At 38.0% G+C, this 57,671-nt stretch carries 51 protein-coding genes and 1 other RNA gene (1 of these 52 running past the window's edge); 18 read left to right on the top strand and 34 right to left on the bottom strand.

The window, feature by feature from the left end; genetic code table 11:
- The 3 genes from JHD79_RS06260 to ssrA all read left to right on the top strand — a co-directional run.
- Positions 1–45 carry the end of a TldD/PmbA family protein gene (locus JHD79_RS06260; RefSeq protein WP_199118356.1) on the top strand. The gene continues 1,272 nt to the left of window position 1, outside the view, so the window shows 45 of its 1,317 coding nt (coding positions 1,273–1,317); the start codon falls outside the window, past its left edge; the stop codon is at positions 43–45.
- Between the two features lie 139 nt (positions 46–184).
- Positions 185–1,825: a TldD/PmbA family protein gene (locus JHD79_RS06255; RefSeq protein ID WP_199118355.1), complete on the top strand. Its 1,641-nt coding sequence runs from the start codon at positions 185–187 to the stop codon at positions 1,823–1,825.
- A 268-nt stretch (positions 1,826–2,093) separates the two neighbouring features.
- Positions 2,094–2,461, top strand: a transfer-messenger RNA (tmRNA) gene (ssrA, locus tag JHD79_RS06250).
- 170 nt (positions 2,462–2,631) lie between these two features.
- Here ssrA and JHD79_RS06245 read toward each other — a convergent pair.
- Positions 2,632–2,799, bottom strand: a complete 168-nt coding sequence (locus JHD79_RS06245) for a hypothetical protein (protein WP_199118354.1) — start codon at positions 2,797–2,799, stop codon at positions 2,632–2,634.
- 175 nt (positions 2,800–2,974) lie between these two features.
- Between JHD79_RS06245 and JHD79_RS06240 the strand changes: the two genes are divergently transcribed.
- The 3 genes from JHD79_RS06240 (at position 2,975) to JHD79_RS06230 (ending at position 5,712) form a co-directional block, all read left to right on the top strand.
- Positions 2,975–3,850: an AraC family transcriptional regulator gene (locus JHD79_RS06240; RefSeq protein ID WP_199118353.1), complete on the top strand. Its 876-nt coding sequence runs from the start codon at positions 2,975–2,977 to the stop codon at positions 3,848–3,850.
- Between the two features lie 63 nt (positions 3,851–3,913).
- The gene (locus JHD79_RS06235) at positions 3,914–5,041 is read left to right on the top strand and encodes an aldo/keto reductase (RefSeq protein WP_233164593.1); all 1,128 of its coding nucleotides are present in this window, start codon (positions 3,914–3,916) and stop codon (positions 5,039–5,041) included.
- Positions 5,042–5,100: 59 nt separating this feature from the next.
- Positions 5,101–5,712 (top strand): NAD(P)H-dependent oxidoreductase, encoded by a 612-nt coding sequence (locus JHD79_RS06230; protein WP_199118352.1) that lies wholly within the window; start codon positions 5,101–5,103, stop codon positions 5,710–5,712.
- A 158-nt stretch (positions 5,713–5,870) separates the two neighbouring features.
- Here JHD79_RS06230 and JHD79_RS06225 read toward each other — a convergent pair whose 3' ends face one another.
- Together JHD79_RS06225 and JHD79_RS06220 are read right to left on the bottom strand one after the other, a co-directional pair.
- On the bottom strand, positions 5,871–6,419 hold the full coding sequence (locus tag JHD79_RS06225) for a cupin domain-containing protein (protein ID WP_199118351.1): 549 nt from the start codon (positions 6,417–6,419) through the stop codon (positions 5,871–5,873).
- A gap of 62 nt (positions 6,420–6,481) precedes the next feature.
- Entirely contained in the window at positions 6,482–7,306 is an 825-nt protein-coding gene (locus tag JHD79_RS06220; RefSeq protein WP_370583305.1) for a helix-turn-helix domain-containing protein, read from the bottom strand.
- Between the two features lie 377 nt (positions 7,307–7,683).
- Here JHD79_RS06220 and JHD79_RS06215 point away from each other — a divergent pair, with 377 nt between their 5' ends.
- The 4 genes from JHD79_RS06215 to JHD79_RS06200 all read left to right on the top strand — a co-directional run bounded on the left by JHD79_RS06215 (position 7,684) and on the right by JHD79_RS06200 (position 15,084).
- Positions 7,684–9,303: a tetratricopeptide repeat protein gene (locus tag JHD79_RS06215; RefSeq protein ID WP_199118349.1), complete on the top strand. Its 1,620-nt coding sequence runs from the start codon at positions 7,684–7,686 to the stop codon at positions 9,301–9,303.
- A gap of 223 nt (positions 9,304–9,526) precedes the next feature.
- A complete protein-coding gene (locus JHD79_RS06210) occupies positions 9,527–12,268 on the top strand; it encodes a TonB-dependent receptor domain-containing protein (protein WP_199118348.1) in 2,742 nt (913 codons plus the stop codon).
- A gap of 23 nt (positions 12,269–12,291) precedes the next feature.
- Complete coding sequence (locus JHD79_RS06205) at positions 12,292–13,914, top strand: Ig-like domain-containing protein (protein WP_199118347.1); 1,623 nt, start codon at positions 12,292–12,294, stop codon at positions 13,912–13,914.
- A gap of 93 nt (positions 13,915–14,007) precedes the next feature.
- The gene (locus tag JHD79_RS06200; protein ID WP_199118346.1) at positions 14,008–15,084 is read left to right on the top strand and encodes a phytase; all 1,077 of its coding nucleotides are present in this window, start codon (positions 14,008–14,010) and stop codon (positions 15,082–15,084) included.
- A 254-nt stretch (positions 15,085–15,338) separates the two neighbouring features.
- On the opposite strand, the gene JHD79_RS06195 is transcribed toward JHD79_RS06200, so the two are convergent.
- A complete protein-coding gene (locus JHD79_RS06195) occupies positions 15,339–15,539 on the bottom strand; it encodes a hypothetical protein (protein ID WP_199118345.1) in 201 nt (66 codons plus the stop codon).
- Positions 15,540–15,618: 79 nt separating this feature from the next.
- A complete protein-coding gene (locus JHD79_RS06190; protein ID WP_199118344.1) occupies positions 15,619–16,692 on the bottom strand; it encodes an alkene reductase in 1,074 nt (357 codons plus the stop codon).
- A 174-nt stretch (positions 16,693–16,866) separates the two neighbouring features.
- Between JHD79_RS06190 and JHD79_RS06185 the strand changes: the two genes are divergently transcribed.
- On the top strand, positions 16,867–17,727 hold the full coding sequence (locus JHD79_RS06185) for an AraC family transcriptional regulator (RefSeq protein ID WP_199118343.1): 861 nt from the start codon (positions 16,867–16,869) through the stop codon (positions 17,725–17,727).
- Between the two features lie 128 nt (positions 17,728–17,855).
- Here JHD79_RS06185 and JHD79_RS06180 read toward each other — a convergent pair whose 3' ends face one another.
- Together JHD79_RS06180 and JHD79_RS06175 are read right to left on the bottom strand one after the other, a co-directional pair.
- On the bottom strand, positions 17,856–18,863 hold the full coding sequence (locus JHD79_RS06180) for an ATP-binding protein (RefSeq protein WP_199118342.1): 1,008 nt from the start codon (positions 18,861–18,863) through the stop codon (positions 17,856–17,858).
- Positions 18,864–18,867: 4 nt separating this feature from the next.
- On the bottom strand, positions 18,868–19,218 hold the full coding sequence (locus JHD79_RS06175; RefSeq protein ID WP_199118341.1) for a hypothetical protein: 351 nt from the start codon (positions 19,216–19,218) through the stop codon (positions 18,868–18,870).
- A gap of 541 nt (positions 19,219–19,759) precedes the next feature.
- Here JHD79_RS06175 and JHD79_RS06170 point away from each other — a divergent pair.
- Entirely contained in the window at positions 19,760–20,332 is a 573-nt protein-coding gene (locus tag JHD79_RS06170; RefSeq protein WP_199118340.1) for an NAD(P)H-binding protein, read from the top strand.
- 191 nt (positions 20,333–20,523) lie between these two features.
- Positions 20,524–21,588 carry an NAD(P)-dependent alcohol dehydrogenase gene (locus JHD79_RS06165; RefSeq protein ID WP_199118339.1) on the top strand — a complete coding sequence of 355 codons (1,065 nt, stop codon included), beginning with the start codon at positions 20,524–20,526 and terminating at the stop codon, positions 21,586–21,588.
- A gap of 205 nt (positions 21,589–21,793) precedes the next feature.
- Here the strand turns inward: JHD79_RS06165 and JHD79_RS06160 are convergent, their stop codons facing one another.
- Complete coding sequence (locus JHD79_RS06160) at positions 21,794–22,177, bottom strand: DUF3037 domain-containing protein (protein ID WP_199118338.1); 384 nt, start codon at positions 22,175–22,177, stop codon at positions 21,794–21,796.
- Complete coding sequence (locus JHD79_RS06155; protein WP_199118337.1) at positions 22,155–22,958, bottom strand: HipA family kinase; 804 nt, start codon at positions 22,956–22,958, stop codon at positions 22,155–22,157. The genes JHD79_RS06160 and JHD79_RS06155 overlap by 23 nt, the downstream gene beginning before the upstream one ends.
- A 226-nt stretch (positions 22,959–23,184) precedes the next feature.
- Between JHD79_RS06155 and JHD79_RS06150 the strand changes: the two genes are divergently transcribed.
- The 3 genes from JHD79_RS06150 (at position 23,185) to JHD79_RS06140 (ending at position 25,419) form a co-directional block, all read left to right on the top strand.
- Positions 23,185–23,850, top strand: coding sequence for a phosphatase PAP2 family protein (locus tag JHD79_RS06150; protein WP_199118336.1), 666 nt, complete (start codon positions 23,185–23,187; stop codon positions 23,848–23,850).
- A gap of 257 nt (positions 23,851–24,107) precedes the next feature.
- Entirely contained in the window at positions 24,108–25,007 is a 900-nt protein-coding gene (locus JHD79_RS06145) for a helix-turn-helix transcriptional regulator (RefSeq protein WP_199118335.1), read from the top strand.
- On the top strand, positions 24,994–25,419 hold the full coding sequence (locus JHD79_RS06140; RefSeq protein WP_199118334.1) for a DUF983 domain-containing protein: 426 nt from the start codon (positions 24,994–24,996) through the stop codon (positions 25,417–25,419). Before JHD79_RS06145 ends, JHD79_RS06140 begins: the two co-directional genes overlap by 14 nt.
- Before the next feature lie 109 nt (positions 25,420–25,528).
- Here JHD79_RS06140 and JHD79_RS06135 read toward each other — a convergent pair whose 3' ends face one another.
- The 14 genes from JHD79_RS06135 to JHD79_RS06070 all read right to left on the bottom strand — a co-directional run bounded on the left by JHD79_RS06135 (position 25,529) and on the right by JHD79_RS06070 (position 43,016).
- The gene (locus JHD79_RS06135) at positions 25,529–26,779 is read right to left on the bottom strand and encodes a sulfate adenylyltransferase subunit 1 (protein WP_199118333.1); all 1,251 of its coding nucleotides are present in this window, start codon (positions 26,777–26,779) and stop codon (positions 25,529–25,531) included.
- Positions 26,780–26,861: 82 nt separating this feature from the next.
- Complete coding sequence (cysD, locus tag JHD79_RS06130) at positions 26,862–27,770, bottom strand: sulfate adenylyltransferase subunit CysD (protein ID WP_199118332.1); 909 nt, start codon at positions 27,768–27,770, stop codon at positions 26,862–26,864.
- A gap of 258 nt (positions 27,771–28,028) precedes the next feature.
- Entirely contained in the window at positions 28,029–28,730 is a 702-nt protein-coding gene (locus JHD79_RS06125) for a phosphoadenylyl-sulfate reductase (RefSeq protein ID WP_199118331.1), read from the bottom strand.
- An 11-nt stretch (positions 28,731–28,741) separates the two neighbouring features.
- Positions 28,742–30,253: a TSUP family transporter gene (locus JHD79_RS06120; RefSeq protein WP_199118330.1), complete on the bottom strand. Its 1,512-nt coding sequence runs from the start codon at positions 30,251–30,253 to the stop codon at positions 28,742–28,744.
- A complete protein-coding gene (cobA, locus tag JHD79_RS06115) occupies positions 30,237–31,013 on the bottom strand; it encodes a uroporphyrinogen-III C-methyltransferase (RefSeq protein ID WP_199118329.1) in 777 nt (258 codons plus the stop codon). The genes JHD79_RS06120 and cobA overlap by 17 nt, the downstream gene beginning before the upstream one ends.
- 58 nt (positions 31,014–31,071) lie before the next feature.
- Positions 31,072–33,165, bottom strand: coding sequence for a HEPN domain-containing protein (locus JHD79_RS06110; RefSeq protein WP_199118328.1), 2,094 nt, complete (start codon positions 33,163–33,165; stop codon positions 31,072–31,074).
- A gap of 349 nt (positions 33,166–33,514) precedes the next feature.
- On the bottom strand, positions 33,515–33,952 hold the full coding sequence (locus JHD79_RS06105; protein ID WP_199118327.1) for an Rrf2 family transcriptional regulator: 438 nt from the start codon (positions 33,950–33,952) through the stop codon (positions 33,515–33,517).
- 66 nt (positions 33,953–34,018) lie between these two features.
- Complete coding sequence (locus JHD79_RS06100; protein ID WP_233164592.1) at positions 34,019–35,173, bottom strand: cytochrome-c peroxidase; 1,155 nt, start codon at positions 35,171–35,173, stop codon at positions 34,019–34,021.
- Positions 35,174–35,239: 66 nt separating this feature from the next.
- Positions 35,240–36,751 (bottom strand): DUF6850 family outer membrane beta-barrel protein, encoded by a 1,512-nt coding sequence (locus tag JHD79_RS06095; protein WP_199118326.1) that lies wholly within the window; start codon positions 36,749–36,751, stop codon positions 35,240–35,242.
- A gap of 4 nt (positions 36,752–36,755) precedes the next feature.
- Positions 36,756–37,940, bottom strand: a complete 1,185-nt coding sequence (locus JHD79_RS06090; RefSeq protein WP_199118325.1) for a DUF4876 domain-containing protein — start codon at positions 37,938–37,940, stop codon at positions 36,756–36,758.
- Between the two features lie 18 nt (positions 37,941–37,958).
- On the bottom strand, positions 37,959–40,766 hold the full coding sequence (locus JHD79_RS06085; protein ID WP_199118324.1) for a TonB-dependent receptor: 2,808 nt from the start codon (positions 40,764–40,766) through the stop codon (positions 37,959–37,961).
- A gap of 185 nt (positions 40,767–40,951) precedes the next feature.
- On the bottom strand, positions 40,952–41,764 hold the full coding sequence (locus JHD79_RS06080; RefSeq protein ID WP_199118323.1) for a sensor histidine kinase: 813 nt from the start codon (positions 41,762–41,764) through the stop codon (positions 40,952–40,954).
- Between the two features lie 185 nt (positions 41,765–41,949).
- The gene (locus tag JHD79_RS06075; protein WP_233164591.1) at positions 41,950–42,600 is read right to left on the bottom strand and encodes a hypothetical protein; all 651 of its coding nucleotides are present in this window, start codon (positions 42,598–42,600) and stop codon (positions 41,950–41,952) included.
- Positions 42,600–43,016, bottom strand: coding sequence for a hypothetical protein (locus JHD79_RS06070; RefSeq protein WP_199118321.1), 417 nt, complete (start codon positions 43,014–43,016; stop codon positions 42,600–42,602). The genes JHD79_RS06075 and JHD79_RS06070 overlap by 1 nt, the downstream gene beginning before the upstream one ends.
- Before the next feature lie 114 nt (positions 43,017–43,130).
- On the opposite strand from JHD79_RS06070, the gene JHD79_RS06065 reads away from it, so the two are divergent.
- Positions 43,131–43,796, top strand: a complete 666-nt coding sequence (locus tag JHD79_RS06065; RefSeq protein ID WP_199118320.1) for a response regulator transcription factor — start codon at positions 43,131–43,133, stop codon at positions 43,794–43,796.
- 400 nt (positions 43,797–44,196) lie between these two features.
- Complete coding sequence (locus JHD79_RS06060; RefSeq protein WP_199118319.1) at positions 44,197–44,931, top strand: M15 family metallopeptidase; 735 nt, start codon at positions 44,197–44,199, stop codon at positions 44,929–44,931.
- A gap of 184 nt (positions 44,932–45,115) precedes the next feature.
- Here the strand turns inward: JHD79_RS06060 and JHD79_RS06055 are convergent, their stop codons facing one another.
- The 11 genes from JHD79_RS06055 to JHD79_RS06005 form a co-directional block, all read right to left on the bottom strand.
- Positions 45,116–47,176, bottom strand: coding sequence for a sulfatase-like hydrolase/transferase (locus tag JHD79_RS06055; protein ID WP_199118318.1), 2,061 nt, complete (start codon positions 47,174–47,176; stop codon positions 45,116–45,118).
- Between the two features lie 190 nt (positions 47,177–47,366).
- Positions 47,367–48,011, bottom strand: coding sequence for a response regulator transcription factor (locus JHD79_RS06050; protein ID WP_199118317.1), 645 nt, complete (start codon positions 48,009–48,011; stop codon positions 47,367–47,369).
- A gap of 280 nt (positions 48,012–48,291) precedes the next feature.
- Entirely contained in the window at positions 48,292–50,127 is a 1,836-nt protein-coding gene (gene glmS, locus JHD79_RS06045; protein WP_199118316.1) for a glutamine--fructose-6-phosphate transaminase (isomerizing), read from the bottom strand.
- Positions 50,128–50,249: 122 nt separating this feature from the next.
- The gene (locus JHD79_RS06040; protein ID WP_199118315.1) at positions 50,250–50,624 is read right to left on the bottom strand and encodes a hypothetical protein; all 375 of its coding nucleotides are present in this window, start codon (positions 50,622–50,624) and stop codon (positions 50,250–50,252) included.
- A 201-nt stretch (positions 50,625–50,825) separates the two neighbouring features.
- Positions 50,826–51,575: a helix-turn-helix domain-containing protein gene (locus tag JHD79_RS06035; RefSeq protein ID WP_199118314.1), complete on the bottom strand. Its 750-nt coding sequence runs from the start codon at positions 51,573–51,575 to the stop codon at positions 50,826–50,828.
- A 55-nt stretch (positions 51,576–51,630) separates the two neighbouring features.
- Positions 51,631–53,550 carry a nucleoside-diphosphate sugar epimerase/dehydratase gene (locus tag JHD79_RS06030; protein WP_233164590.1) on the bottom strand — a complete coding sequence of 640 codons (1,920 nt, stop codon included), beginning with the start codon at positions 53,548–53,550 and terminating at the stop codon, positions 51,631–51,633.
- 4 nt (positions 53,551–53,554) lie between these two features.
- Positions 53,555–54,715 carry a DegT/DnrJ/EryC1/StrS family aminotransferase gene (locus tag JHD79_RS06025; protein WP_199118313.1) on the bottom strand — a complete coding sequence of 387 codons (1,161 nt, stop codon included), beginning with the start codon at positions 54,713–54,715 and terminating at the stop codon, positions 53,555–53,557.
- A 49-nt stretch (positions 54,716–54,764) separates the two neighbouring features.
- Entirely contained in the window at positions 54,765–55,799 is a 1,035-nt protein-coding gene (locus tag JHD79_RS06020) for a GNAT family N-acetyltransferase (RefSeq protein ID WP_199118312.1), read from the bottom strand.
- Between the two features lie 3 nt (positions 55,800–55,802).
- Positions 55,803–56,576: a GNAT family N-acetyltransferase gene (locus JHD79_RS06015; protein WP_199118311.1), complete on the bottom strand. Its 774-nt coding sequence runs from the start codon at positions 56,574–56,576 to the stop codon at positions 55,803–55,805.
- The gene (locus JHD79_RS06010) at positions 56,566–57,192 is read right to left on the bottom strand and encodes a sugar transferase (RefSeq protein ID WP_199118310.1); all 627 of its coding nucleotides are present in this window, start codon (positions 57,190–57,192) and stop codon (positions 56,566–56,568) included. Before JHD79_RS06010 ends, JHD79_RS06015 begins: the two co-directional genes overlap by 11 nt.
- 43 nt (positions 57,193–57,235) lie before the next feature.
- Positions 57,236–57,671: glycosyltransferase (locus JHD79_RS06005; protein WP_199118309.1), on the bottom strand; the 436-nt coding region annotated here is incomplete at its 5' end.

The following is a 57,671-nucleotide window of genomic DNA, read 5'->3' as shown; positions in this document are numbered from 1 at the left end:
AAAATACGCGACTTTACCTTCTCCTCATTATCTGATGCCATTTAAAACAATATAGAAGAGGGTGTTATTACCCTATTGTCATTCCGTACTCCATAAAGAATCTATACTAATTAGATCATGAAACAAGTTAAGGAAGACAAATAGATTTTAAACACCCTCTTCTTTTACAACTAAATTCAAGACTTTGAAAAGAAGAGACTTTTTATATATGACAGGTATGGGAGCAGGTGCAAGCATGCTCCAAAGCCTACCTGTTTTTGGTAAAATCATATCCGTTGAAGAGGCCCTAACCCCTGTTGATATTGCCCTAAAGAAAAAAATGGCAGATGTAGCCCTTAATGCTGCAAAATCGGGTGGTGCCAGTTATGCCGATGTTCGGATTGGTCGTTACCTTAACCAGGTAATTGCTACACGCGAAAAAAGGGTAGACAATATTTCCAATGCCGAATCTTATGGCATGGGCATTCGTGTACTGGCCAATGGCAGTTGGGGGTTTGCCGCCACCAACAATTTGGACAATGACAGTATTGCCAAAGCCGCCAAAATAGCGGTAGCTATTGCAAAGGGCAATGCCAAGCTGATGAGTGAACCTGTTCAATTGGCTCCGCAAAAAGGCTTTGGAGAGGTCAGTTGGAAAACACCAATAGAAATTAATGCTTTCGAAGTACCTATTGCCGACAAAGTAGATTTACTGCTTAACGTGAACAACGAAGCCATTAAGGGGGGTGCCAAATACATCAACTCCAATTTGTTCATGGTCAATGAACAAAAATATTTTGCTTCTACCGATGGTTCTTATATCGATCAGGATATCCACCGCATTTGGCCTACCTTTACACTTACCAAAATTGATGCTGCTGCCGGAAAGTTTGAAACCCGTAATGCTTTAAGTGCCCCAATGGGCATGGGCTTCGAATACCTCAAGCCTCTAGAAAGTGAAAAAATAAAAGGAGGTCCGGTAACCTTATATAAAAAACGGTATGATATTCTAGAGGATGTTCGCGAAGCCGCTGTTCATGTGGATGAAAAACTTAAAGCCAAGCCTATTGCTCCAGGAAAATATGATCTGGTACTGGATCCCTCCCACTTGTTCCTGACCATACATGAATCGGTGGGCCACCCTACCGAATTAGATCGTGTTTTGGGCTATGAAGCCAACTATGCTGGCACCAGCTTTTTAACGTTAGATAAATGGGAAAGCAAAAAGTTCAACTTTGGCAGTAAAGAGGTCAACATTGTAGCCGACAAACTGGAGGCAGGATCTTTAGGTTCGGTAGGATATGATGATGAAGGGGTAAAATGCGGTAAATGGGACATTATTAAAGATGGGATTTTGGTAAATTACCAAACCATCAGAGATCAGGCACATATTTTGGGACTCAAAGAATCGCAGGGCTGCTGCTATGCCGATAGTTGGGACAGCATACAGTTTCAGCGCATGCCAAATGTTTCACTTTCACCTGGCAAGGTCCCATTGTCGGCCGCCGAAATGGTAAAAAATGTAGAAAAGGGCATTTATATGTTTGGTAGAAATTCTTATTCCATAGACCAACAGCGGTATAATTTCCAGTTCAGCGCACAACTTGCCTACGAAATTAAAGAAGGAAAAATTGTGGGCATGTTTAAAGATGCCGCTTATCAGGCCAATACACAAGAGTTTTGGAATGCTTGTGTGCAACGTTGTGATAAGACCGACTATCGATTGGGCGGAACTTTTTCAGATGGTAAGGGACAACCAGGACAGGCCAGTGCCGTATCACACGGAAGCCCCACTACCCGCTTTAATGGTATAAACGTGATTAATACAGGACGTAAAATCAGCTAAATATGAGCCTTTATTGGCAAGTTACACACTGATGATATAGGAATACGATCAAAAATTTTGTACATTTGTAATTGGAAAAAGGATAAAAGAGCAAAGAGCAAAGAGCAAAGAGCAAAGAGCAAAGAGCAAAGAGCAAAGAGCAAAGAGCAAAGAGCAAAGAGCAAAGAGCAAAGAGCAAAGAGCAAAGAGCAAAGAGCAAAGAGCAAAGAGCAAAGATTAAGGATTTAAGCTTTTAATCTTCAATTGACTTTTAACTTTTAACTAAAATGGGGCCGTTTTGGATTTGACAGGGTGGCGCTGAGTATGTAAGCATGCAGTGCGTTGTACGGTGAGCACTTTAAAGAGAACGTTCAAAACAATAATTGGCGAAAATAACTACGCCTTAGCTGCCTAATTTAGAATTACGTAAGCTTTTGTCTCGCTAACTGCTGCATAGTTAGGTTAGCATCAGAGGCATCGATATAACCATGCTAGCTTTTGTAAGGTACGCTACAAGAGCGAAACAAAGTACCTAAGGACTATGGCAAGGTCGGTTTCCAGCCCGCCTCATCCCTACAATCAATTGGAAAATAAGCATGAAGAAAGCATAATTTATCACACAACTGGACAAGGGTTCGAACCCCTTCGGCTCCACCAAGAAACCTCTATTTTATTGAATAACAAATAGTTACACAATAAACTAGAGGTTTGTTTTTTCTGTACAAAAAACAAAAACATTTGATAATCAATTAATTACCGTGTTCGACCACTAAGACACTACCCTCCTATAAACGATAATCAGTTGATTATCATTAAGCAACCTACTGTTAAGGTTCCCGTGAATAAAGTTGCTTTAATGTTATTCCTACAATCATTTCCGTGATTAACTTGATGATCTTATCTTCTTTCTCCTGCTCGCTCTCAACGTTCGCCTTGATTATTCTACTGTTAATATCGTTGTGACGACTGATACGATTTGCTTTTCTCTTTTTCATGTTTTTATTCTAAAGATCCCTGAAATACAATAAAAAAATGAATGGTTACTGGAATCTCTGATTCAAGAAAACACATATCACCTCAAATGGGAGAAAAGTATTTTATTTATAAAATAATGACCCAATTGATTATATGCTATTGCTTCATCACCTTTGAATTTATTAATTTTGAAAAATGAATAAAAAGCGACAAACAGAAACTTCTGAATTTAATTCCGAGTTGAAACTTCAAGGATTTAAAATCTATAAGACCGATAGTAAATCAGGAGGACACAACTATAGCCGCAAGGATTTTTACAAGATAAATATCACTAATGGCAAATTCCTATTCCATTACGCAGATCGTACCATAGAAACAGAAGAAACATATCTGTTTTTTGGAAATCCTCATATTCCCTATTCCTGCGATCCTGTATCAAAGGAGTTTCATGGTTATACCTGTTTATTCACGGAAGATTTTTTAAAGCAGATTGACCGTTCCGAAAGCCTCCAACAATCCCCACTCTTTAAACTAGGCGGAACACCAATTTTTAACCTCAATAACAGTCAGAGAGAAATTATTAGTGATTTGTTCAGAAAGATGGTAGACGAACAACAATCGACGTACAGCTTTAAAGATGAGCTTATACGGAATTACATTAGCTTGATCATTCATGAGGCATTAAAGATGCAGCCTACAGAAAACAGTGCCACACAAAACAATGCTGCAAAAAGGATCACCTCTGTATTTCTTGAGCTTTTAGAAAGACAGTTCCCAATTGAAAGCACTGATCACCCGTTAGAACTTAGAACCGCACAGGATTACGCAAAACAGCTTTCGGTACACGTTAACTACCTGAACAGCTCTGTAAAAGAAATCACCGGAAAACCTACCACAAGCCACATTACAGATAGGATCATTAGTGAAGCAAAAGCACTGTTGCTTCATACGGACTGGAATATTTCTGAGATTGCTTACGCCCTAGGATTTGAATACCCAACGTACTTCAATAATTTCTTCAAGAAAAAAACAGGTTGTGTCCCCAAATCCATCAGAAAAGATAATATTTGATTTTTATACTTTTTCATTTGTTTTTCTTTATTTTAAAACTAAAGTTGTTTTGACCTTTGTAGCATGGATAATGATATGCACCTCATTAAGCGTCGCGACTTTTTGACGATGACGACATTAGCGACAACAGGTTTGATTGCTGCTCCTCTTTATTCGCTCGGAGCAGGCAACTCATCCGAAAATCATAAAAATGGAGAAAACAACATGAAAACAAGAAAACTGGGAAAAATGGAGGTTTCGGAAATAGGACTTGGATGTATGAATATGACGGGAAATTACAATCCGCCAGCAGACCACCAAAAGTCTATTGCGACTATTCGTAAAGCATTCGAAAATGGAGTAACATTTTTTGATACGGCAGAGGTTTATGGTCCTTACACAGACGAAAAATTAGTTGGAGAAGCATTACAACCCTTTCGCGATCAGGTAAAGATCGCCACCAAATTCGGATTTGCGATTGATGGAACAGTTGGGCTAGATAGCCGACCAGAAAGAATTAAAAGAGTTGTTGAGGAGTCACTAAAACGTCTTCGTACAGACCATATCGATCTATACTATCAACACCGAGTCGACCCAAATGTTCCAATTGAAGATGTTGCTGGAACTATAAAAGATCTCATTAAACAAGGAAAAGTTTTACATTTTGGGCTATCGGAAGCCAGTGCAAAGACAATCCGTCGTGCCCATGCCGTGCAGGAAGTTTCAGCAGTACAATCTGAATATTCTTTGTGGACACGTAATGTAGAATTAAACGGCGTGCTAAACACTTGTGAAGAATTGGGCATTGGGTTTGTACCATGGTCACCTGTAGGTGCAGGATTTTTAACTGGCAAGTACGACACAAATACTGAATTTGATGAAAAATCAGATTTCAGGGCTGGGTTCCCTCGTTTCTCGAAGGAGTTTTTACCATTAAATATGCCAATAATAGAATGGTTAAGAAGCTATGCAGCCACAAAGAATGCTACACCCGCACAGATATCTCTTGCATGGCTGCTCGCCAAAAGCCCTACAATCGTTCCGATACCAGGCACCCGTTTCCAAACGCATCTACTGGAGAATCTTGGAGCACAGGATGTCCGTTTGACAATAGAAGACATTCAAGATATAGAAACTTCTCTTTCCAAGTTCCCTGTTTTCGGCGATAGAATGGGAAAGGACCACATGAGTTCAATCGATTATACGATTTAAGAATAATATGAATTGACCCTTTATACTTTGGCAATTAAATATATAAATAAAAATACACAATGAAAAAAGTACTATTGATCAATACCCATTTAACCTATCCCAATTGGTCAGAAGGAAAATTAAATGACGCATTTAATAGAAAGGCAAAAGAATTGTTTGAATCCTATGATTTTGAAGTCCTGGAAACTAAAGTTGAGAATGGTTATATTGCAGACGAGGAAGTTGAAAAGCATCTTCAGGCTGATATCATCGTTCTGCAAACACCCATTAACTGGTTCGGAGCCCCTTGGATCTATAAAAAGTATGTAGATGAGGTTTTCAACAGTGGTTTGCATAGCACGAAGTTTTTATCGGGCGACGGCAGGACAAGAGAAGATGCTACCAGACAATATGGATCAGGGGGAAAAATGGCTGGAAAAAAATTCATGGTTTGTGCAACATGGAATGCACCAAAGTCAGGATTTGGCGATGTTGACCAACAACTGTTCCGTGGCGCAACAACTGCTGATCTACTATTACCGATTACCAGCAATTATCGTTTTTGTGGAGTAGAAATCATGCCAGATTACAATTGCTTTGATATTTTCAAAGATGGAGATATTGGTGGAGATTTAGCAAATTATCCAGAATATTTGAAAAACATTTTTGAACTTAAATCTAATAAGAAATAGTTAGCTAAAGATTATACTTCATTCAGACTTTCAAAAAAGGTTAAAATAGGCATCAAGTGTTCGACTGTGACCCCGTCCACTCCACGATCAAGGTCTGGCAATTGTCCAGGCCTTATTTATTTATACCATTTATATTAAATTGTATATGTCAATCTTGCTTAAATAGTTAGACCTGGCCCAACAACCTTCATTCCACATTCTTTATGGATTTGAGCTATCTCCTCTTTACTTGGTTGATGATCAAGGTTGTTCATCGTTCTAAAGAATTCTTCCGCCTTCCCAGCAGGCTGAACCAAGTAGATCAATTTACCTTTGTCTGTAAGCTGAATCCAGGTATGTGGAATATTTTTTGGCAGAAAGATCGTATCGCCTGCGCTTAGTTCCATTAATTTTCCCCCCACCGAAAACCGATACCTACCTTCTACTACATAAAAAATTTCATCCTGATAAAAATGAATATGCATAGAGGGACCTGTTTTTTCATATCCAATATATTCGAATACGGCCAACATTCCACCCGTATCTTTTTTTGATATTTTGATATCATTGGGATTTTTACCTTTATACAGAAATGATTCGCCAAAGCGCCCCTTTCCAGAGGGAACAACAAAAGCTTCTTTTTTATGTTCCTGTGTCTGTGCATGACCGCTTAGCCCCATCAATGCAATGGCACCAAGGCTACCCTTTAAAAATTCTTTTCTTTCCATCTGCTGATTTTTATTCCAAATATCGGCAGTAGCTTAAAAACCATAGTGGTAAAAAACAGACATTAATAAGTTTCTTCCAAACCGAGTAAGCGCTCGGGAGATTCCATAGCAAAAAAGGCAGAGGGAGTAAGGCCTGTAAGCATTTTATAGTCTTTACTCAGGTGTTGATAATCCTCATAACCACAATCAATAGCAATCTTAAACCAACTCATGTCAGTAGCATTGTTCTTCATTCTATAGGCCTGGTCAAATCTCTTAATTTTCAAAAATGCTTTTGGACTGATGCCTATTCTTTCTATAAATTTTCGGTTAAATTGGCGATGGGAAAGAAAGCTTCTACCCACAAAATCATCTAATGAATAGCTTAAATCAGGTCTCATCATAAGTAAAGCTGTATAATCAACTTGATGTGCTTCTTTTTTTATCATTTTTATCTTACTCATGACATAAGCCTCCACTATTGTTATCATTTCTGCATGGCTCTTTGCATGAAAAAGCTGATCGTTTACCTGTTCGATTCCAAATCCGAGAACATCACTTGCGTCTACTGCTTCGTTGGTAAGCAAGCTTGCCGGTATTCCAAGCAATCGATATAGTGCACCAGGTTCAAATACAACCTGAACAGAAAGAAACTTTGAATAAACCGTACGCATATTAATAATGGTATGTTGTCCAAACAATAACGCGTTTTTTGGGACAATGCTCTTTGCCATGCCCTCATACGTTATTTTTGTTAAGCTAGGAAAAAACTGAAGGCACTGTTCTGGTCTTGGCGTATAAATTTTAGGTGGTATGGATTCGCCATTTGGAAATTCAAAATCAATTATCCTGTAACACCTCACAAAAGGGGCAAGCAATTCATTTGGCCTGACTTCTCTTAAATGCATGAAGGAAATTATTAATTAACCTAAGTTCGGACTAAACGAACTCAGCATCATACTACTTTACATTTTTAATACCAGATCTATATTAAATATAATCAAAAAATAACAATAACAGCAGGTTTTGATAAAAGTACTATGAGTACATACCTGATATTCGAACGCCACAAGTTAAAACCTATAGGCTCTTTCAAGCCTTAACAGTTAGCCCTCCTTAATTAACAATTTAATAACAATTAATTAATTAAAAACCACCCAATAAAGCTCCTTTCTTTGTATGGAATTAGGCTCTTCTGTTTACGTTCGCAGATACCTTTTAACTCATATCAACCCATTTTTAGATCAATTATGGTCTAAAAAATAAATCATGCAAAAAAGAAAAAATGTCAGCAGAAAGAATTCAAATCAATATTGCACTTATATTTATTCTTACTTTTTATTCCCTTTTTTCCAATGCACAACGCTATTCTGTTGAGCAATTGAAACAATTAAGCCAGCACCAGCCCGATTCGGCCATGGTACTCCTTAAAAAAAATTATAGTCGGGCTTTAACTGAAAACAGAAAAGAGCAAGAAGCTTTATGTCTGCAACAAATGGGATGGATATGTTTCTCGCAAGGGCACTATAAATTGGCTTTAGCCTATTATCTGGATGCAGATAAAATCTTCAATACCTTAAGCAACCTGGATCTGAAAGCCTCTAATCTTAATGATATCGGTCTGTTCTACTATTACAATAAACAAATAGATCTGGCCAAAGAGCATTACGACAAGGCTTTGGTGTTATTACAGAAGACTAAAAACAAAAAGGGAATAGCAGAAACCTTTGGCAATATCGGACATATTTATGAAAAGAAACAACAGTATGATAGTGCCCTCTTTTATCAAAGGCTAGCCTTGCAAAATTTCTCTTCCACCAAGGATAAAAACGGTGTAGCAAAAATCTATGAAAATTTAGGAAGTGTTTATGAAGATTTGGAAAAATATGATTCCGCGGCGGTTTATTTCAAAAAATCCTTGGTACTTTATGAAGAGGCAAAAAATGAAATTGGTAGTGTAGAAGTTGTCAATAATTTAGGAGACCTTTTACGCAAGACGGGGAAGTATGCTCAAAGTATAGCCAAAACCAAAGAAGCTTATCAAATGGCTTTAGATTTGGGCAATAACTATCAATTAGCGGCAACAACAAAAGATTTGGGAAAAACCTTTGGGTTAATGGGGAAAATGGATAGTGCCTATCATTATTCTGAATTAAGCAGAAAACACACTTTGGATATCTACTCGCTTGATGGTATAAAGCAAACCTCTTTTCTACATGCCTTATATGATATGGACAAGAAAAGTGACGAAATAAGAGAATTACAGGCTAACCGAAAAGTAAACCAAACCATCATTATAGCCACTTTAATTGTCTTGGCATTGCTTATCGCACTTTCTGTTACCCTTTATAGCAGGCAAAGGTTAAAAATCAAGGAACAACAAGCAGATGCAAGACAAAAGCAAATAGAAAGTGAGCTACTTGCCTCTCAGTTAAAAAATCAGCAGCTGGAAGAAGACAAACTAAAAGAGCAATTAGATTTAAAAAGCAAAGAGCTATCTAATCATACTTTAAACCTTATTCGCAACAATCAATTTCTTGAGCGCATGAGAAGTTCTTTACAGCTTATGGTAAAGGATGAAAAAAGGGACCAGAAAAGACAAATGCAAAAACTAATCCACGAGATTAACGACAGTATTACGCAGGAGCAGCATTGGAAAGAGTTTACCTTTGCCTTTGAACAGGTACACCAAAGTTTTTTTGAAAGACTTAAAGAGATTAGCCAAGACCTCACCGCTTCTGATATACGGTTAATTACCTTACTGAAAATCAACCTGAATTCAACAGATATATCCACTTTATTGGGAATTTCAAACGATAGTTTGCGTGTTGCCCGTTATCGATTAAGAAAAAAGTTAAATCTTCCAACAGGAGAAAATCTAACCTCCTATATCCAATCTATCTAATCCATGGCACTTAACAATTAGTTTACCTATACATAACCAAAGCATAATGGAGGTCAAAAAACAACACAAATAAATGATTATCAATAATTTAAAACATAATGTTCACACAAAATATACGCTAAAAACTACCGTGTTGCCTTAATGTAACGGTAGAAATTATTCTATCTGTTTTGTGCATATCATCTTTGCTTCGTCAAACAAAAATCAAACTTGACCAAAAGTTATGAGCAAAACTTTATGCATTTTATTTAAACGTCTGCTAACACTTGTTACCATAGGCCTTTTTGTGTTTGCCGGAGTTACAAATGCCCAAACCATCAGAGGAGTGGTAACCGATTCGCAATCGGGTGAAGCACTGACAGGGGTCAGCATTTCTAGCAACGGTCAGCCTTCCCGAAAAGCCATTACCGGTCTTAACGGTCATTTTTCTATGGAGCATATCACCTTCCCTGTTACAATTACCTGCACTTATGTGGGCTATATAGAAAAACACATTAGCCTTACCATACCACCGGAAAAAGAGATCGAGATCAAATTAAGTTCGTCTAATGTATCACTTAAAGAAGTGGCCGTATTGTCAAGTCATGGCGACGAAACTGAAAATAAGGCTCGCAGCGTGGAAAGGCAGGCCATGAACGTCATGAACGTCATGAGTGCTAAAGCCATAGAGCTATCGCCCGATATCACCGTCGCCAATGTGCTGCAGCGCATGTCGGGAGCAGTAGTGGAAAGAAGTGCCAATGGAGAGGGACGTTATGCCATACTTCGCGGCATGGATAAACGCTTTAATTATACCTTAGTAAATGGAATAAAAATACCAAGCCCCGATAATAAGAACCGGTTTGTTCCACTGGATATTTTTCCCGCCGAATTATTGGACAGGCTTGAAGTGACCAAATCACTGACCGCCAATATGGAAGCCGATGGTATTGGTGGCGCCATTGATATGGTCATGAAAGATGCGCCATCTCATCGTTCCATTTCAGCCAACCTGTCTACAGGATACAACTTTCAGTACTTCAAAAGAGATTTCCAATATTTTGATCATTCAATCATCAACCCTAAATCGCCTACCGAGAAATATGGTTTGGCTTACCCGGTGAAAATGAAAGACTTTACAAATGCCAATTTGGCATTAAAGGCACAAACAGCACTTCCAGGACTAAATGCTGGCTTTTCTTACGGAGATAGGTTCTTTAAGCAACAATTAGGTATTATGCTGGCCGGAAGCGTTCAAAATAATTATCGGGGCAATACTAACGACTTATATGGTGGCGTTGGTTCTGACTTTACACAGACCATCACCCATCGTTATTTTTCTGAACAGCAAAGCAGGATGGGTTTTCATGCCAAATTTGATTATAACTTAGATAAGAACAATAAACTGGTTTGGTATAACGCTTACATGAATTTTAGCGAAGCACAGGTAAGAGATGCCGAAAGCCGCACTTCACAAACCACACGTATGCTCTGGAACCAGCAGCAGATCCTGAACAGTACACTTAAAGGTTTGCATAAATTGGCCAATAACCGCTTGCAATTGGATTGGTCGGCCGTATACGCTAAAGCCTTAAATGAAACACCTGATAATACACAGATCAATGTAACCATTGTAAATGGCCTATATCGCATTGCTCAGGACGTTGGAGCATTGCGCAGATGGGAACATAATTCAGATGAAGACAAAGCCGGATACCTGAATATGAAATATTTCATCAATACAGGAAAAAGTCAGATAGAGCTCTCTACCGGAGGCTTATATCGCGATAAAATACGTAATAGTTATTTTAATGAATACCTTTTCCGCCCTTTTGATGAAAATAAGCCAGAGGAAGCTCAGCGTGAGCTCATAAAAGGTCGTGACTGGAATAATTATGACGAAATCAAATTTGAAGTAAAAGAGTTTGGAAACATTAGTGACCCCCTTAATTACGATGCATCGGAAAAAATTGCCGCAGGTTACCTTCAATCCAAATATGTATATCATCATCTGCAATTACTTGCCGGCATAAGGGCCGAAAACACAAGACAAGGTTATCTTTTAAAATTCCCTACCGAGGGGGCCCGTAATGCAGGTGAACAAAATTATACAGATATGCTACCATCGGCACATCTCAAATATGAACTGAACAAGCACACCAATTTACGTGCATCATATGCAAAAGCCATCAATAGGCCAAGTTTTTTTGAAATAGTACCTTATCAGATCATTAGCGAAGATTATAAAGAACGCGGTAATCCGGATATTCAACATACCGTAGCACATAACTATGACCTGCGTTACGAATATTATCCGCGTCAGGCAGAGCAGTTTATGCTAGGCCTATTCTACAAGAAAATAATTAATCCCATTGAATTTAGCATGGTTACCGGTTTTGGACAGGATACCTATTATATGCCCATGAATTTTGGGAATGCCTATAACTTGGGGGCAGAGTTAGATCTATTGAAATACTTTAACTGGTTTGGTATTAAAGCCAACTATACCTATACCCACTCCCGTATTACAACTACCAAAAAAGATGAAATGCCTAATCCCGATGAGGGAGCATCCAACAAATATATTACCGTAAATGTTGACCAAAGCAGACCCTTATACGGACAAGCCGCGCATGTGGTTAATTTTTCTCTCCTCTTTAAAGATGTGCGACATGGTTGGGACGGACAGTTAGCCTATTCCTATACAGGAGAGCGACTACTTATCGTATCTCCCTATTATAATCGCGACAGCTGGCTTGCAGGATTTTCTCAATTCGATGCTTCGATCGAAAAAAAGTTAAGCCGACATATGGGAACGTTTATCAAGGCCTCAAATCTGCTCAACTCCCCTACCATTCAATACATTAAGCTAAACCGGCAAAATGAATCACAACAGCATGTAAAGCGTTACAAAGGCGGAGTGGTAGAACGCTATAACTATTATGGACAAAATATCATGATTGGGATCAGATATAAATTTTCTTAGAAAACTTAAAATTATATAATAAGATGAAAAATAAACTACTTTCTTTACTGTTAATGCTCACGGCTTTATTGACTTTTAACAGTTGTAAAAAAACGGATTCCGAAACACCCATTGCAGGGATCACCATGTCTCCAACCTCTATCTCTTTAAAACCAGAGGAAACCAAGAAATTGAGCGTCACCTTTTTTCCAGAGAACGTAACCAACAAAAGCATGGTATGGAAATCATCTAATGAATCTGTTGCTACCGTAGACAATGAGGGTAAAGTAACTGCACTAAAAGAAGGATCGGCCATCATAACTGCTACCTCATCTCAAAATCCGGGTATTTCGGCAAAGTGCGACGTCACTATTTCTTGGACACAAATGGATAAAGTAAGTGGTGAGGTAAGTGGAGTTTGGGAGAAAAACACAACTGTTTTTGTATCGGGCCATCTTACCATACCCGAAGGTAAAACATTGACCATACAAGAAGGTGTAAAGGTCATTTTTGATGATAACGGCGTAGGTGCCAGCCATACCAGGATTGAAGTGATGGTTAATGGAAGCCTGTATTGCAAAGGAACCAAGGCAAATCCCATTATGTTTACTGTTACAGAGAGCAAACGTACTTCTGCCAATACGTTTGCAGGTTTGTGGGGCGGTATTATAGCCTCAGCTAAATGCCCTGAAATGTTATTTGACAATGTTATTATCGAATACACAGGTGGAGAAGTTGTTTCAGATTCTCCTTCGGCCATAGCAGGTATTTACACCGCTGGTGGCGATGCCGATCCACAGATCACCACAAATAACGTAAATGGGAAATATGTGATCATCAACTCTACACTACGTAATGGTGCTTCAGACGCCATATATTTTATCGGTGGAAGTGCCATTGTTCAGAACAATATTCTTTATGCCAATGGTAAAACAGGCGGAGAGGGCATTAATGTAAAAGCCGGATGTAAGGTTGATGTTGCACAGAATATTATTTACAGTCCTAATACAAATGGACTAAAACTATCAAGCTCTGGACAGGACGATGCAGCAGGAAGATTTCAGGCGAGCATTAAAGCTTATAATAATACCATTATCAATGCAGGCTGGCGTCGTGATGGTGTTAAAGGGGGGAGTATTTACGTAGAAAAAGCTGCTTTGGTGGGTGTTTTCAATAACCTGATGGTAAATAGCAAATTTAAGGCAATGACCCCTAAATGGGGCACTGTAAGCGTAAAAGACGGATGTGATGATAAATCGATAATTGATTATAATTTTTACGCGTCGGGCTCACAAACAAGTACGCTTGCACAAGATGTTTCGGGAGGTACCACAACGGCTTATTTAGGTTATACTTTAGCTAATGCCAATGTGTATCCTGCTAATGTAGATCAGCATAGCCTGGTAAGCACATCTGCCGGAGATGCAGCTAAAGATCCAAAATTTGTAAATTTCACCTTCAACACCAATGCATTAACGAGCTATATTTATGACAGCAACTGGGATTTCTCTGTACAGGCCGGTTCACCTGTTCTTACAGGAGCTTACAGTGGTACTGGTAATGCTATCCTTACACCACACTTTACAGCAACTGGAATTACGGTAAATAGTGTTAATTATAAATCATTGGCTCCTGCAGCACGTTTCGGTGCATTTGGAACAAAATAATTTTTGAAATAAATCCACATTAAAAATATAGCGGACGCCTTCCGGATATACTGGACAGGCGTTTGCTTTTAAAAAACAAAGATATTTTATCACATGAGTTTTCTAAAGCAAAATACCCTGATCTTATTTACGGGCTTATTATTAGGTGCAGCCTGTAAAGGCAATGCACAAAAGGACATTATTGCCGATACCGTGAAACCTGTTATCATTACAGAAGCCGTAAATCACGATTCGGATGATCCAGCCATCTGGATCAATAAAGAAGATCCCTCTAAAAGTTTGATTATTGGAACTGACAAAGACATTAATGGTGCCTTGTTTGTATTCGACCTGAACGGAAAGATTGTTAAAGATAAAGTGGTTAGTGGTTTAAAAAGACCTAACAACGTTGATATTGCTTATGGTTTGATACTAAACGGAAAGCCAACAGACATTGCGGTAACAACAGAGCGTTTTACCCATAAGCTGAGAATATTTTCTTTACCCAACATGCAAGCTATAGATAATGGTGGTTTAGATATGTTTGAAGGAGAAACCGAAACTGACTACCGTGATTTAATGGGGATTGCCTTATATACTTCCAAAAAAGGCAATATCTATGCCATTGTGGGCAGAAAAAATGGGCCTAAAGAAGGTTATTTATGGCAATATCTATTGTCAGACAACGGAAAAGGACAGATTAAAGCCAAACTGGTTAGAAAATTTGGAAGCTACAGCGGGAAAAAGGAAATTGAAGCAATTGCCGTAGATAATGAACTGGGCTACATTTATTACGCCGACGAACAAGTTGGGGTAAAACAATATTATGCCGATCCTGAAAAAGGCAATAAACAATTGGCCTTATTTGCTACAGAAGGTTTTTCTGCAGATCATGAAGGGATCTCCATTTACAAACTAACCGATACTACAGGATATATTTTGGTTTCTGATCAAGGTTCAAATCGTTTTCAAATATTTAGCAGAGAAGGCACAAAAGAAAACCCTCATGAGCATAAGCTTTTAAAAATTGTTCCAGTTGCAGCCACACAAAGTGATGGATCTGATGTGGTAAACCTGCCATTAAATAATACTTTTAAACACGGACTTTTTGTAGTGATGAGCGATGACAAAACCTTTCATTACTACAGATGGGAAGACATAGCAGGTAAACAATTACAAACAAAATATTAATAATAGAACAAGCAAGTTCTTCAGATTGGCCATAAATAAGAATTTTTCACCCAATCGTTTTTAGGTTATAAGGAGCTTTTGGCCGTGGGTTTGAGCTTAGCCAGACCTGTAGAAAGGAATGATTAAAAAATCATTCCTTTTTTAATTGATAGGCATTTCACTTCATTTTTTCTATGATTGATACCATCTTTGATGGCATCAATCAATATTTATTCACAAAGACCAAAAACCATTGTTAGTGTTCTTTGGTCAACTTAAAGCATATCAAGAGCGGGTGTATTGATCTTCCCGCCCACTGCCCATACCAAGCTATAGGTTCCGGTTACGTCTTGTGAAAGTTCCCAGATCATTACCCCTTTGATATATTGTGCGGCGTACTTGTTCTTGGCCTCTATAGCCGTAATAACATTATATTTATAATCATGGTAGTAATTCAATTTCTTTTTTTCGTGCACGCAAACGATTATAATCAGGTATACTATAAATTTTAGAAATCAAAATAATTATTAAACCTGTTGGTCATCATTGAACAAATTAGAAAGCCCTGGGATAATCGATATACCCCTCTTCACTACCGTGATAAAAAGTATCTTCGTTCCATTTGGCCAAGGGGGCATTATGTTCAATTCGCTCTACAAGATCAGGATTAGATATATAAAGCTTACCAAAAGCTACTAAGTCTACATGTTGAGCTTGCAAAATTTCTTCGGCAGTTTGTACGGTAAAGCCACCAGCTATCATAATGATATTTTTAAAATATTGCCGTGCGTTATGTATAAAACTTATTGGAATTGAAGGTTTTCCATTTGAAATTGCATTAGAAAAGTGGATGTATAAAACACCTAACTTCTGCAGCTGTTCAAGAATATATTCATGTGTGGCTAACTCTTCAGCATAAGAGGTCAAATCATAAATTTCACGAAAAGGCGAAAGTCTGATACCTACCTTGTTTTTTCCAACTTTAGCGACAACTTCCTGCATTACTTCAAACAAAAATCGGCTTCTATTTTCAATGCTTCCCCCGTATTTGTCTGTTCGGATATTGCTAAGAGGATTGATAAACTGATCAATTAAAAATCCATGGGCGGCATGTATTTCAACACCATCAAAACCGACCTCCACAGCATTAAGTGCTGCTTCCTTAAAGGCATTTATCCAAATATGAATCTGCTCAATAGGAATTTCCAAAGGTTTTGCCATGGGCTGGTAAGTTTGATCTGGAGTAAGAATGGTTTCATTTACACTTATTGCGGAGGGAGCAATCAACGGCTCACCGTTTTGGATGGATGGGTGGCCAATACGCCCTGAATGAACCAATTGGGCGAATATCTTTCCCCCTTTCCCATGTACCTCTTTTACAATTTTTTTCCAAGCCCGTTTTTGATCATCATTATAGATTCCTGGTGTATCCATATAGGCGCCTCCATTGGATGATATGGCTAAATTATCCGTAATGATCAATCCAGCACTAGATCGTTGTTTATAATAAGTGACCATGGATTCGCTGGGTATGCCATTACTGGCTCTGCGTCTGTTCATCGGTGCCATAACTATTCTGTTATGAAGTTTGATCTGTTCGTTTATAAGTGGGCTAAGTATTTTTTTCATTTTCTTAAATCTATTCTTATGCAAAACTATACTTACATACCCTATTAAAACATGTACAATAAGAGGTTATTTGTGTAAATTTGAAGGTATATAAACCTCAAGATTTTTCAGGTCTCTAGAAAATAAGTTATAAAGTGGCTTATAAGCTAATGATTAAATGCAATACTTAATTATTTGAAAAGAAAACACTTATACCAACAGTTTGAATTATGTGTTTCAGAAATGGAACATTGGAACGAGCGTCCACTCATCTACCAATTTTTTGAAATTGTACAGATCATAGAAGGAGAAGGAATACGGATAGTGAACGAGCATAAATTCCCTTATAAAAAAGATAATTTATTTTTGTTTACTCCTCTAGATTGTCGTGGATTTGAAAGCAGTACACCTACACGTTTCTGCTCCATCCGTTTCTCTACGGTATTTCTCGAGCAGTATAAAAGCAAGGAAGAAAAAGAAAAAGTAATACAGCGACTGAAACAGCTCGAGAATATTTTTATCCATCATAATAATTTTGAGCAGGTAATGATAAAACGTGATGCAGATTGTCAGATGATTTCTTCACTGATAGGGAACATCATTAACGAGTATAATGACAAACAATCATATTATGATGAAAACCTACAGCACCTGGTTACCCTTGTCTTGAACATTATATCCCGTAATGTATCCCGCAAGGAAATTACGGTATTAAATACAAAGTTTACCGAACCTTTAGTCAATAAAATACTGGTGTATCTTCATCAGCACATTTATTGTCCTGAAAAGCTACGTATAAAAAATCTTGCTGATCAATTCAATTTGTCGCCAAATTATGTTAGCGAATACTTTAAAAAACTGACTAACGATAGCTTACATTGCTATATTACCAAGTACAAAATGAATCTCATTTCGCAAAGACTAATCTACAGTGAATATTCACTTGCACAAGTTGCAGCCGAATTTGGTTTTACAGATGAAAGCCACTTGAGCAGACAATTCAAAAAACACATGGGAATAGCCCCTTCTGAATTCAGGAAGCACAAGGAACATTAAGATTTTATATTCTTTTTCAAGAACGAAAATGCTGTTTTGGCTAAACGAGCCTTTCGGTGTTACCGGGGGAAAGGAAATACCGAAGGTGCTTTTGACAAGCCTCTTTTGGATCCATTTACTAAAGAAATCTAATTCAAATTCAAGAAAATGCAGAAGGAAGTCCCTGTTTTGCCATCGCTTTCCAAACTAATACTCCCTCCATGTAACTCTACAATCTGTTTGGTAAGGTACATTCCCAATCCAGTAGTGGGTTCACCATCTGTACCCGTACGCTTGGCACGTGTAAATTTATCAAAGATTTGGCCCTGCAGTTTTTTGGGTATGCCTATGCCATAATCTTGAATTATAAACTTCAACTGATCATCCCAAAGGGTGGTTAATAGATTAATCTTACCCTTTCTAGGTGTAAATTTTATACTATTTGACAAAAGGTTATGTACCGCTCTTTTAAATTTGGTACGGTCCAACTTGATCATTTGCTGAAACTCAAGTTCTTTGGACAATACGATTTGCTTTTGTTCCAAATCTTTGGAAAAACTACTTACACATTCTTCTATCAGATCGTCAAAATATTCTTCTTTAAGAATAAGAGGCTCCTCTATTGATTGCTCGGTAAATAGAATATCTTCAATGATTTTACCAGCGAAATCACAGCTCTTATTTAAAAAAGCCACCAGCTCCTTATTTTCAGAAAGCTGTAGGTTGTCTTGCAACAACTCTGCGAGTTTCTTAATAGAAGCAATTGGGTTTTTAAGATCATGGGCAACCGACTGCAGCATAACTTGTTGATGCTTCATTTTAGTGCTAAGGTGATGCAGCATATCTTTTTGTGAAACAATGCCCACAAAAACCTCTTTGTCATAAACGGGCAACACCGTATGGCCACTCTTTTCCATTAAGGGCAATACCATTGCAATCTTATCAGAAATATCTGCTTTAGGTTTTTCACTCAAGCAGTCGATCACAATCAAATGTCGTTTTCTGACCAAATCTTCTGAAGATAATACACCAATAGGCTCGTTGTTCTCCGTCACAACTATTCCTCGATCTAGGCAACCTGATTCTCTGGCCAAATGGACACTCTGATAAGCATCAAGGGTTGCGTAATCATACCTCACAAAAGAAGCAATCCTCATAAACTTATGCGTTTTCCTTTATTACAATGTTCTTTATTGATATATTTACCTTAAAATCTACACTGACCAGTTCACCTTCCGAAATGAAGGGAAAAACGTTTTCTTCTAATATATGTAAAACCTTTTCTTTTGTAATCTTAGTCAGTATATGCTTATTTACAAAAACGGTTTCTATATTCGCTTCGTTAATATCAATAGTTACAAAACCATTAGGAACCAATAGTTCGAAAGATTTGGAAAGACCAATCTTACCTTGGACTGAATTTTTTGCAAGGACAAGAATGTCTTGAAATGGGGGAAGTTTTATTTCTTCAAAACTGAGATTAATGGTATAGGTTTTATCCAAATCATTCATAAGAGCTAATTAAATGCATTTAATCAGTTCCAAATATACATTTAACTCTTTATTTTTCTACTAAATGGTAAAGAATTTATACCCTCTTATATTTCGTTGTATCATTTCCATAAAAAATAGCCCCAAATCTTACCATATATCAAAACATAACCTAATTGTATATCAAATATTTCATTAAGGCTTAGCAATTGATCATCTTAACTTAAAAATATGTTATTGAAAGAATTTGCTAAAATGTAGTATATCATCCATCGTTCTATAAAATTTATACAGCTCAAAAATAAGGCTTAAGCATACCGAATCAGTAAAATGGGTATACAATACCGTAATCGGTATAACTATATATCATAAAATTGTTCAGAACTTTGCATTGGTATCGATACCCTTTCGTCGCCAAATTATAAAGACCAACAAGTTTGGCGTTAAAACAGACGTTGCTGATGAAGCTCATCTTAGCACATAAAACTAAAGACTGCCGGAGAATGTTCTCCAGAAGAAGTGGAGAAAAGAACAAGAATATTAAACATAGCCTACCCAATCCATGAAAAAAGTAATCATTATTGGCGCCAGCGGACGCTTGGCCATAAAGGTCGTCGAAGCGCTGCAACAACAAACCGATGTAACGCTTAGTTTATTGGTAAGGCACAAAAAAAGATTGCCACTGTCCTATATCCAAGATTATCATATTATAGAGGGTGATGTAATGCATTACCAAACCGTAAAAGAAGCCGTTACAGGACATGATATTGTATATGTAAACCTTGCAGGCCAATTAGAGCCTATGACCAAAAACATTACAAAAGCCATGATCGAAACAGGGGTAGAACGAATAATTGCCATTAGTTCCATTGGCATTTATGAAACTCCTTTAAAACCTGTTTTGGTACCTTACAGAAAGTTGGCCGACATCATAGAAAGTTCGGGATTAACCTACACCATTTTGCGACCCGATTGGTTTACCGACGCCAATGAGATAGATTATGTGCTTAGCCATAAAGTTGAAACAGAAAAAGGTAGGCCCATCTCCAGAAAGAGCATTGCTGCTTTCATTGCCAGTATCATCAAAAATCCAGATCTATATAAAAATGAAAACTTGGGAATCAGTAAACCTTAGTATATCCTAGTTCAAATCTTCTTTTGCTTCAAAAGAGATGGGTTAATACCAACTAAGGTAACAACAGGCAAGCCCCCATAACTTAACGACACCCTTATTGCCTTATGCGAACCATTCCAGAACTTTAAACCCTAAGGTTTGTTTAAGTAAAGTACAAGCAGAAACCCAAAAATAAAATCCATATAAAAAAAATGAATACAACATTAGTAAAAGCATACGGCACCATAGCTGCTGATGCACCCTTAAAGCCACTCAACATCCAACGCAGAACAGCTACGCCTAAAGATGTAGAGATAGACATTATGTATTGCGGAGTTTGCCATTCGGATCTTCATACGGCCCGTAATGACTGGGGAGGTTCCATTTATCCCGCCGTTCCCGGTCACGAAATTGTAGGCAGGGTAAGCAAGGTAGGCAGTGAAGTCAGCAAATTTAAGGTAGGTGACCTGGCTGCTGTAGGCTGCCTAGTCGATTCATGCAGGGTATGTGCCAGTTGCCAACAAGACTTAGAACAATATTGTATTCCAGGTTTTACAGGTACCTACAATGGAAAAGACAAACACCTGGGCACACAGACTTTCGGTGGTTATTCCCAAAAAGTAGTGGTAGATGAACATTTTGTGCTCCGCGTACCTAAAAACCTCGATCTTGCAGCTGCTGCTCCATTGCTATGCGCTGGCGTAACTACCTGGTCACCATTAAAACACTGGAAAGTAGGCAGGGGTAGTAAAGTAGCCGTTATTGGACTGGGCGGCCTCGGACACATGGCTATCAAATTGGCCAAGGGACTAGGTGCCGATGTCACTCTTTTCTCCAGATCACCAGAAAAAGAAAAAGATGCTTTAGAACTGGGTGCAAACCAAGTCGTCATCTCTACCAATAAAATACAGATGTCTGAAGTAAAAGGGCAATTCGACCTGATTATTGACACCGTACCCTATGTACACGATGTAAATGTCTATATTCCTACCTTAAACATTAACGGCACACTGGTATTGGTGGGTTATTTAGGACCGCTTGATCCCATGTTAAATTCCGTACCCATGATCATGGGCAGAAAATCTGTGGCAGGCTCTGTAATTGGCGGTATTGCCGAGACCCAGGAACTACTTGATTTCTGTGGGGAACACAATATTGTTTCAGAAATAGAGGTGATCAAGATGCAGGAAATTAACGAGGCTTATGAGCGCATGCTAAAAAGCGATGTACGCTACCGATTTGTAGTCGATATGGCTTCTTTAAACGAAGAAGCTTAACAAAGCTCAACAAAGTTATCATTTAGCTCACAGTATCTTATCAAGATCAAAAGAAGGGCATAAAAAGTTTCCTACGTAATTTAGGGTGAAGAATCTATACATACAACTACTATGTATAGATTCCTCTTGACTTCTAAATTGTAAAACACAGCGATCTAAATCTCTTTATATCCTTCTTTTTAGCAATTCTATTTAACTTATGGTCTTATAAAACCAGTTTTTCAAATAAATCGTGTAAAGTTTCGCCCGCATTTATACAAAATCCAGGGTGTACCTTGGAAGTCTGCACCACGGTACTTCGCGTGGCCGTTAGCCAACGGAAACGGGAGGGCATATCCAATAGACCAATGGGACCAGCTTCTCTACCGCCCTTACAAATATTCAGGATGGCATTGAGGTTGGCGGCAATCCATTCACTTTCCAGCTCACAGTTTAGCGCTTTAAGCTTACTGGTGTCAACCTGAAATAGCGCATTAAGGTATTTTTGTTTGGCACAATAAAGAATCACGCCTACATTAATAAATTCTTCGCGTTCTACCCTGGGCATCACTCGAATTACGGCATACTCAAATAAGTGTTTCTCTTGCATGCTGTGCTTCCTTTACAAAAATCGAAGAGTGCTCAATTCGCTTATTCAAAAATAGGCCATAGGCTTCTCGTTGTGCCTTACTGTTCTCAAATATTGGCTCGTCCAACCAGGCATCTGGTACAATAGCTAAAATAGATCGAATTAAATCGGGCGTGAGTATGGCCCTTAATTCTTCATCTACCTTGTCAATCTCGCTGGCCTGTGGCAATAGTACATGGTCTTTTACCAGCACAAAAGGGCGTAAGGCCTGTTCTTCCCAATTTTGCCAGGCGTGGTGAAAATACAAGGAGGCGCCATGGTCTATAAGCCATAACTCTTTATGCCAATACAACATATTCGTATTTCTGGCTGTCCGATCCATATTGGTCAACAAGCAATCTAACCAAACAATTTTTGATGCCAGTATAGGATCTATTTTGGTGAGGGTTGGATCATAGGTAATGGCGCCCGACAAATAATGTAGTGCCAGGTTTAAACCTACACTGGCCTTAAGCAGATCTTGGATCTCCTCATCGGGTTCGGTACGACCAAAAGCTTCATCCAGATTGGCAAATACCAATTCGGGCATCTTCAGACCTATGGCCCTAGCCATTTCTCCTCCAATAATTTCAGAAATGAGCGCCTTATGTCCTTGTCCTGCTCCCCTAAATTTCAACACATACAAAAAGCCATCGTCAGCCTCTGCAATGGCGGGCATAGAACCTCCTTCACGCAAGGGCGTAACATAACGGGTTACATTAACGGTTCTTAAACTTAAATCTAGTGTACTACTTTTTGTCATTTATTATACTTCGTATTCAAAGTTAAGGTAATTTGCGCATACTGAATGATAAAAAACGGTACATTCATAGCGCACCATGCCTATATTATAACTGCCCAATATTAAATATCATCTTATTGCTTAGGGTATGGTTGCGCCATCTATTTCTTAACAAGTCCCCCCCTTATCTTATTTTTCATTTACCTAAATCCTTATCTTAGCTGTTTTGGTATCCTAATCAACTGAAATGAAATTTAATTTTGCCTATGCAGGTATGCTCTTATGTTCTTTTAGCCTACTGGCCTTTATGGTCTATCGCCATCCCATCAATGATTTCGATATTTCCATATCGCATTACATACAACAATACCATAACCCTACATTGGATCATATTATGTTATGGGTGAGCATTTTTGGAGAACTGCCTTTTTCTATAATTTCTGTACTGACCATAGCTTTGTTTTTCTACCTTTTTAAATATAAGAGGGAAGCCTGGTTTGTAGCTTCTGTTAGCTTAACAGGGTTGGTTATCTTATTACTTAAGAATTTATTCAATAGACCCAGGCCTACCACCGAATTTGTAAGATTGGTAGAGAGTTACCGTTTCAACAGCTTTCCAAGCGGGCACACCTTGTCTTATGTAGTTTTCTTTGGCTTTATTATTTTCCTGATGAGGGAATTGACATCTCTACCACGCTTATGGAGAAGAATATTATCCATTATTTCCTATCTCTTGATCATGTCCATACCTATTTCCAGAATCTATCTGGGAGCGCATTGGTTTACCGATATTTTAGGTGGATTTTTAATGGGATTACTGTACTTATATGTACTTTGCTATTGCTATAAAAAAAGAAATGGAGATAAGGCCGAAACCTTACCCCCATCATCTAAATTAACGCTCTCGAGGTAAAGATACATCTCTATTTTAAAAAACAAGAAAAATATTTATTTTTTTTTTAATTATTTTTAAACCTTTCAGGAATTATTCTCTATTTTATAGAGAACACACTAATTGCCAATAACTTAAAAAACAATTTATCCAAAAGTATTTTTCACCATTTTTTCCTTAAAAAAACACACACAAATCATATAAATAAGTAAATAGTACCATTTAATAAACAGAAAACACCATCTTATATCTATAAGTATTGCCTAATTTTGTATATAATGAAGTTTAACATTCCTGTTTACGACATACAAAATTTCAAGGCCTACAAAGAAGATGGGATCTTGGTAAGCAGGTTTGGTTATTATGCCAGCCAACACCAGCACCTACACCAGGCCCACCGACATAGCTTTTACCACTTGGTATTTTTCACCAAGGGAAATGGCAAACAACAAATTGATTTTAAAAATTTTGACGTTAAACCAGGACTTATCTATTTTATGATACCCGGCCAAGTACATAGCTGGAATTTCGAAAGTGATCCTGATGGCTATATCATTAACTTTGCGGTCAATTACTTTAGCTCCTTCTTATTAAAACAGGATTATCTTAGTCATTTTAGTTTTTTTAATGGCAAACCAGAGAACCAAGTACTGGTACTTGACGAACCTACTGCCGAAAAAATCACCCTTATTTTCGAGGATATTCTAAGAGAGGGGCAAAATGAAACAACCATTAACGATGACTTGGTCAGAATTTTGCTGTTGAGGCTTTTTACGGAGGTAGGTCGTGCTGCCAATGCCCTACAGCAGCAGTCCCTAAATCCATACAATTATACGCTCCTTAAAAATTTTCAAAATCTCATCGAAGAGAATTATGCCAATTTAAGGTTGCCAAAACAATATGCAGCCTTATTATATATTACCCCAAACCATCTGAATGCACTTTGCAATGACTGTTTGGGTATACCCGCCGGAAAACTAATTAGGGATAGGGTTATTTTAGAGGCCAAACGTCTATTGATCAACTTAGACTTAAGGGTAGCTGAAATAGCTGAAAAGCTTAATTTTGAGGATCAATCATACTTTGTCAAGTTTTTTAAGAAGTATGAGGGCACTACTCCCGATAAATTTAGAAAATTATATACATCACAACAATTACATACAGATGAAAGCACATAAAGAACATCCGAATTATATTTCCCAATGGCATGGCTTTTCTAATGCCAAATGTCCAAGGTGTAGGGTTGGCGAAGTTTTCATAGGAAAAACCTATGGCCTAAAAATTCAGAAGATGAATGAGCATTGTCCGCACTGTGGTCTGAAATTTGAACGTGAACCTGGGTATTTTTATGTAGCCATGTTTGTGAGTTATGCCATGAACGTTGCCGAGATGATTACGGCCAGTGTTGCGGCCTATATTTTTGGATTATCCCTAGAGTACGATAACCTTTGGTATTATGTAGGTTTGTTATTTGTAACCACCGTAGTTTGTTCACCTTTCAACTATAGGTATTCCAGAATGATCCTACTCTATTGGCTATCCCCCGGATTGCATTATGAACCAGAAAGAAGCATTCCTAAAGCCAAATAGCCCTATAAAACCCAATCCTATCTGTAGTAGACAGGATTGGGAAGTTTTAAGATTTTTATGCCAAATAAGGTTGTTTTACCAGGCTACAAAACCCTGATTTTCATTAGGCTTAATCAGCTAATGCTCTAAACATGGCCGCCCCTACGGTAAGGTTGGTCCTGCTGTCTACCAAAATAGCCGATCCATTTGCCTTATTCTCTCCATATAAATCAAAGGCCAAAGCTTCAGCGGTTTTTAATACAACCCTACCAATATCATTTAACCTAAAATCATCTGCTGCATGTTTTTCCAAAGTATTGATATCTACTTTGTATACTACATCCGTTATTTTAACCTTGGTTACTTTGCTATTATGCTGCAACAAATAAGTAATTGAAGTATCCAATGCCTTGGTATCCATCCAACATAAATCAGCTTCGATCAATTTGCTTTCTTGCGGCAAAGCCGATGAATTTACAATCGTATCTCCCCTGCTGATATCAACATCAGTAGCCAAATGTATTGTTACCGATTGACCGGAAGAAGCCACCTCTAACTCTTTATCAAAAAATTCGATTTTACTGATTGTAGAGCTTGCCCCCGATGGCAAAACAGTAATCTTGTCGTTCACTTTAAAAGTACCACTCACTACACGACCAGCATAGCCTCTATAATCATGCAGTTCATCTGTTTGCGGCCTGATTACCCATTGTACTGGCATACGGGCCAAGGGCGAATTTTCTTGCGTACCGGTATCTACCTGTTCTAAAAAATGCAGTAAGCTTTCGCCCTGGTACCAGTTCATGCGTTCGGAACGATTTACAATATGGTCTCCTTTTAAGGCACTTACCGGAATGTAGGTTACATCGTTCAACTTAAGTTCACCAGCCAGATTTTCATATTTTGTCTTAATGGCTTCGAATACCGTTTCGCTATAATCCACCATATCCATTTTGTTAACGGCCACAACAATATGTTTAATGCCCAACAACGATACCAAATAAGAATGGCGAATGGTTTGTTCCACTACGCCATTACGGGCGTCGATCAAGATAATGGCCAGGTTAGCTGTTGAAGCGCCTGTCACCATATTTCTGGTGTATTGAATATGTCCAGGTGTATCGGCAATAATAAATTTCCGTTTATCGGTCTGAAAGTATTTATAGGCCACATCTATGGTAATTCCCTGTTCACGTTCTGCCCTTAAACCATCCGTTAAAATGGCCAAATCTATAGTACCATCGTCATTTTTACGATTTGAGTTTTGTATGGCCTCCAGTTGGTCGGCCAAAATAGAGTCGGTATCATATAGCAAACGGCCAATCAAGGTACTCTTCCCATCATCTACACTGCCCGCTGTAAAAAATTTTAATATGTTCATTTTTTGGTTGTTTAGGTGGCTGGCTGCTTGGTAGTTTGCAGGGGCATCGATCCCAACAAAACAAAACAACTAACCCACTAGATTAAAAATATCCTCCCTTTTTCCGGTCTTCCATAGCCGCTTCCGAAACCTTGTCGTCCATGCGGGCTCCACGTTCAGAAATCTTAGACTGACTGATCTCTGCAATGATATCATCAATAAGATCTGCATTAGATTCTACCGCGGCTGTACAGGACATATCTCCCACGGTACGGAAACGCACCTTCTTGTTGACCACAACATCTTCGTCATCCATATTTAAAAACGGAGAAGCCGCCATCAACTGTCCGTTACGCGTAATCACATCACGATCGTGGGCAAAATAAATGCTCGGCAATTCGATATTTTCACGCCTAATATAATTCCAAACATCTAGTTCTGTCCAATTACTAATAGGAAATACACGCACATTCTCGCCTTTGTGAATTTTTCCGTTATAGATATTCCACAGTTCTGGACGTTGGCGTTTTGGGTCCCACTGTCCAAACTCATCCCTTACCGAAAAAATACGCTCTTTTGCCCTTGCTTTTTCCTCATCCCTACGGGCACCACCAATACAAGCATCAAATTGATATTGCTCAATCGTATCAAGCAGGGTTATTGTTTGCAAAGCATTACGGCTTGCATTTTTACCGGTCTGTTCTACCACTTTGCCTTCGTCTATAGATTGTTGTACAGAACCCACAATCAGTTTTTCGCCCAATCTGGCTATCATCCTGTCCCTATAGTCAATGGTCTCTTCGAAATTATGGCCTGTGTCGATATGCACCAATGGAAAAGGGAATTTTCCAGGCCTAAATGCTTTTTCGGCCAACCTCACCAAGGTTATCGAATCCTTGCCTCCAGAAAACAGCAATGCTGGTTTCTCGAACTGCCCAGCTACTTCACGTAAAATATGGATCGCTTCGGCTTCAAGTTCATCTAGATAATCAAAATTATATTTATTACTCATTTTTTGTTTGTGTCGTTGTTATTAAGGATATAAGCCTTCATTTTTTTGAAAAGCAATGCTAATCGCCCTTCGGTCTCTTTAGTCCCGCTTTTTGCTTTAGGCTTTTTGCTTTCAGCTTCAAAACCTATCGCTGTCAATCGGGTTTATTCTGGTTGGGGCTGTGCTGGTATTTCCCCTTTGGCAACAAAAGGGAAGAAAAAGTAATTTAGAATGGCAGTAAAACTTTCAACCTTCGAACTTTTCAACCATAGCTAATCCCTAACTAGCATGCAAACCACATTCCTTCTTGCTTTGGTCTTCCCACCACCAACGGCCAGCCCTAAAATCTTCACCTTCTCTAACCGCACGCGTACAAGGTGCACAACCAATACTCGGAAACCCCTTATCATGTAAAGTATTGTACACAATATTGTTGTCTTTAATATATTGTTTGACTTCGGCCAGTGTCCAATGAAATAGGGGATGGAATTTGATCAGCTGATTGTCTTCATCCCATTCCAGGTCATGCATATCTTCACGGTTAACACTCTGCTCTGCCCTAATGCCCGTAATCCACAGTTCATTTCCTTCCAAAGCTCTTTTTAGGGGTTCTATCTTACGTATATAACAGCATTCTTTCCTGTTCTCTACCGATTCGTAAAAACTATTCGGGCCTTTTGCCGTTACCATATCCTGCAAGAGCTCACTTTTAGGGAAATAGGCATAAATGGGCTGTTTGTATATTTCTTGTGTCCTGTTCCAAACATAGTAGGTTTCTGGAAATAACCTTCCTGTTTCCAGGGTAAATACCTTAATCGGAATTTTATTGGCGAATATCAGGTGCGCAACCACTTGGTCTTCCCAACCAAAGCTGGTAGAAAACACAATTTTACCTTTATATTTTCGGGCCAGATATTCGAGTTTATCTACGATATTCAAACCAGCCAGCTCTGTATTGACCTGAGCTAATAATTCTTTCATCCTTCTGCCTCCTAAATCAATTTTAAAATAAACATAATTACACTACGCAAGCTAACCAGCATTACAATAATACCTACGGCCACCATAATGGTTTTTGCAGAAATTTTATTGGAAACCCTGGCCGCTATGGGCGAAGCCAATGCACTTCCAATGATCAGACCCAATACAGCTTCCCAATATTTACCGCCCAACATGGTAAAAAAGGTTAGGGAACTTAACGTAGCTATAAAAAATCGACTGATCTTTACCGTACCTAGCGAGAAAAGCGGGTGTCTGCCCCCTGCAATTAACGTAGACAACACAATAGAGCCCCATCCACCTCCAAAAGCAGCATCGATAAACCCGCCTACAAAGCCCAAAGGGCCAATATTTTTTATTTTTTCCTTTCCTCTTTTTCTTTTGATGTTAAAGGCTTTCATGAGAATAATAGCCCCCAAGAACAAAGTATATACCCCCACAATAGGTTTTACATAAGCGCTATAATGTTCTAAAGACGATAATATATAGGCACCCAATACCGCTCCAATAATGGCCGGAATGATCAAAATTTTGAAAAGTTTCCAGTTAACATTGCCCATCTTATAATGCATCCATCCGGCAATGCCATTACTCAATACCTCCGAAATGTGTATGGCCATACTTGCAGAAGCTGGCGGCAGACCCATGGCCAAGGAAAAAGAAGCCGATGTTACCCCATAGGACATGCCTATGGCCCCATCAACCATAGCAAAAATAAATCCGGCACCTAAAAACCAGTAGAACAAAGGGTTAATATGGGTAAAAAACTGCTGAAATTCAGGTTCCGTATTCCATAGAGTAATGGCCACTGCAGCGATAAATGCTACTGCTACTACCCAAATTAACCACTTCATGTTCCGCTCTGCAAAACTCTTTTTCGGATTAACCAGTCTTTGGGTTACCTTATTTAACTTTTTAACTTTAGCTGTAAAATCGCCATTTAGATTTTGACGCAGGGCGCTCATATGCTGAAGTGTTTCGTCCAGCTCGGCCGGCAGACCTTCATTCAGGATTTCTTTTAAGCGCTTGGCTATGGTTGGCGATTTACCATTGGTGGAAATAGCAATCTTAAGGTTACCTTTTTGTACAATAGATCCCAAATAGAAATCACATAGTTCCGGTTTATCGGCCACATTTACCAATAGGCCCCTTTCATGTGCCAACGCTACGATCTGTTGGTTCAGTTCATTATTATTGGTTGCAGCAAAAACAATATCTACCCCCTCAAGATCAGTCGCATCAAAAAGCTTTTCATGCAATACTATGTGAGGATTAACAGCAGCCAATTCATAAAACGAAGGCTGTATGGCCGAGGCTACTACTTTTATTTTTGCACTTGCACTATTTTTGGTAATGGCTGTTATTTTCTCCAAGCCTACATTTCCTGCTCCAATTAATAATGTACGTAGGTTATTCAGTTTTACAAAAACTGGGAATAATTCATTACCATTATCGCTTGGCGATAATAGCTGTACATCATTTTGTGGATTAGGAGATGGTTGCATATTGCTGTATGATGTTTTTAAAGGATGGATGTAAGGACACAACCTCTCCGAAAATCAACAAGGCAGGCGCCTCAATTTTCTCTTCGCTAACTTTTGCCACAATATTTTGCACGGTACTGATGACCAGTTTTTCATTCTCTTCCGAACCATTTTGTACCACCGCAGCTGGCAATTGACTTTTTCCAGCAGCTTTAAAGATCTCGACAATTTGCGAAAGTTTTTTCAAGCCCATTAAAATCACCACCGTTGCATTAGCACGAGCTGCCTGATAGATGTCATCTGAAATCTTACCGTTGGTAGTGGTTCCGGTGATTACCCAAAAGCTTTCGCTAAGCCCTCTGTGCGTAACGGGAATTTGTTGCAGGCCCGGTACGCCAATGGAGCTGGAAATACCAGGTATTACCGTTACCGGAATATTATAGGAAGCAGCGAAGTCCAGTTCTTCGTAACCACGACCAAACACAAATGGATCACCTCCTTTTAGTCTCACTACATGTCCGTAGTTAAGCGCATAGTCAATCATCAACCTGTTGATCGCATCTTGCGAATGCGAATGCTCTCCCGAGCGTTTGCCCACATACACTTTAATGGCATCTTTTGGCGCATGTTCCAATAAGGCTTCATTGGTTAGGGCATCGTACAATACCACATCAGCGGCCTGTAATGCTTTTACCCCTTTTAAGGTCAACAAGTCTGGATCGCCAGGACCCGCTCCCAAAAGGGTCACCCTAGGTTCAATATGTTTATGTTGTTCTATCATTTTTTTATTTTTAGTCCGAAAGTCGGAGGTCCGATGATATCGCTCATTAGCTAATCATCTAATTAGCTAATTCCGCAGTTCTCTTCGCTTTAATATCATTTAAAAACTTTGCAGCTTTCTCATGGTAGGCTCTTGCAAATGCTTCCGAAGGTTCGTTCTTGTTGATTTGCAATACTAAGTCCGAAAAGCTTTGTCCAAAATTGAACTCGCCAGTTTCTACATAATGATTATCAAATTCTCTAATTACCCCTACTTGGGTGCTGCTGTTTACACTCTTATCAAGTAGTAGTGATTTTGCTGCACTCACCATCGAAGCGTAGGTATGATAAATGGCATCAGCATAAGCGTTATTGTTTAATGAAGCGGTAGCCCAACCAAATTTTTCATCGGCCTCCAATAATAAGGTAGCTACCAGATCAATCACTACCCCAGCACATTCGCCCACGCCAATAGCGGTTACAAAAGTTTCCTCGTGGCCCCAATCAACAAATTCCTCTGCCAGCAGGTTAGTAAGATCAGCCAATGGTTTCAGCAATTGATAAAAGTGGTCTTTACCCTTTCTATCGTAATATTGATGAAAATTTTCTTGAGAAAGATTGTTTTCCTTAAAATCGTTCAAGAGGTAGTGCAGCACATTGGTAGCTCGTTTAGAGGGCACTTTAATGACTCTTTCGGCAACTCTCCCTATACCATTACCTACCGTGCCTCCTCCCAACATCACCTGTACAGCAGGAACTACCTTATTTTCAGCCTTTACCGAACTACCATGAAAACCAATTTCTGCCAAACCATGTTGTCCGCAAGAATTCATACAGCCGCTGATCTTAATATTGATATTCTTTTCGTAGATCAACTCTGGAAAATCGTTGTATACCACCTCCTCTAACACTTCTGCTAAGGTCATGCTATTGGAGATGCCCAAATTACAGGTGTCTGTTCCCGGACAAGTGGTAATATCTGCCAGACTATCAAAACCCAAAGCCGTGAATCCAATCTTATTTAAGGCTATATATAATGAAGGCAAAGCTTCTTTCCTTACAAACTTTAATAATAGACCTTGGTTTTGTGTAATTCTTATTTCATCTGCCACATAAGGTCTAACAGCTTCTACAAAAGCTCGTGCCTTATCGGTTTTGATATCTCCAATCTGCACTTTGATGTACACCCCATAAAAACCAGTTTGTTTTTGTTCGATTACGTTGGTAGCCAACCAATGTTGGTAATGCTCCTCATTTTCAACAACCACCTTCCCAAAAGCCTGTTCTGGCTGTGGTTGCGGCTGTGGAACGGTATTTAGATCTATTTTATAGGTCTTTACTTTATTGGCCATACGTTCTTCTTCAACCAAACGCAATACTTCTTCCAAGCCTAGTTTCTGCACCAAATATTTTAAACGGGCCTTGTTCCTATTGTTGCGTTCGCCATAACGATCGAAAACACGTAGTACCGATTCGGTAAATGGAATAAGCTGGTCTTCTTGCAAAAATTCATGTACTGCATTGGCCAAAAATGGCTGCGCACCCAATCCTCCGGCAAACATCACCTTAAACCCACGTTCTCCCTTATCATTTATCTTGGGAATAAAGCCCAAATCATGTATATAGCTATAGGCGGTATCTTTATCACTTGAAGAAAAGGAAATTTTGATCTTCCTGCCCATTTCCTGACAGATGGGATTGCGTAGAAAATAAGCAAATACGGCCTGTGCATAAGGAGAAACATCAAATGGTTCGTCTGGGTCAATCCCTGCATTTGGCGAGGAAGTAACATTACGAACGGTATTGCCACAGGCTTCACGCAGGGTAATATCATCCTGTTCCAGCTTTGCCCAAAGCTCTGGTGTTCTATCTAGGCTTACATAATGGATCTGAATATCCTGACGGGTGGTCAAATGCAGATTTCCACTTCCATATTCATCGGCTATATCAGCTATGCGCAGCAACTGCTTAAAAGTGACCTTACCAAAGGGCAGTTTGATCCGCACCATTTGCACACCAGGTTGGCGTTGTCCGTATACTCCCCTTGCCAATCGTAGGCTCCTAAATTTTTCTTCATGGATGGTTCCGTCCCTGAAGGCCTTTATCTTTCGCTCTAAATCAATAATGTCTTTCTCTATTATCGGATTTTCAAGCTCTGTTCTAAAACTCTGCATGTTTGGTTGTTATTTTATTCAAAAAATGCCTCTCTTTATGGAGAAGCACCTATATCTTATACTTTAATAAATAATCAATATACGCTCCTATCTAGGTGTTATTACACAACACGACATGGTTTGCACTGGCATTTCCTGAAGTATAAAAATAAATTTCATCTGCCAAATATATAAAGTATATAGGAATAGTCGTAATTATAAGTAAAAAAAAGTTTTTTCATGACAGTTCAGGTACTGTTTCCATTATAAAAACAAAGCACAACTAAAACAGTTAAAAGACTAATTTACAAAAAGATATAACAAAAAAATCGTTACAGAAAATAGCCTAAAAGACTTATTTAGAATATTTTTAAATTTCCAATTTCAGGTTGTTCTCCCTAGAGATGATATCTGCTATACTGGTTTCTCCCAAAATTTTAAGGGTTGCATCCCTTACATCGATAAAGGCACTTCTAATACCACAGGTCACTTCATCCTTGCATTCGTCACATTTGTGGTAAAAATTTAAACTTGCGCAGGGCAGCATGGCTACTGGACCATCGGTAAGGCGCAAAATCTGCACCAAATAAATATCTTCCGGTTTTTTATTTAGGCTATAGCCTCCTCCTGCCCCCTTCTTGCTGTATAGAAAGCCTGCATTTCTCAAGTCCAGTAAAATCTGTTCTAAAAATTTTTTGGGGATCTGTTCTTCCTCTGCAATCTTAGAAATTTGCATAGGCGGAAGATCTAAGTTTTTACCTAGTGCAACGAGTGCCTTAATGGCATATTTGGTCTTTTTAGAAAGCATACATTACAAATGTAGCAAAAGATAAGCATAATTAAAATGAGTACTGCTATATGAGTATCAAAAAGCCTAATCTCTTGGTAATTTCTCTGGTCGCTGCATTTTGTACTGGGTGGCCGTAATGGATTCCAAAAATGCAGCTATCGATTGGATTTCTTCCTTACTAAGGTTCAATTTTTTCATTAAGGGATCTGTTATGGGATGCAGGGGATCTGCCGCTTTTTGTGCTGCCGTGGCGGTATTCATCTGCATACCGCTATTATATATGTTCAAGAGCCCGGTAATGTTATCGAATAAGCCATTGTGCATCCAAGGATTGGTATTCATTACATCTCTTAAAGATGGTGTACGGAATTTACCCACATCGTTAGGATCTTTGGTTACATTGTAACGGCCCAAGTCTTCGTATTTACGTTTGTAATAAGTTAAACCAATATTGTGAAAGCTTTCATCGGTAAGGTACTGACCATTATGACAATTGATACATCTTGCTTTGGTACGGAACAAATGCAGTCCTTCCAATTCTTTATCGCTTAATTGTTTGTACTCTCCATCCAAAAAACGATCAAAACGACTTCTTCTGCTCGTTAAGGTACGTTGAAAACTGGCCAAGGCTTTAGCCACATGGTCGAAAACTATTTTATCGGTGCCATAAGCTTTCTTCACCAATTCCTTATAAGCTTTGATACCATTCAGCTTTTTAGGCAAGTCCTTCAAGTTCATGGCCATTTCGTTATGTGCCTCGATAGGGCTTTTCACTTGGTCTTCCAAGGTAGTGGCCCTGCCGTCCCAAAAGAAAGTCTTACGTTCCCTTACATTTAACAAAGATGGCGTATTTCTATTGCCCGAAGCGTGATCGTGACCAATGGAAACCGATAGCTTATCGGCCCAAGAAGTTTGCGGATTGTGACAGCTACTACAAGAGATTTGATTGGAACCTGATAATATGGGATCGAAGAAAAGGTTTTTACCCAACACTACTTCTGGTTGGTCCATAATTGCAAAATAACTTTTATCGACGTCGGGCAATGCTTTAAACTCCTGCCATTTTACACCACTATCTAAATTGGGTTTTGGCCATTGGGCTACTGGACGTTCATACAAACTGCGCAAGCTGTCTATCTTGATCCCGCCAGAGGTATAGCCTATTTCTCTAAACGAAAAATGTAGCAAACTAAATGCTGCCAATAGCCCGGTTGCCACAAAAAATTTCATTTTTTTCATCTTCTCAAAAGTAGTTAGAAATAATAAATTGGAAATATGATACTAAGCATAAATTAACATTGATATCTAAAAAATCACTCCAATAGAAAAAACAAATTCTTGGGCATTATTATTTTCATTATAATTTGCATAAGCACCTTTCGCTTTAGCAAACGCCCCCAATTTATTATTCAATGGAAAATCACATCGCAATGCAGATGTAATAGTCAATATATCTGATGTTAGATAAGCGTAATTAGCATTCAACATTTGATAAATACCTGTTCTTGGATTGACATTATCCCAATCGAAATTACTATTCAACACTGTTAGTTGCGTTGCTTTAACATCGAAAGTTAACAACGTTTTGCCCAATGGCTTTGTTAGCGAAGCAAACACCCCAGCACTTGCGGTTTGATAATCCACAAACCTATCTGGCAAAAGATAGCTTTCCTTATCGGTACTGAATATACCTTCAAATCCGAAATACCAATTTAAGTTCTTAGTAGTTTTGCCATAGGCCGCATGGAGCTGTATACCAAGTTTCTCATTATTATATCGCAATTCATTGGAAACTTTATACAAACTTGCTCCACCCGTATTTGAAAAAGTGGCTTCTATACCTTCTCTTTTAGTGAAATATCCTTTTAGCTTTACAATAAAGCTATTCACCTGCGTATGATGGTGATAAGCCAACAAAAGGTGGATATTATTATCATTCACCTCAGCTATCTTATCATTAATGCTAGAAAGCTCTTTAGACAGGTTAAAATTATCAAAACCTATTTGGGCAGAAAACCCATTTAAATTGGTGGGTACAAAATTAAGCTGCGCACCCAACCTAAGTCCCTTGTAATAGGCCTGCATTCTAGAACCTGCAAGTAATTCATTATAAACACCCAAACCAGCATCATGATAAACCAATGGGAAACCTAGCTCATTTACAAATTCCAGCCCATTGTTCTGGTTATATTTCTGCAGGTTTAAATCTAGTGAAAACGCTTTCTCTGTGGCTAATTGCTTAGCTACCGATAACGAAAAATTAATATCTGAAGAAATATTTTTTGGCCTTGGATCTCTGTTCCTAAAAGATTGTATACCCTTAAAGCTACCTTGTATGGCATACCTAAGTCTGCCAATTTCCTTGGATAGTCCTCCACCAAAATAATAGCTTTCTGCATTCAGGTTTCCTCCAACGGTATCAGCCATCACATAAGGATAAACATAATGATAGTCTAGGGTTTCACTAAAATTAACCTGTTTAATTTTATCATTGGTGTAATAGGCCTTACCCCACAGTGAAATGCCCTTCAGATTTTTAAAAAACGATTCTGAGTTAATTTTAAGTGTGGTATTTCCACGACCCTCCTGCCTCAAGTAAAGATCTTTTTTCGAGTCTTCGAGATGGGCGCCCAAGAGCGAATAATTATACATTCTGTAAAAGGGATGTAAAGATGGACTTGAATAAATCTCATCTCGCCATGCTACCACAGGCGATATCTGCTCTGTAACCTGGTTTACATGCACAGTAGTATCTTGAGCGTAGACATTAGCTACGCTCAAGAAAACACTTAAAAACATTAACTTTTTAACGTTCATTAAATTATTTGAACAATGAAGGTTTTGCTTCAGGTGTAAAGTCCTCAGTAGAATTATTAGTATCCTGTAAAACTACCCTACCATTAGCTTCGGTTTTAGAAACTTTACGGATTACGCTTTTTCCATAACGGGTGGCATCGCTGTCCACTTTCCCGCAATAGGTCCAACCCATATCAAGCACCGGGCTAGTTACAATCCAGTTAAACTCTGGGGCAACACTTAAGTTCACAGCATCCAAAATCCAAGAATTAGGAATTTTATAAACATTTGCATTTGTAACATTTCCAGCAGCATTTACATAACCCGTTACATAAGCCTGTTTAGTTAAGAAATCTGCTTTTGTACCTTGCATTTTCGCAATTACATAGCTTTTAAATCCTCTGTTGTGCATGGTCATATAACCAGTAATATTCTCTAAATCTTGTACTTGAGGATTATCGACGTTAATTGAGCTTAACAAAGTCAATTCGAAATCAGCATTTCTTAAATCCACAGATAGATCATTATATAATAAGTGGTTCATCGCGTTATTGGCAATGGTAATTGAAGCGCCTGGTTGTACCGGATAAGTTTTTCCTGTTCCTGGAATCATCACGATTGAACTACTTGTAAAATCAGTTGACATTACATCTGGCGTATAAGTTCTTTTCGTAGTGGTAAGGAAGTGAGACTCTGCAATCATTAGACTATCGGCATACAATACCTTATCTGAGTTATTATAAATTATAAAATACTTATCACCATTATAAGTTTTACCTTCTTTAGTAACCGTTCCGGTAAAGAATACCTCTTTAATTACAAAATTCTCTTGAGGCTTGTATAAGAACAAGGTAAGTTCAGTACTAACACTAGGACCATTTACGATTACACCGTCTTTTACCGCACGTACCTTACTCACTGTTTTTTCTCCAGTAATCGTTTCAATTTCGCCTTCAAAAACGATATTATAAGAACCCGCTGGTAAAGCAACAGTTACCGTACCATTGCTGATGGCATTTGAAGTACTAACTCTACCGCTATTAGCTTCCTTAAAAGTCACCGTACCAGACTTCAACGCGAAACCTTCCAAAGTAACAGGTATAGTGATAGAAGCAGTAAGGGTAGTTCTTGCACTATCCGTTTTTTTACAGGCATTAAACAACACTGTTAATACAAGTAGTGTGCTCATGAGGATTTTTACATTCTTCATTTTTTGATATATTTATATTTAAAGATTAAAGTTTAATTCCATTCCAAAATAAGGCGAGGCACCCTGCCGAACAAATCTTACATCATACTGAGTATAAGAAGGCAAATACGTTAAAAACCTACTTACGAACATTGATATGCGGGCCTTATTCTTAAAATCTTTAGATGCCTTGATGTTAACTTGTAAATTAATTGGTACCCGGTTTCCTCTAAATCTGGTAGCACTGTAATTTTGCAACAGCCATCTCAAATTAGCATCCGATTTGCTTGCTTCGGTATATGGCAACATATTTCCATTAATATCCATATAGGCAATCGGCACGCCTGTTTTATAATTTTCTTTTGAAGCGGTAAACCAAAGACTTTGCGCAGATGCAGAAAATATTAAACCCAATTTCGGCAAATAGCTATCAACTGTTAAGTTAGTATTAAATTGTCGGTAGTCTGTACCTTCATCTTCATTGTAAATACCAATATATTGCCTTACCTTATTATCTGTAATTACGGATGTACTAATGATACCATAATTGATTACGCTGCTTTTATAACGATTATTGAACCAAGCACCATTGATAGTAAAGCGTGTGTTAATCGCTGAAAACCTCTTGGTGGTAAACTGAAATTCTATCCCCTCCTTAAACATGCCGCTACCATTACCATTAATGGAATAAGCATAATATTCTTTCATTTCCTTATAGGCAAAATCTTCCACATTTGGTCTCGATGTAATAGTCGAAGCATCGATAGAAGTATTATCATACAGTCTGTAATCAATAGCCCGATATCTAGACATCGCCCTAAAACCACTAGCCATGCTTTCTCTATAATAGGTTACCGATAAACGATTGTCATCATAGTTAAAATCAGCATTAAATTCCCATTTCAAGTTTCTTGCTGCTTTCAAAGCATAATTTTCTGTATTAATAATAGTCGTTTTAGCATTGGCCCTAATAAAATCTGGGTTATTATGATAATAGTTTAATTGTATATTATCAATGTAGGTTTTGTTAGGATAAAGCATATCCATGGTAGGAAGTTTATGATGTATCCCAAATCCGCTTCCAAAACTTATTTCTATTTTTTTACCTGCTAAAGTAGTATTTGGCAGGTGCCATACGGCGTTGATACGAGGATCGAAATGAAATTTGTTAGCCATATCATACTTGGTATCCATACCCACCATTGCCATTGCCCTTATTCCAGCAGTAAGATCAATATGATGTGCTCCGGCTAAAATTTTCGCACCGTCTTCTGCAAAAAAAGACAGATTCTGTAATGCTGGAATATCACTATATGACCTCGGCCTAACAGAAGACACTGAGTTTAGCGCTAAGGGAAAATCCAAATCGTAAACTTGTCCCCTACCAAAGTTCTTACTATAGTTATACTCAGTGCCCAGTTTAATTTGGTGCTTGATCATCCCTTGCGAAAACCCCAGTGTAGAAACACCTTTTAGAAATACATACAAAGGTTTTCCCTCCACATCTAAATCAGCGGCGTAACTGGGAGTTATATAGTTTGCATAGTGGGCTCCTTCTTCTAATGAATTGATCAACACGGTTGCAGACCTGGCCTGTACCCATTTAGTTAAATCGATAATATCTTCCTGATAGCTAATTTTAGTAGAAAAATCTAAAGACTTAAGCAAGCGGTTATCGTTAAACTTGAATTTAAAAGCATTGTTTAAGGAATAACTTTTAAAAGTTGATGTATAACTATCGGTTAATGCATAAGAGTTATCCGGATCAACACGTTCGTTATCAATTGTGGTTGCATAATCTAAAGCACTGTTCCAAGTAAACCTACTATTGTCATTTTCCCAAAATTTCTCTGTACGTACTGATGCCGTAATACGTTTATAATTTTCGTAACTATCGCGTGGATCAGCTTTAGAGTCTAGAAAATCTACATTACTATTGATAAAAAGATTTTTTTCAAGAATGCTGACGCCTTTGCCTATAGCATACAATTTACTAAACCCATCTGCTTTCATTCTAGCCGTATATGGTGTATTACCTTTTCTGCGTTCAATATTTACCAGTCCGCTGGTCAAATCACCAAACTCTACTGAAGGAATTCCCCTAACTATTTCAACTTTAGCTATCTGATCTGTTGGAATTGAACGCATGTCAACACCTTTGTTCACAGAATTCCTGGAGCTATTTGGGTCTGTAGAGGTATAACCACTAGTTGTTTGCATGTTAGCGGTAGTATTAATTGGCGCACCATCAACATAAAAAGCCGTACCCAAAGACCCTGTATTGTAACCAGAGGGTGCGTTTGAAGGTTCCCTCAAACGAATTTGGTTCATTTGGGTAAGATTAGGACTATAGGTTCTACCACCAGGCAATAATTCCAATAGATCGGTACAACTCGATGGCTGCAGTAATTCCATTGCTTTTCTATCAATTACAGAAGTACTTGGCTTGCCTTTAACTTGAGATGCCGTTACATAAACCTCCTCCAACAATCGTTGAAGAGGCTCTAGCTTAACATTTAGCACAGTATCAGATACGATATTGATCTCTATTGTTTTCGGCTTAAAATTAATTGAGGAGAAACTGACGGTATATTTATCTGCTGCAATAGATCTTAGAATATATTCGCCACGCTCGTTTGTACTAACACTATAATTTTTCTTTCCTTGAAATACCACATTTATAAAAGCGGCCTTATCTTCTCCGAAAACACTTTCTACATTACCTTTTATCTGGTAATTCTGAGCATATAATACATTAATGGGATTAAAAAAAACTGCAAAAACAAGCATTAGCCATTTATGACTAGCGCTATTAAAATCACTAAAAAGTATCGAAAATAAACTCATTACGGTAAAATCGCCTATTGTTTAGCTGACTTAAGAGCAAATAGCTAGCTAGCAAGTTCCCGCAAAGATAACGTTATTTAGATTAAGTCAAAATAAACAGTACACTATTTTAGTATACAAAAATTTAGAGCAGCCCAAACAAGATACTAATCAAGAAGTTAGAAAGATAATAAGCTTAGGAAGGGTTAAAGCGAAGGATCCAAAATCTCTTCGTTTTGGATGGGGCAACTGATAAATAATCTGAAGCCGGCATTTGGGTTTGTCTCTATCCTATAATCGGCGTTAACCATCTGCAACCTGCTTTGAATATTCTGCATACCTATTCCTGCCCTTTTGTTCAAGGTAGCAGCCATATCGAAACCTTTACCATTATCGGCATAATCTATCAGCAATTGATGCTCATCGAGTCTGAAGTAGATCTTAATTTCCGTTGCTTGGGCATGCTTTATGGTATTATCTACCAATTGGGTCAATACCCTAAACAAGGCCAAAGATTTTCTCTCTGGTAATGATACTTCATCGGCATTTTCCTGATGGTCTAGCACAATCTTAATCTCGCCCGTATTCTTGATTAGGTTAACGAATGCTTCTATGGTAGTATATAGTCCAAAAACTGCAAGACCAGGTGGGGAAAGATCATGTGATATATGCCGTACATCTATGATCATTTTATCTATAAGCTGTTTTGCAGACAGCAGGGTATCTTCCTGATCTTCGGGCTTCTGTTTTTTAACTACATTAAGCATTAACTTAATGGCGGACAGCGTGCCGCCAATTTCGTCATGCAGATCTTGTCCAATTCTTTTCCGTTCTACTTCCTGGGAATCGATGACCGCATTTAACAATTCCTTTTGCTGTGTAATCTGAGTTTCCTGCAAGAGTTTTTTTTGCTGCCACACCATATTTTGGTTCCTGATATAAAACAACAAAAATGAGGCTACAAGTATGAGCAGTAAGACCACTCCATAGAAGATTAGCAAATAAACGTTATCGATCATCTTTTTTACTAAAAACTTTTGTCCAAAATAAATGCGTTAACAGTGACAAAATAACATGAACTTTTTAAGCCATTAAATTGCCTCCTATTTCCATCGACCAAAATAGGTAATTGAAAAGTATAAATGCAACAAAGCCAGTAAAGAAGTAGCTCGAGTTATAATATATACTTACGGGCACATATAAGTTACTTCCCAATGGCCGACTTTCTGATCAAGCTAAAGCCCTTTGCCCAAAGCAGATACATTAACAAGACCAAAATGGAATGAACATCCCAAATGACATTGGCCATTTTATAGTTATGCAGTACAAAAACAAAATAATTAGAAAGAATAAAAATGATACTGGCCGCAGGAAAGTATATCATAATCCCCATATTCAACCAATTTATAGGGTTATTTAACCAGTTTTCTGTAAAACCACTCTTATAAAAATACAATAAACATACAAAGGTAATAATCACCGCCTCTAATGGCCTGGTATACGTATTGTAAGTAAAAAGATCTTGGATAAATAGGAAATTCAAGATACAAAGAATAGGAAAACCGATCATTACCACTGTCAAGAACCTCTTTATTTTCTTACTTTCAAAAATCAGCCTAAAATACGCCATAAAAAAGGTAGTTTCTACAATGGTATAAATATGTAGTAACGGAAGATTGCTCATTCGAAATTTTACCAGCCCAATTGCAGTCAGATTGATCAAACCCGCCACAATAAGATAGTAAAACAATAACTTACTTTCCATATTGGCATGCCTATACCGGAATATAAACATGCCAATGGGTAAAAGGATACTTAAGGGAACAATGTATCCTGAAATAATATCATGCGGCATTATTGAATAAATAATGGACTGTTTGGATCACAATAAGATGGGCAAGGCTTCGTAAAATCATAGATATCGCTATCATCTACATCATCTTTCAAGCCATTATTTGTAGCAATAATATCATTTCCTTTTACATCTACAGGAACAATAAGCGCTGTAATATCATCTGGCAAATCTTCGTCCCCTTCTTTTACAGCAAAATATGCACGTACACCTCTTATGGCACTATGGATGTTTCCTTCTGCATCTATAGTCTGAAACTTATCAATGATAGCCATAATATCTGCTATGGGAATAAAAATAGCTCTCGGGATATTTTCTTCAGGCACTTGAGCAGCTGTCTGTATTTGCTTTCTAAAACGTGCTACCCTATCAATGGCTTCTTGGAGCGGAACGGTAGGAACATTAATTGTTGATTTCATTGCTTTTTTTTTAAAATTGTTGATTAGGTTATTTTTTGTCGAATCTAAGAAAAAATCAACATTATGTATATTTGGCGTACATTTTTTATATTTTCAACCTATTATTTTTAAAATATGCATATTAATGTTGCCATAGCCGATGATCAAAAGCTTTTCAGAAAAGGAATGGCAGCTCTTGTCAATTCATTTGAAAATATGCATCTCATTTTTGAGGCCGAAGACGGACAGCATTTATTAGATCTGCTAGGTAATGTACAAGAGCCGCCGGATGTTATTCTTCTTGACCTCTCCATGCCAAATTTAAATGGTTTGGAAACATTAAAGATCCTGAAAGAAAATCATGAGGCTATCAAGGTCATCATCTTAACCATACACGAAGCCGAAAACTATATATTGGCCACTATCCAAGCGGGTGCAAATGGTTACTTGGCCAAAAATGCAGAACCAGAGGAAGTAGAAAAGGCTATTATCGAAGTTTTCAATAACGATTTCTACTTTACCCTGCCCATGTTAGAGGTGATGCGAAAAGGCCTGGTAAAAAAAAGCCTACCCATGGTATTTGAAAGCCATAATTTAACACCGAGAGAAAAAGAAGTACTCGAGTTAATTTGCAAGCAGTATAACAGTAACGAAATTGCCGAAAAACTATTTCTAAGTAACCGTACTGTGGAAGGGCATCGAAACAATCTGCTTTTAAAAACGGGAAATCGGAATACGGCAGGGCTTGTACTATATGCCTTAAAACATAAACTCATCGACCTGGATACTTTTTCTCATTAAAGAATGTTTGGCGAAGACGCCAAGCCCAAGCTAACTAGCTATCCACATCGTTAAGTTAAGAAACCTTGCCATTCTGATAACATAAGGACCTATCTGGAAGCATATTGAAAACAACTACCTCATATCTAGAATATGAGATTTTTTAGTTTATATACTTAATTATTTGTATAATTTCGGAAATCCCATAACTTTCATTACCCCATCTTTCCTTTCCGATATTTTTCCAACCAGGTATTTTTACCTATACCACTAAGCGAAAACACCTGATTGACATTACAGGCAAAACCACGCTATCTTAATTGGATCTTTTTTCGTCATTTAGCTCTTGCTGACGTCATGCATGCGACCTATTTCATGACAAGGCCCAACTACAAGATTTTAACAACAAAAGTAAAACGAGATGAACTATACCAGCAAAATAAAAACATTACAACGCAAAGCGGGATTAACAGTTGACGGAGTTGCTGGGGTAAAAACATGGGTTGGTATCTATAGTCTTGTATTCGCTTCCCAGCCTCACCAAACCAGCGTTAAGGCTATTATTAAGGCCATACAACAAAAGCTGAATATCAGACCTACAGGCCAAGCGGGCTTTAAAACATGGGATGGTTTACATCAATTATTAATAGCAGAGGATAAAAAATCTATTGGAAGGACGATGTTCATCGATTCATATAATGAAGAAGTGCTCGATCTTATGCCTTTGGAATTGATTCCTTTCGCCAAAGAGTTGATCAATATTTGTTCAGAAAATGGTATTTATATCAGACTGACCAACAGGTCTACAGTAGTCCATGTACATCAAAATGAGGTCAACAGCACCATAGTAAGACAAGATTTTGAACAAGGTGATATCAATTTAAATTACCACAACTTCGGCCTTGCATTTGGCGTAGGCATCTACGAAAGCAATGCACTTGGAGAATTAAAATATCGTGATCACCCTATATTATATGATAAAGTGGCCAAATTAGGCGAATCTATTGGGCTGACTTGGGGCGGCAACAAAATGTTTACCCGCTTACGTTATTTTGAACTTAGACCTGCATGGGCGGTAAGAATGAGGGAAAATGATATGATCAATGAGTTGTACAGAAGAAAAGAAGCCAACATTAATTTACTAGCCATACTTTAAACCATAGCCATACCTTACTAAAATCATAGCTCTCCATGATTGCCCTTATTGTCTCGAATCAATGGGTCATCAAAAGCCTTCAACTAACCTTGAAGGCTTTATTTTTTAACCTGAAATCGATTAACAACACTTAAAGACCGAAATACTTTATACCAATGGCGCAATCAAACCTCTAGGCTTTCCATTAATAATACCAAAGGCGAGGATCAATAACTTGTTTCTTTAGATCTGCAGCTGACCACATCAGCTCAAACTGATCGGATGGGTGGTCTAACTTTATGGTTAATTTCACCTGATGGTATCCTTTTTTTAGCTTTATGCTATGATAGAGTTCTGTATTTTTAACATAGTTATAATCTGCGTCAATTACTGCGGCTTCGTGTATTCTAAAAAAAGCTTTACCTGAAGTTTTCAGGAAAAAAGTATAGCTAGCTGCTTGATCTATTTTAAGATAGCCTTTAAATTCATAGACATTTGCATTCATCTGATTGGCAACCAAATTCATATTTTCGACCTTTTGACTGGCCAACTCTTTCAAATCTGTTGTATTTGGCACCCAGCTCGCCAGATCTCTATAAGTTTTCAACTCTAAACCGCTTTTCAATTTAGCTACTTTATTCCCAGGAACAAAATCTTCGTCATATGGTCTGGGTGCACTCTTATTTACCATCCTAACTTGCATGGCCTTTTCTTTAAGTTGTTCTTGCAAGGCTATATTTTTCTTAGAAGAAGCCATCTTTTTTGCCTGCCCCTGGTCATTAACAATATCATAAAGTTCAAAATCTTCCTGTCCCGATTTGATATCATATCTTATCCCAACCGTATTACCAACTCTTAACATTTGCATCTGATTTCTTGTCCTATTTCTATTGTTCAATGCAAATTCAGGATAGTTTGGTGTTTTACCATTTTGCTCGTATTCAACATAAATAAGGCTTTCTCTTTGTTTATTTTTCTTTAGTAGAGATGGCAGTAAAGACACGCCATCTGCTACGCTGGGTGCAGACAGTCCAGCCGCATGTGTAAAAGTTGGCATCCAATCATAGGAAATATTGGGATGGCCGACTATTGAATTTGGAGCAATGTGCTTTGCCCACTGTACAATGGTTGGTGTTCTTAAACCTCCTTCCAGCACATCTCTCTTTATGCCATTAAATGGGCCAAAGCTTTCGAAAAAATTAGCGGCAAATGGTACATGAGGCTTAGGTAGATAGGCCTCGTTGGAAGGACCGTTATCTGAAGTAAACACTACTATGGTCTGTTCATCAATTTTAAGGTCTGACAACAGTTTCAATAGATCCCCTACCTGTGCATCTATCCTTTTAGTGGAGGTTGCATAACGTTTATAGGTATCTGGCCAAGGTATTTGAGGGGTCAATGGATTTTGGTCATGATCGTAAGTAGCACTGGCGTAGTCTGGGTCCATCCATGAATCTGGTAAGCCCTTTGCCGTATTGATCATCTGTCCTGATTTGCCCAGCCATTGTATACCACCATTCAAACCACCTCCATCAGGATAAGCCTGAGTAGGCAATTCTAAAACCGCATGTGGGGTGTCGTAAGACAAGTATATAAAAAATGGCTGGTCATTATTTTTTTGCCGATGTTCTACAATCCAACGTTTAGCTACGGCTGTCCATAAATCTCCAGTATAGCATTTATCCAGATGGCCGGCTAACTCTGTCCTATTTTCATACACCTCTTTTTTGCCCCGATAAATTCCTTCTTTGGGGTAATGCTCATGACCGTCTTCATGACGCATGTAGCCATAAAAATAATCGAAGCCCCTATTTAATGGATGTGCTATCCAGTTTTCTGGCTTTCCTTCTCCCTGTAAGCCCCACTTACCAATAACAGCTGTTTTGTAGCCCGCCTTTTGCAACACATTTCCCAAGGTATAATTATCTGCCAATGCCTTATCAAACTGATTATCCCTAATATTGGCGTGACCTTGACTTTGTCCCAATAGCAAGGAAGCTCTTGAAGGTGCACAAACTGGCGCTGCTGCATAGCTATTGAGCAACATGGCCCCATTTGCTGCCATTTGATTAAGGTTCGGCGTAAGCTGGAAAGGCTTTGAAAGCTTTGCCCTATAGTTTTGAAAGAATATACCTACATCACCATAGCCCAAATCATCTGTTAGAATAAAGATAATATTAGGTTTTCTTTTGGGCTGCTGTGCGTAAATAGAACTACAAATCGATAAAAGCAGTAGTACATTAAGAATTTTATTTTTGAATTTCATAGGTGATCTAAGTTATAAAAAAAGCTATAAAATGCAATCAACCCTTCTAAAGTTTAGGAAAAAACCGAACAAAAAAGGCCCCAACTCTCGTCGGGGCCCAAACAAACAAAAAATAGACAGCTTATAAATAGATGGTGAAGATTAGGTTATCCTATTGGTAAGTTTTTTTTAAAAAAAACTCTAAATGGACTTATACCACCAAACCGTTCATACAGGCAAACCTAATGAGGGCTGCAGTATTGGCTACTCCAGCCTTTTTGATCAGTAATGCACGTTGGCCTTCTATGCTACGTTTACTCAAAAAGAACTTTTCTGCAATTACCTGATTGCTATCACCATCAGCCAGGGCCTGTAGTAAGCGAATTTCCTCTTCCGTATACAACCCTGGCTTAACAGCTACATTATCGCCAAGTTTACCCGGAAGCCGATTGATCAATTCGAGTGACAACTGACTTGATAGATATACACCTCCCCTGGCCACATGCCTAATTGCAAAAAGCAGTTCATCTAAACAGATATTGCTCAATAAATAACCAGATGCACCCGCTAAAAATGCCTGACGGATATTTTCATCATTGGTTTTCATGGTTAAAAGTAAAACGGGTAGCGCTGGCCTATATTTTTTGGCGTCCCTGAGCCACTGCAGCTCGCCCTTATCCCCATTATGCCAACCAGAAAGGACCAGATCAAGCGCAACACCTGTCAGCAGTTGATCTAACAACTCTTGTCCAATTGAGGTTTCCAATACTATTTTGATGGTACTTTGTCCAGCTAACAATAGTTTCAATCTTTCACGAACGATAAGTTGCGATTCTGCAATAAGGATTTTTAGCATTTGTTAAAAATTAATCTTCACAGCATAGGAGCAGATCATACCCTGCCCATATACTGAAGAAATTGAAAGCTTTTAGTTATCAAAGAGCAAGGAAAGGAGGAATTTGATAATCTGCCCATTATCGAAATGTTAAAAAAACTTATTTTGAGCGTTTATTTTAGCTTTTTATACGTATAAAACGATTTGAGGGAGTTTAATTGGCTACAACTAAACAAAAGGCCAGCATAATCGATGCTTTTTGCCCGTAGTCCAAAACTAGGATGACGATTATTTTTAACATCTACTCTACCGTAACCGACTTTGCCAAATTTCTAGGCTGGTCTACATTGCAACCTCGAAGCAATGCCACATGATAAGCCAATAACTGTAATGGAATGGTGGCCAATATAGGTAACAGGAACTCACCCGAATGTGGGATTTCGATAATTTCATCGGCCAGATTTTTAACTTCAGTGAAAGTATCGGAAACCACAGCAATGACCTTTCCTTTCCTAGCCTTTACCTCTTGAATATTATTGACAATCTTTTCTAGGTATGAGTGGTTAGTTGCGATAAATACAATAGGCATATCTTCATCAATGAGTGCAATGGGTCCATGTTTCATTTCTGCGGCAGGATAGCCTTCGGCATGAATATAAGAGATCTCTTTTAATTTTAACGCCCCTTCCAAGGCTACCGGAAAAGCACTTCCTCTTCCAAGAAAAATACAATCGCTCACATATTTAAATCTCTCTGCTATTTGTCTAACCTGAGAATCACATTTTAAACATTCATCAACATAATTGGGGAGTAGGCTCAATTCTCTAATATACTTGGCAAGCTCCTCTTTGGCCATTGTGCCTCTTAATTGTGCCAAATAAAGTGCAAACATTGTAAGTACTGTTACCTGTCCAGAAAATGCCTTTGTAGAAGCTACTCCTACCTCTGGCCCAACATGTGTATAAATTCCAGCATCCGTATGTCTAGCTACAGAAGAGCCGACAACATTACATATGCCAAAAATAATTCCCCCCATTTCTTTTGCCAAATCTATTGCGGCCAGTGTATCTGCTGTTTCTCCAGACTGAGAGATGGCGATGACCAAATCATTTTTTCTAATAATGGATTCTCTATACCTAAATTCGGATGCATATTCCACCTCTACAGGTATTCGTCCATATTTCTCGATCAGATATTCCCCTATTAATCCTGCATGCCATGAGGTACCACAGGATATGATGACTATTCGGTCTATAGTTTTCAGCATTTCGTCATAGGTAGCTATTCCCCCTAATGCAATGCGTCCCTGTTCAGGGTATAACCTTCCCCGCATACAATCATAGATTGACCTGGGCTGTTCGTAGATCTCTTTCAGCATAAAATGCTCGTAGCCTCCTTTTTCCAAAACTTCTATTTCCAACTCCAGTTCTTGGATATAAGGAAATTGAGGAATATTATTCAGGTTAAAAATATTTAACCCATCATAGGTAATACTGGCCACTTCATTATCTTTCAGATAAATCATATTCTTGGTATAAGCGATTAAAGGAGCGGCATCTGAAGCAATAAAATATTCTTGTTGACCAACACCTATAACCAAAGGACTACCTTTACGTGCTGCAATTAATCTGTTGGGGCTATCTTCATCAATGATCAATATAGCATAGGCACCCGTTACCTGAGAAAGTGCAATCCTTACCACTTCGGCCAGGTCAAAATTAGTTCTTCGCTGCACTTCTTCAATGAGATGGATCAAAACTTCTGTATCTGTTTCACTCACAAACCTGTGCCCCTTTAACATCAAGGATTCTTTTAAGGCCACATAGTTCTCTATAATACCGTTGTGTACGATAGCTAATTTTTTATTTGACGATAGATGTGGATGTGCATTTACGTCGCTAGGTACACCATGTGTAGCCCAACGGGTATGACCTATGCCTACTGTAGCAGTTAAGCAATGTGCCTTGCATGCCAATTCGAGAGCCTCTACCTTGCCTGATTTTTTGATCACGGTAAGTCCATGTTCCAAAACGGCTATACCTGCACTATCGTACCCCCGGTATTCCAACCTGCGCAACCCACTAATTAGGATAGGGAAAGCATCCCTACATCCTATGTAACCAATTATTCCACACATAGTTTTTAGATAAAAAAGATTAATAAAAGGCCTGTACCCCAAATATCAGCAGATAAATAGAGTAGTATGTGTCATCTTATTGAATGGCACATATATCGTAATAAGATATATCGATTAGAAAGCTATTCTATATAGGCTTGTTGATCTTCATCATCCTTGTGAAGGAGAAGATCATTATACCTTTCTAAAAGAGTAATGTATTTAGTCATCCAAAAATGAGCGGAATTTGTAGATTCTTCAGCACCTCTTTTACTATTATGGACGAGATTTTCCAGTATGGCAAAACCATTAGAATCAAATTCATCTGGAAAGTCTTGGGAAAAATCATATCCAATGATATATCCAATTTCGCAGATCAACTCTATCCTTAAAGAACTTTGTTGAAACCAATTATAAATCGAACGCCTGTTTACGTGCATTCGTCTTGAGATCTCACTAATGCTCACTGATTTTCTCCTTACAGCAAGCTCAATAATTGAACCGTGGTGTAAATTCATAATAACTTAAATTAGGATAGGTAGATAAAGTCAAACATTTTTAAGTGAATATCATAAAGATAAAAATGTTATCTTCATGATATTCACCTTTTCAAGCTCAATAAATACATCCATAAGCTCAACATATTACGGTAATAATGAGATACTTCTACCAAAAAAATCAGATCAAATTGCTGATCAGGAAACCAAATACAATAACTTTTATTGTTTATAATTTAGCTTGTAATCTTTGTAACATTTATAGAAATTAGAAGTATTGGAAAAGTTTAACATCCCTGCTAGTTCTTTTTTACTTGACAAATGATTTTGGATCTGCTCGTCGGCATATTGCATTTGTTGATGCCTATAATAGGCAAAAGGAGTAGTAGCAAACCATTTTTTGAAATCTCTTTTTAACTTTGCCGATGATACAAAATGCATGCTTGATAGTTCGGAAATACCTGGAAAAGGCCTAAAAATATGTTGTCGAATATATTCGGCCACCTTTTCCATCACCATATCCTTATCTAGCAATAGCTCCCAGCCCTTAAAATTGTCATCTTGATAGTTATTTTTATTGATCTGCACAATTTGGGCAGTAAAACCCTGTACTACGTTATTTAGCCAATGAGGTTTAAGTGTAACCAAACAAGGGGTCATTACTCCAATTGGTGATAGGTAATTTTGCTTGAAAGTAGAAGTAGCTCCTTTAAGCACTTCATTGATGAGTGAAATTCCTGCACTATTTGAGGAGCCTATCAGCTTTTTCAAGCTTAACTTGTCTATTTCTTCTGGGCTGCCCAAACCAAACCAATTGCGATAAGATTTATTGGCGAATTTACATATCTTATCTTTATCCCAATAAGATAATAGAATGGTGATATTATCAATGACGAAAAAAATATAAATGTTGTTCTCATTCTTTTTCTCGGGTAAATCTAAATCACCATCATCATGAGGCGTACTTAACATAATTTAATCAAATTAGAAGGTAATCAAATATAAATAAAACATGAGCATATTTTATTTATACAGCAATAGGTCGATCCAACTTTTCGAAAACAGAATTATTGCTTTTGTATTCGGGCATTATTTTTTTCATGAGGCTGACCATATCAAATTCATTCCCACTGCACTTTGCTTTCCATAATTTTTTCAGCAGTTCTTCAACCTCTATAAGGGCATAAGATCTTACTTGTGCAATCTTGATCTTGCCATGATGGGTTGGCATGGTTGTTTCTTCTTTGTTCAATAACTCTTCATATAATTTTTCTCCAGGACGTAACCCTGTATAGACAATGTCAATATCCTTTAACGGTATTAGGCCAGCAAGCTTGATCATATTTATTGCCAAGTCTACAATTTTTATGGCCTTGCCCATATCAAATACAAATATTTCTCCCCCATTACCCATAGATACCGCTTCTAGTACCAGTTCAACAGCTTCTGGAATGGTCATAAAATATCGGGTGATATCGGGATGTGTAACCGTTATTGGCCCACCCAAATCTATCTGCGCCCTAAAACGGGGAACAACCGATCCGTTAGACCCCAAAACATTCCCAAATCTTGTGGTAATAAAACGTGTGCCACATTTCTCCAAATCCTTTTTATCTAATTCTTGCAACGATTGGATGTAAATTTCTGCCAATCGTTTAGTTGCCCCCATCACATTTGTTGGATTTACGGCTTTATCGGTAGAAATCATGATAAATTTCTCCACTTCAAAATGTTTTGAAATTTCTGCCAAATTCTTGGTCCCAAATACATTGCCCATAATGGCTTCTGCAGGATTGCTCTCCATCAAAGGCACATGCTTATAGGCCGCAGCATGAAAAACGAGTTGAGGATGATATTGTTCGAACAATTGTCCCATACGTTGCTGATCCTGTACATTGGCCATAAAAACAATTGCCTTAGCCTGAGGATATTTGTCGAGCAGCTCCAGCTGAAATTCATGGAGTGGAGATTCTGCCTGATCACAAAGAATAATGAATTCTGGGTTATAGCCAATTAACTGCCTCACAATCTCTGACCCTATAGATCCCGCAGCTCCCGTAACCAAGACACGTTTACCCATAATTTCCTGTATGATATCCTTCTTCTTTAGCACAATTGGTTCTCGTTGCAAAAGATCGTTGATATTAAGGTCTTTGATCTGGTTCAAAGCAAGCTTACCTGAGACCCATTGATGTGGGGGAGGAAGTAAAGAAACCTTAATACCTTCGTTTATACATTCTTCCAATATGATTTTTTTAGCTGCATCATCAAAATCATCGTTACAGATCAATACTTTTTCCAAATTAAATTTGGCTTTTAAAAATTTTAGGGAAGAGGAATGATAGATTTTTTTCTGTTGGATATATTTCCCTACTTTATCGGTATTATTATTGATATAGCCCAGTATTTTATAATGATTATCCGTTTGCCCCTCTAGTGCCTGTTTTAATATGATGGCGGATTCGTTACAACTATAAATTAAGATAACTTCTGCGGTATGTTCAGTCACCGGATGCATATAACTGTACATTTTCTTCACATAGATCCTAAGTAAAATCAACATTGAACTGGATATGAAGAAATTGAGAATAACGGCCAGATTAAACCTATCCCAGGTTATTTTCAGATAAGGGACTACGATGACTTCTATAAGAATCCAATATGAAATGCCACTGATTAACGATGCCCAAAAAATACGATATACATCTTCAAGATTTGCATATCTAACAATTCCTGTATGTATCCTCATAGAAAGGAATACACAGGAGGCAACTACCAGATAGCTTAAAGAGTAGATAAAAAAGTACCCTCTCTGTACCTCTGAAAAATTAAATTGCATTACTACAAAAAGTGATAAGGCAAGAGATGAACAAACGATCATTTGATCAATTACAAATATGAGCCATTTAGAGCGTGCCCGTTTCTCCTTAAATATTTTTCTTATCATGATCTTATTTAAATGAAAAACTATACATATACTTTCCCGAAAAATATTTTTTAAACCCTTTTATCACTCTGTTCATGTCAAGATCACTCATGTTTGAACCTGATGGCAGGCAGATTCCATGGCTAAAAATATCTTCGCTTACCCCATCGCCATAATATGGATACTTTTGGAACAGTGGCTGTAAATGCATGGGTTTCCAGATGTGCCGAACTTCGATATTATCTTCTTCCAAAAACTTTCTGAAGCTTTCTACATCAAAAGATATAGATTTTTCAACGGTTAAAGCCGTAAGCCACCTATTTGAATAGTAGAGGCTGTCTGGCTCTTCCTGAAAGGTAATGCCTGGAATATGTGACAAGAGTTTTTTGTATTTTAAAAATATCCTACGTCGTTGGTAAACGCGTAAGGAGAGAATTTCCATTTGTCCCCTACCTATCCCCGCCGCAATATTGCTCATCCTATAATTATAACCAATTTCAGAATGCTGAAAATATGGAGCAGTATCTTTTGCCTGGCAGGCCAGAAAACGTGCCTTTGCTACCAGTTCTTTACTATTAGAGATCATGGCCCCGCCACCTGAAGTAGTAATAATTTTATTTCCATTAAACGAAAAAATACCTATTGTTCCTAATGTTCCCAGTTTTTTTCCATTAAACTGGGATCCCAATGCTTCTGCGGCATCTTCAATTATTGGAATATCATACTTTTTGGACAGGTTCATAATATCTTCCATTTCTGCGGGCATTCCATAAATATGCACCACTATAATGGCCTTTGGTTTAATTCCTGCCCTCAAACGCTCAATAATGGCTATTTCCAAAAAAACAGGCGACATATTCCAAGTGGTTATCTCGCTGTCTACAAAAATGGGTATGGCTCCTAAATATAAAATAGGATTAGCAGAAGCAGAAAAAGTGAGCGATTGACAAATTACCTCGTCACCGGCCTTTACCCCTAACAATATCAAGGCAAGGTGTATAGCAGCTGTACCTGAATTCAATGCTGCAACTGCAGTTTTTCCTCCAAGAAAAGTTGACAAGTCTTCTTCAAAACCATTTACATTGGGCCCCAAAGGGGCAATCCAATTTGTATCAAATGCATTTTTCACATAAAGCATCTCCTGTCCACTCATATGAGGAGAGGATAAATAAATTCTTTTATTCATAAACTTTATTTTTTAATTATATCCGAACAACAGAGGGTTATTTGTTGTATCATGAATTTTCCAAAGAGCGATAACTAGGAAAGAAGTCTTTTTGATAGTTTTTACCATTTGCTTGCTGGGCAAGTTGATCATAGGCCTTTCTATTACTGATATATCTCCAAGTTTGAAACTTAAAGGATTTATCAGAAAATCCAGATTTCCAGAAAAATAGTGAATCTTCCCTTCCGCCAACCCCACCTCCAAGGTGTAGATATTTCATTCCTAGACTTTTACCCATCACACTAGCCTCATGTATTAAAAGTTTGGTAGGGGAAAGATGCAGGTAATTGGTTTTTGTAGCCAAGAGGTGTACTTCTATGATATCATTTGTATAAACAAAAAATCCCGCGGCAATGGCCTCATTATTAAGACACAATATTAAGGGCTTTGAACAAAATTCTTCGGCCCCGATAAGATCGCGAAAATATTCTTCATCAAAATTATAATATTCATTTGCATTTAACCTGCGCATGTTTTCGGCATATATCATCGCAAATGTTTTTATATCATCATCTGATTTTACTTCCCTCACCTCTGGATTTTTGGCTATAAGTGCATTGATGGAATTCTTGACCGATTTTCGATAGTGCGATTTTTGGTCTTCGGCCGTTGCAAATAAATCTATGTATACCGTAGCTCCATTTTCATATAATCCTCCTATGTTTTCCAACAAACGGCTTTGTTCAATAATAGGGTGTAAGCGACTAAATACGCAAACAATTTTTTCTTGCTTTAGATAACGTAAAAAAGCCTGTTTAAAACGAACTAAAAATGCTTTGCCCATTTCGGGAATTGGTACATTAGCTATGGGTCCAACATACCCATAAGCTGAAGTAAGATCAAAAAAATCGCTATCTGCAATAGCACGCTTTACCAAGGGAATAATTACGCTATTATCTCCTTCTTCATATACGAATAAGAAGGCTTCTCCTACCTTTATTTTAGAGTGATATTGCCAGGAATGATAAAAATCATAAATAAGAGCCTTTTTCACATAGCTCATCCATTTATCCCTTTCTTGAATTGTAACAACGATGTAGCCCATAGTTTATTTATTTTTTATTTGATTTATAATTTCTGAGAATTTGATCGTATAGGTAATTGATCTATCCACCAGGGGTAAATCGATTTTATCTTTCGAGGTAATGCACACCTGCCTAACTTTTGTATGTTTTCGTAAAAACCTAAGTGCTTCATCCAGATCCTCAATTTCTTCTCTATTTATTTTTGCACGGTTACCATTAATTATGGTACCAATATGTCTCCGATCAGCCAGCAATTGTGTAAAACCATTATCATCAACTTCTATGCGATAGCTGTGGTCGAAGATTTCCTCTTTATGTTCACTTGGAGAAGTTATTCTTGAACTATACCAATTTAAACCTGGAACTGCTTTCATACCCATATGGTCATAAACCTTACGGGCATGGGTATTGCTGTAAAAAGCATCTAGCTCCAATTTTTTAAAATAGTCTGCACCAAACTCCATGTTAAGTATGCCCAAAACATTATAGAGCAAATAGGTACCTAAGCCTTTAAACTGAAATGCTGGTTTAATGATAATTTGGTTCAAAAAAATATTATTGTGATAACTGGTGAATAGGGCAAAACCTATGAGATCGCCATGGTCGATATTGATACCATAATATATCCAAAAGTTCTTTTCATCACGTGCGATACTTGCTAAATAGGTGGGGTAATTTTCATCTTGATAGATAAAGAATTTGGAAACCTTATTGGCGTAGATCCCCCTCAGCAATAATATAATCTCACTAAAGATTGCATCATTGTCATGATAAAACCTTCTTATTTCAATCTTCATTGTGCATAGGTTTTCTTTCCTCATTTAAATCGATCAATAGCATATGCTGCTCCACCACAACATCCTTTGCCTGAATAATGTGTATAATGGTTTTATAGATAATCAATAGGTCTAGCTTAAGTGAAACATGCTCTACATAGAACACATCGAGTGCTAAGCGTTGGTCCCAATTGGTTTTGTTTCTGCCATTTACCTGGGCCCAACCTGATAGGCCTGGCCGTATGTGATGCCTTTTTTTTTCTATAGGCCGATAATAGTCCAGATACTTGACCAATAATGGCCTCGGACCAATTAAGCTCATTTGTCCCATAATTACGTTAACAAGCTGTGGTAGTTCATCTAGCGAAGATTTTCGAAGCAACCTGCCCACTCTTGTTATTCTTAAATAGTCTTCAGCCAGATGCCCATACTTGTCCTTCAGGTCAGTCATGGTCTTAAACTTGAACAGAAGAAATAATTTCTCTTTTCTTCCAACCCTTTGCTGCGTATAAATGGGATTTCTCCAGGTGCTCAATAAAAGGATGAGCAAAATGAGCAGTGCCAGAGGCAAGAATATGATTAAAAGAACAGTGGCCAATGATATATCCATTAGCCGCTTGGCAAAGCGCAGGTACATAAGCTTGGGTTAAAAAGGTTAAATAGGGAAACTAAATAGTGCGTTACACCATAGTTTGTTTTGCAATTTGCAGGTGGTACTCCTTGAGTATCTCTTCGATCAGGGCATTGCTTTCAAAGCGACGCACAATCAACTGTCTGCTGACCGAAGCCATGGCTTTGCAGGTTTTGTGGTCAACAAATAAGGAATTCATAGCCTGTTGTAAGGCCTGCACATTTTTTATAGGAATAATAACTCCATTTATATTTTCTTCGATGATTTCATTGCATCCATTTATATCGCTTACAATGCAGGGCAGGTTCATTGCTCCTGCCTGCATCACTACATTTGGAAATCCTTCCCTATAACTTGGAAAAACAAAGACGTCACTAATGGCGAGAAAAGGTCTTACATCCTTTTGGAAATCTATCCATCTTATTCCCGGATGGGCGTTGATCAGCTTTATGATCTCCTTGTCCAAAGGATCCAGTTCCTGTCTC

Source organism: Pedobacter sp. ASV28 (assembly GCF_016428855.1).
Lineage (GTDB): Bacteria > Bacteroidota > Bacteroidia > Sphingobacteriales > Sphingobacteriaceae > Pedobacter.
The sequence above is the reverse complement of the archived record's forward strand: the minus strand, read 5'-3'. Positions and strand labels throughout refer to the sequence as shown.

Bases quoted from the DNA above. Each gene is read 5' to 3' on its own strand.
- JHD79_RS06245 (WP_199118354.1), bottom strand. From the start codon at position 2,799: ATGAAAAAGAGAAAAGCAAATCGTATCAGTCGTCACAACGATATTAAC.
- JHD79_RS06240 (WP_199118353.1), top strand. From the start codon at position 2,975: ATGAATAAAAAGCGACAAACAGAAACTTCTGAATTTAATTCCGAGTTG.
- JHD79_RS06235 (WP_233164593.1), top strand. From the start codon at position 3,914: ATGGATAATGATATGCACCTCATTAAGCGTCGCGACTTTTTGACGATG.
- JHD79_RS06230 (WP_199118352.1), top strand. From the start codon at position 5,101: ATGAAAAAAGTACTATTGATCAATACCCATTTAACCTATCCCAATTGG.
- JHD79_RS06225 (WP_199118351.1), bottom strand. From the start codon at position 6,419: ATGGAAAGAAAAGAATTTTTAAAGGGTAGCCTTGGTGCCATTGCATTG.
- JHD79_RS06220 (WP_370583305.1), bottom strand. From the start codon at position 7,306: ATGCATTTAAGAGAAGTCAGGCCAAATGAATTGCTTGCCCCTTTTGTG.
- JHD79_RS06215 (WP_199118349.1), top strand. From the start codon at position 7,684: ATGTCAGCAGAAAGAATTCAAATCAATATTGCACTTATATTTATTCTT.
- JHD79_RS06210 (WP_199118348.1), top strand. From the start codon at position 9,527: ATGAGCAAAACTTTATGCATTTTATTTAAACGTCTGCTAACACTTGTT.
- JHD79_RS06205 (WP_199118347.1), top strand. From the start codon at position 12,292: ATGAAAAATAAACTACTTTCTTTACTGTTAATGCTCACGGCTTTATTG.
- JHD79_RS06200 (WP_199118346.1), top strand. From the start codon at position 14,008: ATGAGTTTTCTAAAGCAAAATACCCTGATCTTATTTACGGGCTTATTA.
- JHD79_RS06190 (WP_199118344.1), bottom strand. From the start codon at position 16,692: ATGAAAAAAATACTTAGCCCACTTATAAACGAACAGATCAAACTTCAT.
- JHD79_RS06180 (WP_199118342.1), bottom strand. From the start codon at position 18,863: ATGAGGATTGCTTCTTTTGTGAGGTATGATTACGCAACCCTTGATGCT.
- JHD79_RS06175 (WP_199118341.1), bottom strand. From the start codon at position 19,218: ATGAATGATTTGGATAAAACCTATACCATTAATCTCAGTTTTGAAGAA.
- JHD79_RS06170 (WP_199118340.1), top strand. From the start codon at position 19,760: ATGAAAAAAGTAATCATTATTGGCGCCAGCGGACGCTTGGCCATAAAG.
- JHD79_RS06165 (WP_199118339.1), top strand. From the start codon at position 20,524: ATGAATACAACATTAGTAAAAGCATACGGCACCATAGCTGCTGATGCA.
- JHD79_RS06160 (WP_199118338.1), bottom strand. From the start codon at position 22,177: ATGCAAGAGAAACACTTATTTGAGTATGCCGTAATTCGAGTGATGCCC.
- JHD79_RS06155 (WP_199118337.1), bottom strand. From the start codon at position 22,958: ATGACAAAAAGTAGTACACTAGATTTAAGTTTAAGAACCGTTAATGTA.
- JHD79_RS06150 (WP_199118336.1), top strand. From the start codon at position 23,185: ATGAAATTTAATTTTGCCTATGCAGGTATGCTCTTATGTTCTTTTAGC.
- JHD79_RS06145 (WP_199118335.1), top strand. From the start codon at position 24,108: ATGAAGTTTAACATTCCTGTTTACGACATACAAAATTTCAAGGCCTAC.
- JHD79_RS06140 (WP_199118334.1), top strand. From the start codon at position 24,994: ATGAAAGCACATAAAGAACATCCGAATTATATTTCCCAATGGCATGGC.
- JHD79_RS06135 (WP_199118333.1), bottom strand. From the start codon at position 26,779: ATGAACATATTAAAATTTTTTACAGCGGGCAGTGTAGATGATGGGAAG.
- cysD (WP_199118332.1), bottom strand. From the start codon at position 27,770: ATGAGTAATAAATATAATTTTGATTATCTAGATGAACTTGAAGCCGAA.
- JHD79_RS06125 (WP_199118331.1), bottom strand. From the start codon at position 28,730: ATGAAAGAATTATTAGCTCAGGTCAATACAGAGCTGGCTGGTTTGAAT.
- JHD79_RS06120 (WP_199118330.1), bottom strand. From the start codon at position 30,253: ATGCAACCATCTCCTAATCCACAAAATGATGTACAGCTATTATCGCCA.
- cobA (WP_199118329.1), bottom strand. From the start codon at position 31,013: ATGATAGAACAACATAAACATATTGAACCTAGGGTGACCCTTTTGGGA.
- JHD79_RS06110 (WP_199118328.1), bottom strand. From the start codon at position 33,165: ATGCAGAGTTTTAGAACAGAGCTTGAAAATCCGATAATAGAGAAAGAC.
- JHD79_RS06105 (WP_199118327.1), bottom strand. From the start codon at position 33,952: ATGCTTTCTAAAAAGACCAAATATGCCATTAAGGCACTCGTTGCACTA.
- JHD79_RS06100 (WP_233164592.1), bottom strand. From the start codon at position 35,173: ATGAAAAAAATGAAATTTTTTGTGGCAACCGGGCTATTGGCAGCATTT.
- JHD79_RS06095 (WP_199118326.1), bottom strand. From the start codon at position 36,751: ATGAACGTTAAAAAGTTAATGTTTTTAAGTGTTTTCTTGAGCGTAGCT.
- JHD79_RS06090 (WP_199118325.1), bottom strand. From the start codon at position 37,940: ATGAAGAATGTAAAAATCCTCATGAGCACACTACTTGTATTAACAGTG.
- JHD79_RS06085 (WP_199118324.1), bottom strand. From the start codon at position 40,766: ATGAGTTTATTTTCGATACTTTTTAGTGATTTTAATAGCGCTAGTCAT.
- JHD79_RS06080 (WP_199118323.1), bottom strand. From the start codon at position 41,764: ATGATCGATAACGTTTATTTGCTAATCTTCTATGGAGTGGTCTTACTG.
- JHD79_RS06075 (WP_233164591.1), bottom strand. From the start codon at position 42,600: ATGCCGCATGATATTATTTCAGGATACATTGTTCCCTTAAGTATCCTT.
- JHD79_RS06070 (WP_199118321.1), bottom strand. From the start codon at position 43,016: ATGAAATCAACAATTAATGTTCCTACCGTTCCGCTCCAAGAAGCCATT.
- JHD79_RS06065 (WP_199118320.1), top strand. From the start codon at position 43,131: ATGCATATTAATGTTGCCATAGCCGATGATCAAAAGCTTTTCAGAAAA.
- JHD79_RS06060 (WP_199118319.1), top strand. From the start codon at position 44,197: ATGAACTATACCAGCAAAATAAAAACATTACAACGCAAAGCGGGATTA.
- JHD79_RS06055 (WP_199118318.1), bottom strand. From the start codon at position 47,176: ATGAAATTCAAAAATAAAATTCTTAATGTACTACTGCTTTTATCGATT.
- JHD79_RS06050 (WP_199118317.1), bottom strand. From the start codon at position 48,011: ATGCTAAAAATCCTTATTGCAGAATCGCAACTTATCGTTCGTGAAAGA.
- glmS (WP_199118316.1), bottom strand. From the start codon at position 50,127: ATGTGTGGAATAATTGGTTACATAGGATGTAGGGATGCTTTCCCTATC.
- JHD79_RS06040 (WP_199118315.1), bottom strand. From the start codon at position 50,624: ATGAATTTACACCACGGTTCAATTATTGAGCTTGCTGTAAGGAGAAAA.
- JHD79_RS06035 (WP_199118314.1), bottom strand. From the start codon at position 51,575: ATGTTAAGTACGCCTCATGATGATGGTGATTTAGATTTACCCGAGAAA.
- JHD79_RS06030 (WP_233164590.1), bottom strand. From the start codon at position 53,550: ATGATAAGAAAAATATTTAAGGAGAAACGGGCACGCTCTAAATGGCTC.
- JHD79_RS06025 (WP_199118313.1), bottom strand. From the start codon at position 54,715: ATGAATAAAAGAATTTATTTATCCTCTCCTCATATGAGTGGACAGGAG.
- JHD79_RS06020 (WP_199118312.1), bottom strand. From the start codon at position 55,799: ATGGGCTACATCGTTGTTACAATTCAAGAAAGGGATAAATGGATGAGC.
- JHD79_RS06015 (WP_199118311.1), bottom strand. From the start codon at position 56,576: ATGAAGATTGAAATAAGAAGGTTTTATCATGACAATGATGCAATCTTT.
- JHD79_RS06010 (WP_199118310.1), bottom strand. From the start codon at position 57,192: ATGTACCTGCGCTTTGCCAAGCGGCTAATGGATATATCATTGGCCACT.